Consider the following 56,953-nt stretch of genomic DNA (forward strand, 5'->3'; position numbering starts at 1 on the left):
CAAGCGCACCGCGGCGCACCTTTCGCGGCCGATGACCGCTCCTACGGGAGATGGCGCTCGATCCCCGTGGCAGCACATGACCACTGTAGGAGCAGTCCATGGCCGCGAAGGGGCCAGCGCAGGCGGCAAGCATAGCGCGGCGCACCTTTCGCGGCCGATGACCGCTCCTACGGGAGATGACGCTCGATCCCCGTGGCAGCGCATGACCACTGTAGAAGCGGTCCGTGGCCGCGAAAGGGCCAGCGCAGGCGGCAAACATACCGCGGCGCACCTTTCGCGGCCGATGACCGCTCCTACGGGAGATGGCGCTCGATCCCCGTGGCAGCGCATGACCACTGTAGGAGCAGTCCGTGGCCGCGAAGGGGCCAGCGCAGGCGGCAAGCGCACCGCGGCGCACCTTTCGCGGCCGATGACCGCTCCTACGGGAGATGGCGCTCGATCCCCGTGGCAGCGCATGACCACTGTAGGAGCAGTCCATGGCCGCGGAGGGGCCAGCGCAGGCGGCAAGCATAGCGCGGCGCACCTTTCGCGGCCGATGACCGCTCCTACGGGAGATGACGCTCGATCCCCGTGGCAGCGCATGACCACTGTAGAAGCGGTCCGTGGCCGCGAAAGGGCCAGCGCAGGCGGCAAGCATACCGCGGCGCACCTTTCGCGGCCGATGACCGCTCCTACGGGAGATGGCGCTCGATCCCCGTGGCAGCGCATGACCACTGTAGGAGCGGTCCGTGGCCGCGAACGGCGCAACGCGGTGGTTCAGGTGGCGAGGGTTACGCTGCCGATGCCGGGGAAGTCGACTTCGATGCTGGCGCCTGGGGGCGCCCAGTGGATGCCGGTCCAGCTTCCGGTGGCGATCAGATCGCCCGCGCGCAGCGGGTTGCCCAGTGCGACAGCGTGTCGCGCCAGCCACGGCAGGGAGTTCAACGGTTCGCGGAACGGGTGGCTACCCAGCCCACGTACCACTTGTTCGCCGTCGACGTGCAGCGTGGCGGCCTGGGCCGACCAGTCGGGGACGGCCGCCAGCGTTACAGGCAGGCCAACGATCAACTCACGGTTGAGCTGCTGGTCGGCCAGTCGCAGCAGGGCATCGGCCTGGATGCCGTCGACCCAGCGCGTATCGCACAACTCGATGCCCGGCATCCAGGCGTCGATGGCCGCGTAGGCGGCGGCCAGGTCGGTGTGTTCGTCCAGATCCCGGGACAAGCGCACGAACAGCTCGCCTTCGATACCCAACGCGTGGCAGTGCCCGGGCGGCACCTGCCACCCGGATGCGCGTACGGTACCGGCCGGCACGCCTGCGGCACTGATGAGGCTGCCCGGCGCACCTCCCAGTTTCCAGGCCCGCGCGGGCGCGTCGGCAAACCAGCCCATCGCCTCGGCCACCCGCCGCTGCACGTCATACGCCTGCGCCTCGCTGTCCAGACGCAAGCCTTCGACCGGCTGCCGCCTACCCTCGCGCCAGGCGCGAATGAGCCGCTGCGCCACCTGCTCGACCGCGCTCACAGCGGCAACTCGGTGTTGCGCCGACGCACCTGCGCCGGTGCCGGACGCTCGCAGGGCAAAAACTGGCCCCGCCCCGCTTCGCCCCGAGGCTCACCGTCCCATACCACTTCGCCGCGCGACAGGGTGATGGCCGGCCAGGCGCTCAGCTGCATGCCGGCGTAAGGGGTGTAGTCGACGTTGTGGTGCAACATCTCGTTGCTGATCGACACCGGCTGCCCTTCGTCCCAGATCACCAGATCGGCATCCGCGCCGATGGCGATACTGCCCTTGCGCGGGTACAGCCCGTACATCTTTGCCGCGTTGGTCGACGTCAGCGCGACGAAACTTTGCGCCGTGATGCGCCCGGTGCGCACGCCTTCGGACCACAACAGCGCCATGCGTGTTTCGACACCGGGAATGCCGTTGGCGATCTGGTCGAACGACACGTCTTCGCCGTGGGCCTTCTTGCCATCGGGGCCGTCGTAACGAAACGGCGCGTGGTCGGACGAGAAGATCTCGAACGAACCGTTTTCCAGCCCGTCCCAGATCACCTGCTGGTTTGCAGCGTCCCGAGGCGGTGGGCTGCAGATGCATTTGGCGCCTTCGAAGCTGTCGTCGCAGCCCAGCGAGTCGGCGGTCAGAAACAGGTATTGCGGGCAGGTTTCGGCATACACCTTCAAGCCGTGGTTCTGCGCCCAGCGAATCTGCTCCACGGCCTCGCGACCCGACACGTGGACGATGAGGATGGGCACATCCACCAGTTCGGCCAAGGCAATGGCCCTGTGCGTGGCCTCGCGTTCCACCAGCATGGGTCGCGAGCTGGCGTGGTAGCGCGGCGCGCTGAGCCCGGCCGCCAGCAGCCGCTCGGTGAGCCAGGCGATGCAGTCGCTGTTCTCGGCATGCAACATGACCATGGCGCCTTCGCGACGGGCCACGGACAGGGTTTCGAGAATCTCTCGGTCACCCAGTTTCAGCGCGTCGTAGGTCATGTAGATCTTGAACGAGGTATAGCCCTCGGCGATCAGTGCCGGCAATTCCTCACGCAGGACCTGCGGCGTGGGGTCGGTGACGATCAGGTGGAAGGCGTAGTCGATCACCGGCTTGGTGCCTGCCCGGCGATGGTAGTCATCCACCGCTGCACGCAGGGTTTCACCCTTCTGCTGACAGGCGAAAGGAATCACCGTGGTGGTCCCGCCGCAGGCCGCCGACACCGTACCGCTGAAAAAGTCGTCGGCCATCACCGAGCCGTCGCCGGTGGGCTGGTCCAGGTGCACATGGCTGTCGATGCCGCCCGGGGTCACGTGCCGGCCGGCCGCGTCGATTTCCGCAAGGCCCGGAGGCAGCTCCAGGGCCAGGGCAACGATGCGCCCGTCGCGAATGCCGATGTCACTGGTGAAGGTGTCTGCGGCAGTGACCACGCGAGCGTTGCGAATAACCGTATCGAAAGGTTGCATATCAAGCCTCTTCAAGCAGTAGCCGGCCCCAGCCGGTCAAGCGACGTGTGTCCACGCCGGTCATGTTCAACATGTCCCAGAGCACCGTCGTCACCGTGTCGAACACCGGTACCCCGTGCTGGCGCTCCCAGGATTCGGCACGGTGGGCGGCGTGCAGGTTGGTGCAGAAGGTGGAGATGGCCTCGGCACCGGCCGCGACCACCTCGGCCACCTGACGATCCAGGGTGGCCTCGTCCACCTCGGCAAAGGAAAAATTGTCCTGCAGCGACAGGTGGCTTTCGGCGCTGGCATCGATACCCAGAGCGGCATAATTGGCAACGATCCTTGCCTGTACATCCGCCAGATACGGCGAGACCAGGCCCAGGCGGCGAATGCCGAAGCGGTGCAGCGCCTTGTTCAGTGCCAGCACCGAGGTCGTCGCCGGTATCGCCGTGGCCTCGGTAATGGCCTGGCATAGCGCAACGTCGGTATCGAAACCCAGCCATCCGGCAGAGGTACCGCTCCAGCCGATGACATCGACATGGGCATCGGCCAGCAAGCGCGCCGCGTCCAGAATCCGCTCGCGCTGGAACTGGCCCAGCGCGTCGGCACTGAGGGCGATCTGGGTGACACTGAAGCGTGAGAAATGCACGCTGACTTCCGGCAGGCTGGCTATCAACGCCTGGGTCAGCGGCTCCAGTGCAGTGTTCGAGGAAGGCGTAAGCACGCCCAGGCGAATACGGCGGGTCATACTGTACCTCCAGTGATCGCGTGCGAGGAAGGATAGGCGCGCAAAGGCTTTTCGCAACGTTGCCACAGGTCGCGGCAAACGGTGTCGGCTGCGGCACGTACACAGGCTTCGTCGACCTGGGTCGAGCGGCCTTGATCGATCACCACTCGACCGTCGACGATCACGGTTTCGACGTCGGCCCCGGTGGCGTTGTGCACCAAACTGCCCAACGCATCGATGCAGGGAGTGAGGTGGAGCTGTCGATAGTCGAGGATGGCCAGGTCAGCCAACTGGCCGACCGCCAATCGACCCAGATGCTCGCCCCAACCCAGCGCCGCGGCGCCGTTGACGGTGGCCATGCGCAGCACGTCGCGTGGTTGCCAGTCGTCGGCCACCCGCCCGGCACTCAACCGCCCTACCGCCAGCGCCCAGCGCATGACCTCGATCATGTCGCCGTGCATGGTGTCGGTCGCCAGGCACAGGCGCGCGCCGGCCTGCAGCAGGCGGCGCGTCGGCGCCACCCGTCCGGACATGGCGTTGCCGACCGGGATGTGCACGACATGGGCACCGGAGGCGCCGATGCGTACGATGTCCTCGTCATCCACGTGAATGCAGTGACCGGCCAGCAGGCGCGAATCGAGCATGCCCAGCTCATCGAGCAGTTGCACCGGCGAGCGGCCGTGGGTAGCACGCACCCAATCCAGTTCGTCCTGGCTCTGCGCCAGGTGCGTGCTGATCTGCAGACCATGGCGGCGGGCCAAGGCATCGATCTGGCGCAGGAAGTCCAGCGAGCAGGTGTCGGGTGCGTGAGCGGTCAGGTGGGTCTGGATGCGTCCGTCGGCCTGCCCTGCCCAGCGTTCGACGAAGGCCTCGGCGTGGTCCAGCTGGGCCAGGCCACGCTTCAGGTCGAAGCGCCGCGTGCCTTGCAGCACCGAGGCGAAATCGACATCGGCCAGACGTTGGCTGGCGAACAGGCGCACACCTGTTTCGGCCATGCCTGCCACGGTGTGCTCGGCATGCACGAAGCTGTCCACAAGCGTGGTGCAACCCGCCCGCAGCGCTTCGAGTGCACCAAGGCGGGACAACGTCAGTGCTTCTTCCGGGCTGAGCCATGAAGCCTGTGGCAGGCCGGGGGTGTAGGACGGCGCGAAGCCGCAGTCCGGCGCCACCCCCCGGACGAAATTCAGGCCGGCATGGTAATGGGTATTGACGAAGCCGGGCACCACCACCCGGCCCGGCAGGTGCAGATGCCGCACGGCTTCGGGTGCAGGCTGGTCGGCAGGCCCGACGTGGGCGATGCGTTGGCCACGGATGCCCAGGCTTGCGGACTGCGCAAGGCCGTCGACCGGGTCCAGCAGCACGGCGCCGGTAATCAGTAGATCCAGTGGGTTGTCGATCATGCGGCCATCCACCCGCCGTCCACCATCAACGTGGTGCCGGTAATGAAGCTGGCCTCGGCGCTGGCCAGAAACAGCACGGCCTTGGCGACATCGTCGGGATGGCCCAACCGCGGCCAAGGGGTACGCCGCGTGGCCCGCTCCATCACCGCCGGGTCGACCGCCCGGCCACCGGCGCCGGTCTGGATCTTGCCGGGCGCCACCGCGTTGCAGACGATGCGCTGCCCGGCATAGTCGCTGGCGACCTGCCGGGTGAGGTAATCCACAGCCGCCTTGCTCACGCCATAGGCCAAGTCCTGGGGTGCGGCAATCATGCCGTGTTGCGAAGACAGGTTGACGATGCGCCCGCGGGTTTCGCCCACCAGCGCCTGGCCGGCCATTTGCCGCACGGCAGCCCGGCAACAGCGGTAGACACCCCCCAGATTGACGTCCAGGACACGCTGCCAGTCGGCCTCGTCGAGCTCGAGCAAGGGCCGGGCGTGGCGGATGCAGGCGTTGTTGACCAGCACATCGAGGCGCCCGAAGCGCGCCACCGTGGTAGCGAACAGCGTCTCGACCTGCGCGCTGTCGGCGACGTCGGTCTGCACGAACAGGGCCTGGTGGCCAGCGGCGCGAATCAGGTCGGCGGTTGGCTCGCCGCCCTCGATGACAGCCGTGGTGACATCGGCGATGACCACGCAGGCACCGTGGCTTGCCAGGTGCCAGGCAATGGCGCGGCCGATGCCGGAGGCCGCACCGGTGACGATGCACACCTGGCCCGCCATGCTCGATGAGTTCGCCAAAGGGGTGGGGGTCATGGGTTCACCGTTGTCTGGGGGCCTGCCACGTGGGCAAGCCAGTGATGAAAGTCGTGATCGGCAGCGTCGATGTCGAATCGCGGAACGAAACCGCAGTCTTCGCGCAGACGGTCGAGCGCCATGCTCGCCCGGTCGTAGTCGGCGTACAGCTCGATGTTCGGTGTTTCACCCGGCGCCGCCAGACGCCAGCGGAAGTCCGGAAAGCGTGTGGCCAGGCGCGTGCACCATTGACTGAGCGGCCATTGGAAACCCGCGGCCAGGTTATAGAGGGGATATCGCCACTGCGGCTGGTCCAGCAGGCAGCCGATAGCCCGCGCGGCGTCGCGGACATACAGCCAGTCGCGCAGGCTGTCGCGCGCCAGGATCGCCGTGCCGCCACGGCGGGCCACTTGCAACAACTGCAGCGGTGCGCTGAGGGTGTCGCGCACGCCGGTGTCGGCTTCCCAGGGCCCGAAGCAAGTGCCCAGGCGGCCGATAACCAAGGGCAACCCATGCAGTTGGGCCAGGCGCCGCGCCGCGTCCTCGGCGCTGCGCTTGGATTGGCCGTACAGGCCCTCGGGGGCCAAGGCGGAACGTGCTTCGTCGAGCAACGGCGCGTGACGCCCGGTGGTGCCGTAGACCGAGCCCGAGCTGATGTGCACCAGCCGCGACACGCCGCACTCGGCGCTCGCGCCGATGGCCGCAAGCACCCCGCCCACGTTCACTTCGAAGATCGCCTGGGGCGCCAATCGCTCGCGCTCGGCATCGGCGGTGATGGCGGCCAGGGTCACCACTCGCTGGGGGCGATGACGACCCATGACCATGCGCAGGTCCGTCGCGTCACGCACATCACCTCGATGCTCGGTGAACCGCCCCGGCAGTCTGGCGAACGCAGCCTGCGCCTGCGCAGGTATCGGCCCCAGGTCGAAGCCGATCACGTCCTCACCCGCCGCCAGCAAGTGCTCGCTCAACGCCAGGCCGACGAAGCCACTGCTGCCGGTGATCAGCGTCTTCATCTCAGGCGCTTTCCCGCACAGGTTCCGGCCGCAGCAGCGACAGGATATGCCGCTTGTAGTCATTGAAGGCCTTGCTGGTCGGGTCGCGCGGACGTTCGAGCTCGATCGGCAGCAGCTCGCGAATGCGTCCCGGACGTGCCGACATCACGGCGACATGGGTACCCAGGGCCAGCGACTCATCGATACCATGGGTGACGAACACGATGGTGCTCTGACTTTCGCGCCAGATCCGGATCAGCTCGGCGTGCATGTCCATCTTGGTCTGCTCGTCCAACGCACCGAAGGGCTCGTCCATGAGGATCACCTCAGGGTTCATCAGCAAGGCTCGGGCAATACCCACGCGCTGATTCATGCCGCCGGACAGCTCGCTGGGGAAGTGATTCTCGAAGCCGGCCAGGCCCACCATTTCGATGAATTTCTGCGCCTTCTCCCGGCGTAGCTCCTTGCCCACACCGCGCATCTTCAAGTGGAACGCAACGTTCTCCCAGACCGGCAACCAAGGCATCAGGTTGGCCTGCTGGAACACCACGCCACGATCGGCCCCGGGTGCGGTGATCGACTGCCCGCCGACGCTGACCGTGCCGTGGGTGGGGTGGTCGAAGCCGGCGATCATGTTCAGCAGGGTCGACTTGCCGCAGCCACTGGGGCCCAGCAGGCAGAGAAATTCGTTGCGTGCCACGGTCAGGCTGACATCGTCCAGGGCCACGATGCCGGTGGGTCGCTTGGGGTCTTCGAACACGCGCGAGACGCGGTCGATGGTGATCAGTGCCATGCCTCAGCCCTCCTTCTGCAAAGTGGAACCACGTTGCCAGCGCAGCAGGTACGCACCCACGCGCTTGATCGCATAGTCGCTGAGAAAGCCCAGCAGGCCGATGCTGACCATGGAAGCGATGACGATGTCGTAACGCAGGAAGTAATAGGAATCCCACAGCACGTAACCGACGCCGCTTTTCACTGCGACCATTTCCGCGGTGACGGTGAGCATCCACGCCGAGCCGATGGCGATGCGCAGGCCGGAGAAGATGCTCGGCAGCGCCGCCGGGAAGACGATGTAAAGCAGTAGTCTGCTTGGCGTACCACCGGTCATGGCGCCTGCCCGCAACAGGTTGCGGTCGCAGTTCTTGACGCCGTGAATGGTGCTCAACAGCACCGGGAAGAATGCGCCCATGAACACCAGGAAGATCGCCGGCTTGTCGGCAATGCCGAACCAGATGATCGCCAGGGGAATCCAGGACACCGGTGGGATCGGTCGCAGAATCTGCAGCACCGGCTCGAACAGGTTTTCTGCGGTGCGCGACCAACCGATGGCCATGCCCGCGCCGATGCCCAGCAAGGCGGCCAGGGCAAAGCCTGCGAACACCCGGAACGAACTGGCCGCCACATCGAGAATCCAGTGGCCGCTGTAGCTTTGCGTATTGCCATCGGTGGCAAAGACCCAGTCTGCCCAGGCGATGATGACTTGGGACGGCGCCGGCAGGAGCGCGCGCGGCAAAATCCCGGAGCGGGAAAAGATCTCCCAGCCGACCAGCAGCAACACCGGCACGATGCCGCGTTCGATGCGCTTGTACAGGCGCCGGGCCAGGGACGGGCCATGCCCTCGCCCGACCCCGTGCGCCTTGATGGCGGTACTTTTCATCTCAATACCCCAGCTCGGTTTTCGGCTTGCCGGTCACCGCTTCCAGAAAGCTGTAGTCCAGGTTCTTCTCTACCTGCTCGCTGACATCGGTGCTGATGTACTTGAGGTCGCGCATCATTTGCGCAATGGCTACGGCCGAGGCGCGGTGCATGGCGTAGTCGGGGTAGAGGTTGTCGACTGCGCCGGTGGCGATGGCCTTGTCCAGGCCGGTGACTTTCTGGATGGTGTCGATGAACAGCGGCTTGTCGTTGGCCATCAGGTCATTGACCTTGACGATGGAACGCACTGTTTCCTCGACGCCCTTGCGGTTGTCCTCGATCACATCGGAGCGGGTAACGATCAGGTTGGTCAACTTGCCAGCCGCCTGGTCGTAGGGAAAGTCGAAGAACTTGGCCGCCTTGACCTCGCGGATCTGGGTGGCGAACGGGTCCACCGACGTGATCAGCTCCACTTCGCCGCGGCGCAGTGCCTGCACGTGGTCAGACGGGTTGGGGATGTTGATGAATTGCACATCCTTGTTGATATCGATGCCGTGCTTGAGAAACGCCCCACGCATATGAATATCCTGCGCATTGCCGCGCGAGGCGGCGACCCGGAACGGCTTGTCTTCGGCCTTGTACTTGTCGATGAGCGCCTTCAAGCCGACCCAGTCGCCTGCCTGCAGCGGCAGGTCGTTGCCCACCAGAATCTGCGAGCCGCCGTTGATCTGCCCGGACACGGCCACCACGTCGAACCCCTTGTCCAGCGCCGTGGCGTAATGCAGGTAGGTGACCTGCGCCACGTCGATGCTCTTGGACAGCAGCGCTGTGAGCACGTCGTTGCCGGTGTTGAAGGCAATGGCGTCGAGTTTCACCCCGGTGGCGTTTTGCGGCGTCAGGGACAACGGCGTGCAGTGGGCGCATTTGGCATAACCGAGCTTGACCGGCTTGGCTTCGTCGGCGTGGGACATGGCCATCATGCCGAGGCTCAACACCAAGGCCGAAAAGGCACGCTTGAGCAAGGTAGTGGACGAACGAATAGCTGGCATCGGGCTTCTCCAATTGTCACTAAAGGCTGAGGCTTTGTGGCAAAGAGTTTGCAACGGCTATGCCAGGTTTGTGGCACCGCTTGAAAACCGCATTGCTTTCCATGGGCGCCTTTGGTGTCCAGGCCCTGTACGGCGGGGCTTGTGTGATCGCGCGGTGCCGCTTTCACGTTCGGCGGCGGCTCCCGTGGTGACGAGATGAGCAGGCTCAATAAAGCACTCCGTGGCGGCGAATGAGTTGCGACGGTGCATGTTTGGACAATCGCTCACCATTTTGTGACAATCCACCATTGACCGTAATCAGGCTGACGAGGATCGCGCACGTGCTCAACTCGGAAACACTTTCTCCTGCACCTCGCAAGGCCCGCAGTACCGGGCAGATCCTGGGCACCGGCAGTACCCGCGATGGCATCTACGAGCGCATCCTCAACGCCGTGATGGAACATCGCCTGATCCCCGGCACCAAGCTGGTGGAGGAGAAGCTGGCCGGCGTGTTCCAGGTCAATCGCACACGTATCCGCGAGGTGCTCGCGCGGTTGGCCCACGAAGGGATCGTCACCACTATCCCCAATCGCGGCGCCTTCATTGCCAGCCCCTCGGTGGAAGAAGCCCGGCATATTTTCCAGGCCAGACGCATTCTCGAGCCCGCGCTGATCCGCAGCCTGGTGGCCAAGGCCGACAGCCAGCAGTTTCGTCGCCTGCACGCCCATGTGGCCGAAGAACGCGCCGCGCGCGAGACAGGCGACAAACGCGCGGTAATTCGCCTGTCGGGCGAGTTTCATCTGTTGATCGCACAGATGGTCGACAGCCCGCCGCTGATCAAACTGATGCGCGAACTGTCTTCGCTGACCTGCTTGATCATTCTGCTGTACGACTCGCCCAACGTGCCTGCCTGCCCCAACCATGAGCACACCGAAATCGTCGAGGCCATGGAACAGGGTGAGGTCGAGGCAGCCATCGGCTTGATGCTGGGCCACCTCGACCATATCGAGGCCACGCTCGACCTGTCGCTGGAAGATGAGGCCGAGGTCGACCTGCACGCTATTTTCGGCTAACGCCACCCGACCGCCCGGAGTCGCCATGAGACTGCTGATCATCAACCCCAATATCTCCCAGAGCGTCACCGACCTGATCGAGACGGAAGCGCGCCGCACCGCAGCGACGGACACGCAGATCCAGATGGCCACGGCACCCAGTGGCGTGGCCTACATCGAAACCCGCTTCGAAGCCCTGCTCGGCGCGCACGCAGCGACGATCATTGCCGGGGAGCGTCTGGGCAGCTACGACGCAGTACTGGTGGCGGCATTCGGTGATCCCGGGCTGCTTGCGCTCAAGGAGGTACTGGACGTGCCGGTGGTGGGCATGACCGAAGCGGCGCTGATGACGGCCGCCCAGTTGGGCCAGAGGATCTCGATCATCGCCATCTCCCGGCGCATCACCAGTTGGTACCGCGAGTGCGTGGCACAGAACGGCATGCTCGACCGTCTGGCCAGCATTCGCCATCTGGACCGCCCGCTGCGCGATGCCGGCAGCGTGCAGGAGGATCATGCCGAGCGCCTGCTGGAGCTGAGCCACCTGGCGGTGAACGAAGATGGCGCCGACGTGCTGATCCTCGCCGGTGCGCCGTTGGCCGGGCTGGCACGTGGGTTGGCCGGGCGGTTGCCGGTTCCGGTGGTGGACGGCGTGTCGTGCGGCGTGGCCCAGGCGCAGCTGTTGCACCGCCTGCAGGCGGGTCGGGCCACCCAAGGCAGCTTCGCCCGCCCACCCGCCAAACCCAACCAAGGCTTGCCAGCGGGCTTGCAGGCCCTCCTGTAGCAGCGGCGCAAGCCGCGTCCGGGTTCACCGCGGTGTGCCTGCCAAACCGCATGTGCCGCCGACGCGGCTTGCGCCGCTGCTACAGGGGTTGGGGGATACCTTGGTTGCGCAGCATGGGCGCCTCGAACGACAGGCCCAGCACCCGCTCCATTTCCGCGGCGGCCTGAAGCACGCGCCCGTCCATGTAGCGCGGTGCGATCACCTGCAGGCCTACCGGAAGTCCCTGCTTGCCGAACCCGCAGGGCAACGACAGTGCGGGTACCCCGCAGTAGTTGAACACCGGGGTATAGCCGGCATGTCCGCGCGGCCCGGCCGGCTGACCGCCGATGGTGGCGGGCCCCAGCTGTCCCACGGCCCAGGCTTCCACCGGTGCGGTCGGGCACAACAGCAGATCGTAGTCATCGAAAAACGCGGCCAGGGTTATCGACAATCCATTGCGCAACGCTAGCAGACGCGCGGTTTGCACCCCGGACAACGCTCTGCCCAGCTCTATCTGCGCCAGAATATCCGGATCCAGCTGCTGCAACTGCTCATCCGCCAGCGCACCGAATTGCGCAGCCAGCGCCGTGTGCTGCAAGCCCAGCAGCGCATAGCCTTCCAGGCCGCCAGGCCAGCGCGGGCTGGCCAGCTCGATGGACCAGCCATCGCGCTCCAGCGTTGCCAGCGCGGCAACCATCGCACTGGCAACATCGCTGTCCAGTGGCAGGCCCAGCCCCAGATCCGGCGACCAGGCAATGCGCAGCGAGCGCGGCGCTCGCGGCGTCGGGGCTAGCGACTGAGCGCTAAAATGTGGCTGCGACAAGGGGTCGGAGGGGCACCAGGCGAACAAACTGCGGGCCATGAGTGCAACGTCCTCGACATCGCGTCCCAGTTGGCCGATCACTGAGAGCAGATGGTTCGGGTCGGCGAACCCCCAGGGATTGGGCACGGCACCCAGGCTCGGCTTGAAGCCGACCAGCCCGGTGTGCGCGGCCGGTCGCCGGGTGGAGCCGCCGGCGTCGGTGGCCAGGGCCAATGGTCCCAACCCGGCCGCCACTGCAGCCACCGCGCCGCCCGACGACCCGCCGGGGGTCAGCTCGAGGTTCCACGGGTTGCGGGTGGTGCCGTGCAGCGGATTGGTGGTGATGCCCTTGCAGGCAAACTCGGAACAGTTGGTCATCCCGAGCGCCACGCCGCCCAGTTCGCCAAGGCGTTGCACGCACCACGAATCGCGTGGCGCCACGAAGTCGGCAAACACCCTGGAACCGAAAGTCGCCGGTCGGCCGCCCAACCAGAGGTTGTCCTTGACGCTGAACGGTACGCCGGCCAAAGGCAGGTATTGCTTGGCGGCGACCCGCTGGTCGCTGGTACGCGCTCGAGCCAGCACGTCAGCCCGCTGGTAATCGATGAACGCATTGAGCGACGGATTCAACCGCTCGAGACGATCGCACACCGCTGTCGCCACCTCGACCGCGCTCAGCTGACGGGTGTTGACCAGGTGAGCGATCTGCTGCGCCTTGAGACGATGAATATCCATGGGTCACTCCACTGCGAAAGGCTGATACCGCTGTTTCAGCAAGATCCGCGCCGCCGGAGGCAGGTGCCGTGACCGCGGGTGCGAGCAAGCAGATCAAGGCAGCTGGCGAGCGACATAATGGTGAACATGATTAGATTGAGCACTGATTCAGTGCAATATTTAGTTAACTGTTTTGTGCACAATCCTGATACCAAGGTAATCCGCATCCGGCTATCGGTTCATTTAAAACAACGAGTTAAACCGTGGGATGACCGACTCCGTCCTGCTTGGCACATGCATTGCTTCGAGCCAGATAACCTAGTTCAGCACTGCGAGCCACCGCATGACGACTGCCACCGCCGGTTTCGACCTCACCCTGGACGACATCTTCCATCAGTACGCCGGTGCAGCTCCGGCGGTCGACCACATCACCCTGGAAGTAGCCGCCGGCGAACTGGTGGCGCTGCTGGGCCCCTCCGGCTGTGGCAAAACCACCCTGCTGCGCATCATCGGCGGGTTCCAGCCGCAGACCTCGGGCAAGGTGGTGATCGGCGGCAAGCTCATCGACCACCTGCCCCCGCATCACCGCGACATCGGCATCGTGTTCCAGAACTACGCCTTGTTTCCCCACCTGAGCGTGGCCGAAAACATCGCCTACGGTCTGGACGCCCGCGGCGTGCCACGCTCGCGGCGCAAGCAGCGCATCGATGAAATGCTCGAGATGATCCAGCTGGGTCATCTGGCCGACCGCTATCCGCGCCAGCTTTCCGGTGGCCAGCAGCAGCGCGTGGCGCTGGCCCGGGCATTGGCCGTGGAACCGCGCATCCTGTTGCTCGACGAACCGTTTTCGGCCCTGGACAAAAGCCTGCGCATGGACATGCAGATCGAGATCAAGCGGCTCCAGCGCCAGTCGGGCGTGACCTGCGTGATGGTCACCCACGACCAGGAGGAAGCGCTGTCGATGGCCGACCGCGTGGCGGTGCTCAACGCCGGCCGGCTGGAGCAGTTCGCCGCGCCATCGAAGATCTACGATTCGCCCAGCAGCCTGTTCGTCAATACCTTCGTCGGCAGCGCCAACGTGCTGCCCGGGACCCTGGAAAGCTACGCCGGGGAGTCGGCTCGGATACGCCTGGCCGACGGCAGCCTGCTGGCCTGCCGTACGCCGCGCGACGCCCGGCCCGGCAGCGCCGTGGTGGCGTGCATTCGTCCGGAGAATCTGGAGCTGACGGAGGCAGGCGACGGATTTCCCGCACAGGTCGAACTCGGCCTGCCGCTGGGCCCTTCGATCGTCCACGAAATGCTCACGCCCGGCGGACAGCGGATCAAGATCGCTTCGCCACGCGGCCTAGGTGCCGAGCCATTGAAGCCCGGCACTCAGGTAAGCCTGAGGCCTATCAGCGCCCACGCGATCACTACGTTTACCGCGCCCAGCCTGTAGCCCTGAACTGACCCGCACGAGGAATCGACGATGGATATATCCCGCAGACGCATCATGCAATCCGCCCTGGCCCTGGGTGCACTGCAGCTTTTCCCGCAGTTGACCATGGCCCAGGCGCGCAATCTGGTGTTCGCGACGTTTACCGGCAGCTGGGAAGAAGCACACAAGGCTGTGCTGGTGCCTGCCGCGCTGGAACACATGAAAGACGCGAACATCATTCTCGACCCGATGATCTCTGTCGACCAGATCTCCAAGGTCATGGCCTCCCGTGAACATCCGCCCATCGACGTCATGCTGCACGATCCGGGCCCTGCCCTGACCGCCATCGAACAGGGCTTGATCGAGCCCTACCCGGTGGCGGACAGCGCCTACTACCAGCAGCTGATGCCCGAAGCCCAAGACCCGATGGGGCCGAGCATCTTCTATCAGATCGTTGGCCTGACCTATAACCCCGACACTATCCAGACCCCTCCCGACTCCTGGATGGACCTGTGGAAGCCCGAGTACAAGGGCCGGGTAGGCATCACCAACATGAACTCCTCCCTGGGCACCGGCTTCATGGTCGAACTGGCCAAACTGCATGGCGGCTCGGACAGCAACATCGAACCGGCCTTTGAACTGCTGGCCAAACTCAAGCCCAACCTGGCCGCCGTCGCCGCCAACCCCGGTCAGCTGGCGTCGCTGTTCCAGCAAGGCCAGATCGACATCAGCCCAGGCAACTTCAACGCCATCCAGATCCTCAAGGCCCGTGGCGTACCGGTCGAATGGGTGGCGCCCAAGGAAGGCGCGATCGCGTTCAAGACCAGTATCCATATCGTCAAGAACTCACCGAATCGCGATCTGGCTTTCGCCTTGATCGAGGCGTCGATGTCGCCCCAGGTGCAATCGCAGCTGATGGAAGCGCCGTACCTGGTAGTGCCTACCAACATGCAGGTGAAGATGTCTGGCGAGATAGCCGAATCACTGGCCAAGGATCAGGCAGAAATGAAGTCGCGGTTTCGCTTTCAGGACTGGAAGGTGATCAATCCGAACCGGGCGGCCTGGATCGAGCGCTTCAACAAGGACATCCAGGTCTGACCCATGCCTGAAGCCATCCCTTCCCGCTGTGAGGAGTGCGGCACGTGAGCGCCCGAAACCATGACGTCTCCGTGTACAGCCTGCGCTACGGCCTGCCGTTGGCAGCATTCTTCGTGCTGTTCTTCATCACGCCGCTGTTGTTGCTGGTGTTGGTCAGCCTGCACGACGACACCGCCGTCAGCGTCTGGGGCGTGGCGCAATACGCGAAGATCTTCGGCGAAGGCCTGGCCCTGCGCGTGCTTGGCGATACCTTGTGGCTCGGCGTGCAGGTTACTGTGCTGTGCCTGGCCCTGGGCTACGCTCTGGCCTGGGCCTACGTGCGCAGTTCGCCGACCACCCAGAAGGTGTTGATGATGATCATCGTCATGCCCCTGCTGACCAGCGTGGTGGTGCGCACCTTCGCCTGGGTAGTGATCCTCGGGCGCCAGGGCATCGTCAACGAACTGCTGCTGGGCTGGGCATGGATCGACAAGCCACTGCGCCTGCTCTACTCCCGCGAAGGGTTGATCTGGGCCCTGGCCAATGTGCAGTTGCCGCTGATGACCCTGCCCCTGATCACTACCTTGCAACGCCTGGAAAGCAATCTGGAGGATGCCTCCGCCGCCTTGGGCGCCAATGCCTGGCGCACCTTCCGGCGGATCACCGTGCCGCTGTCGCTGCCGGGCATCATCGCCGGCAGTCTGCTGACCTTCTCGGCGACCATCACCGCCTTCATTACCCAGTCTCTGGTAGGTGGCGGGCAGATGCTGTTCATGCCGATGTACATCTACCAGCAGGCGTCGGCCCTGCAGAACTGGCCATACGCTGCAGCCATCTCACTGGTGTTCCTGGTGGCCGTGATCGGCTGCGTGACGCTGTTGAGCTATTTGGGCCGCCTCAGCAAGGGGTACGCGACCACATGAGCATGGGACGTCGAAACGACCTGTCGGACATCGCCCTCAAGGGCACCCTCTATCTGGTGGCCTGGGCCGCCCTTATCCTGTTGCTGGCACCGACGCTGATCGTGCTGATCGTCTCGTTCACCGACAGCTACTCGCTGCGCTTTCCGCCTCAGGGCTTCTCGACACGCTGGTATGTCGCCCTGCTCAAGGCGTTCACCCTGCATTTCGCGGCGTGGAACAGCTTTCTGGTGGCGTCGATGACCACGCTTCTGTGTGTGGTCATGGGCACTGCCGCCTCGCTGGCCATCGCCCGTTCCACGAGCAAGACAGCGCGCTGCCTCGATGCGCTGTTCATGTCACCGTTGATTCTGCCGGGGCTGGCGTTCGGCCTGTCGGCATTGATCTTTTTCAGCGAGCTGGGCGTGCCGGTATCGATGACGACGCTAGTGATCGGTCACACCGTGGTCTGCGTACCCTACGTCATCCGTACCACCTCTTCGGCGCTGATGCAGTTGCCGCCGGCGCTGCTGGAAAGCGCTGCCAGCCTGGGTGCTTCGAGAGCGCACGCGTTGCGGCGCATCACCCTGCCGCTGATTGCGCCAGGCATCGCGGCCGGGGCATTCATTGCGTTCATGTCTTCGTTCGATAACACTGCCGTCTCGCTGTTCCTGCGCGACGCACGCACCGACATGCTGCCGATCCGCATGTGGCAGGACCTGGAGAGCAAACTGGACGTCACCATTGCCGCTCTGTCCAGCGTGCTGGTGATCGTCACCCTGGTGATGATGGTAGTGATGGAAAAATTGACCGGCATCAGTCGGCGCATCCGCGGCTGACCGCGGGCAAGGGTACGTCAGGAAACGGATATGGATCTGAACACACCACAGGATGCCGATGGCATCGCCGAACACATCACCATCGCCATCATGGAGCACCGCCTGCCGCCGGGTATCAAGCTGGCCGAGGAGAAACTTGCGATCGCGTTTGGCGTGGGCCGCAACAAGATTCGCCAGGCGCTCATGGCGCTGGCCAAGGAAGGCTTGGTCAAGCTGCACCCCAACCGCGGCGCGTTCGTCACCAGCCCCACGGTGCAGGAAACCCGTGACCTGTTCGCCACCCGCCGGCTGCTGGAACCGGAGATCATTCGCAACGTCATCCACCGCTCGACCAAGGCCCAGCGCAAGCCTTTACATGCCCACCTGAAAAAGGAGGCGCTGGCGCGCAAGAACCAGGATCGGCGCGCCTTGATCAAGCTGTCCGGGAATTTCCACAGCCTGCTGGCCGAGATCGGTGGCAACAGCTTCATCACTCGCATCATGCGCCAGCTGTGTCCGGTGACGTCGCTGATGCACGCGCTCTACGACGGTCCGCAAATGCATGCCTGCCCCGAGGACGAACACAGCGCGATCGTCGCCGCCATCGAAGCCCAGGACGAAAAACGTGCCATTGCCCTGATGCTGCATCACCTCGCCCACGTGGAAAGCGTGCTGGACCTGAGCCAGGAACAGCACAGCGCGATCAGGTGGGAGAGTGTCTTCGGGTAAAGAGAGCCGCTTTCACACTGCGGCAGCGTCACGCTCCAGCCACGCCTGGGCGATCTGCTCGCGAGTGGCGAACCACACGCCTTCGTGGCCCTGTGCGTACTCGATGAATTTCTGCAAGGCGCGTATCCGGCCCGGGCGTCCGACCATGCGCGGGTGCAGGCCGACGGACATCATGCGCAGGCCGTCTGCAGATTCTTCGTGCAGCACCTCGAAGCTTTCCTTCATGTACTCGAGAAAGTCGGAAGCCTGGGACAGGCCCGGCGAATTCCAGTAGCGGAAATCATTGACGTCACTGGTGTACGGCACCACCAGGCGGCGTTTGCCTTCGACGTCGACGAAGTACGGCACGTCATCGTTGTAGGCATCGGAGTCATAGAGGAAACCGCCCTCCTCGGCCACCAGGCGACGGGTGCGCACGCTGGCGCCATAGCGGCAGTACCAGCCTACCGGGCGCTTGCCGCAGGTGCGCTGGAAGGACTCGATGGCCAGGCGAATGTGCTCGCGCTCCTGCTCCTCGGTGAGGCGGAACACTTCCTCCCAACGGTAGCCATGGCTGCATACTTCATGGCCCAGCTCTACCGCCGCCCGCGCCACGTCGGGGTTCTGCTCGAAGGCCACCGCGCAGGCATGAAACGTGGCCAGCACGTTGGCCTTCTGCAGAATCTGCAGGATGCGCCAGATACCGACCCGCGAGCCGTATTCGTACATCGATTCCATGGCCAGGTTGCGTACGCCATCGGGAAACTGATAGCTGCCCCACTCGGTCATGCTTTCCTGATCGGGATCGCCCATGGCCAGGGACCGTTCGGAGCCTTCCTCGTAGTTGATGACCAGGCTGATCGCCAGCCGGGCGCCATTGGGCCAGGTACCCTGGGGACGTTGCTGGCCATAGCCGACCAGATCTCTTAGGGGTGATGTCACGGTACGGCTCTCCAGCAGGTTGGGCAAAATGCCGGGCCTGGGGCCTCAGCAGTCGATATCTTTCAAAGCGTCGTGGTCGATGCCGCCAAAGGTTTCACCTGCGGCGAAGGCCAGGCCCATGGCCAGTGTCTGGGCCACGCAGAACGCGGCGGTCAACGAGCGAAAGCCAAGCAGTTCGGCGTCGTCGACTTCGATCATCACCGAGGCGCATTGGCCGATGGGGCTGAGCAGGCTGTCGGTGATGGCAACGATAGGCGTACCGGCCGCCACCGCCTGGTTGCAGGCGTCGATGGTTTCCTGGGCATACGGGGGGAAGCTCACCGCCACCAGCACGTCGTCACCGTGCAGCGCGCCGACCTGCTCGCGCAGGCTGCCGCCCAGGCCGCTGATGTGCACGGCGCGCCGGCCGACACGGCTCAGGGCATAGCTGAGGTAGGCAGCCATCGGAAACGAACGGCGCATGCCCACCACGAACGTGGTGCGCGCCTGTTGCAGCAAGCCGATGGCCTGTTCCAGCGCCTGCACCTGCTGCCCTTCGGCAAGGTGTTCGAGGGAGACGATGTTGGCCCGACTGAAGGCGCCGAGCATGGCGCCCACATCGGTCGGGTCGTCGAGCAACTGTTCGCCGCGATAATGGCGAATACGTTCCTTGAAGCTGCCCTGCCCGGCTTTCTCCAGCGGCGCCTTGCACACCCGCTGCAGGTCGCTGAAACCGCCAAAGCCCAAGGCCTGGGCCAGACGAATGAACGCTGAAGCGGGAATCTGCGAACGCGCGGCCAGGGCCGCGACCGTGTTGAGCGCCACATCGTGGGGGTGCTCGATCACGTACTGGGCGGCATCGCGCATGCGCGCAGTGAGTTTGTCCTGCCCCACCGCAATGGCGCTGCGCAGTTCTTCAAGGGTGTGCGGTAATGGCATGGTTCAGTGGCTCGATGGCGGTCAGCTGGGACGCAGGTCTGCGATGGCTCGGGCCAGGCATTCCACCAGCCGCGTCATTTCATCGACGGTGTTGTAGTGCGCAATGGAAACGCGTACCACCCCTCCCTGAGGTGCCAGGCCCAGTTCTTCGATCAAGTGACGGGCATAGAAGTCACCAAAACGAATGCCGATGCGTGCCGCGTCCACCTGTCGCACGATGGCCTCGGACTGCACGCCCTCGACGACGAAGCTGATGGTCGGTACCCGGTCGCCCGCGGTCACCCGTGGTTTGCCGATGATGCGCACGCCGTCGGCCTCGCGCAGATAGCCCAGCAGAATCTCGGCCAAGAGGTTTTCCTGCACCTCGAACGCATCGAAGGCCGCCTGCATGATCTGCCGCTCGCTGCCTGCGGTGCCCAGGCGCCGGCCGATGTCCAGCAGGTAGTCACTGATGCCCATGCAACCGTAGGACAGTTCGTAGTTGACGTTGCCCGGCTGCAGCTTGTACGGCAGCACGTCCTGGCCGATGAAGAAATGGTTGAGGCTGGGCAGTTCCAGCAGCAGTTCGCGCTTGCCCCACAGCACCGCGAAATGCGGGCCGAACACCTTGTAGAAGCTGAACACGTAATAGTCGGCGCCGCTGGCCTGCACATCGACCAGACGGTGCGGTGCGTACGCCACAGCGTCCACCACCAGCTTGGCACCGCAGGCGTGCACGCGCTCGGCAACCTGCGCGACCGGGTTGACGCTGCCCAGAATGTTCGACGCGTGGGTCATCGCCACGTAACGCGTGCGCGGCCCGAGAAGTTGCTCCAGGTCGCGCAGCTCCAGCTCCAGGCTCGACGGATCAACCGACCATACGCGCAGGGTGGCCCCGCGCTCTTGGCACAGGCGCTGCCAGGGGCCGATGTTGGCTTCGTGGTCGCTGTGCGTGACGATGATCTCGTCGCCCGCGCCGATCGACGGCGCAATCGCCCGAGCCAGCAGCTGCAGCAACAAGGTGGTCGAACCGGCCATCACACACTCTTCAGAGTGGCGGGCGTTGATCAGCTGGGCCACCGAGGCGCGTGCTTTCAGCACTTTCTCACCGGCCTTGACCGATGGCGCGTACGAGGCGCCCAGTTGCACCGCGTGGTTGAGCAGGTACTCGGTGATGCGCTCGGCCACCGGCTTGAGCACCGCCGAGCCGCCGGCGTTGTCCAGGTAGCCGTAGCCGTCGGCGAGTGCGGGAAATTGGCGACGGACGTAGTCGATATCGAGGGCAGTCAAAGTGAGTCTCCCGTTTGCTTGTTAGGGGTAGAGCCTGTCAGTGGTGCAGGATGGCCTGCAGGAATGCCTGGGTACGGGGTTCCTGGGGCGCGGTGAAGAAGGCCTGGGGATGGTTCTGTTCGATGATGCGACCGGTTTCCATGAAGATCACCCGGTCGGCGACCTTGCGCGCGAAGCCCATCTCGTGGGTCACCACGATCATGGTCACCCCGGAGCGGGCAAGGTTCTGCATCACGTCGAGCACTTCTCCGACCATTTCCGGGTCCAGCGCCGAGGTCGGCTCGTCGAACAGGATCACCCGTGGCTCCATGGCCATGGTCCGGGCGATCGCGACCCGTTGCTGCTGGCCCCCGGACAACTGGCTGGGGTACTTGTCGGCATGCGCGGACATGCCGACCTTTTCCAGCAACAGCCGCGCGCGCTCCTGGGCATCGCGTCGGTTCATGCCGCGCACGCGCACCGGCGCCAGGGCCACGTTGGCGAGCACGGTGAGGTGGGGATAGAGATTGAAGTTCTGAAACACCATGCCCACTTCGCAGCGGATGCCGGCAAGCTTGGGGCCGGTTTCCACGCGCTGCCCGGACACCCGGATGTCGCCACCCTGGTAGGGCTCGAGCAGGTTGATGCAGCGAATCAGGGTGGACTTGCCCGACCCCGAAGGCCCCAGGATCACCACCACTTCGCCCTGGGCGACAGTCAGGTTGATGTCGCTGAGGGCCTGGAATGGCCCGTAGAACTTGTCCAGTCGTTCGATTTCGATGACGTTGCTCATGCGCGCTTGCCTCCGCTGCCGTTGCGACGCTCTACCCAGCTGACCAGCTGCACCAGTGGCAGCAGCAACAACAGGTACATGATCGCCGCCCCCACCAGCGGCGTTGGATTGGCCGACAGCGCCTGGGCCTGGGTGGCCTGCTTGAGCAGGTCGGGCATGGCGACCACTGACGCCAGTGCCGTGTCCTTCATGACGTTGATGCAGTTGCTGGTCATGGGCGGCAAGACGATGCGCATGGCCTGGGGCAGGATCACGTCGCGCATGGTGTTGAAGAAGCTCATGCCCTGGGAAGCCGCCGCTTCGAACTGACCCTTGGGGATAGCCTCGATGCCGGAACGGAAGATCTCCGCCGAATAGGCGCACGACACCAGGGACAGCGCGGCCGTGGCGGCAGCGAAGGACGACAGGCGGATGCCGACGAAGGGCAATGCATAGTAGATCAACACCAGCAGGACCAGCAGCGGGATAGACCGCAGCACGTCGATGTACACCCGTGCCAGCCAGCGCACGGGGCTGTAGCCGTACAATCTGAGCATGGCCAGCAGCAGACCGCCGGCCAGGCCCAGCACGATACTCACCACGCCGAGCAATATGGTCACGCCAAGGCCGCGCAGCATCAAAGGCAGCGCGTCGACGAACACGTCCCAGTTGAAGAAAGTCTGTAGCAACTCCATGAACGGTTACCTTGGTCGTGGGCCGGTAGCGGGCGGGCCGAAGCGCGGTGCTTATTGAGGAACGTCGACGACTTTCACGGTGCTGGAGTCGTCTGCGGCGGCCGCACCGAACCACTTCTTGTGCAGGTCGGCGATCACCCCGTCTTTTTTCATCTCGCTGATGATCGTGTTCACTCGCGCGCCTTCGGCCCAGCCCTTGGCGTGCATCAGCGAGTATTTCTCGCCGGTGGGAATGCGCGCGACCACGGCATACTGTGGCTTGTCCTTGATGTAATAGAGCACGGCCGGAATGTCGCTGATGTAGCCATCCATGCGCCCGGACGCCAGGTCGAGCATGGCCGGCGACAGACCTTCGTAGCGCGAGATGTCCTTGAACTTGTACTCACCCTGATGCTTGGCGGCCCACATGTCCCCGGTCGAACCGGTGTCGACGCCGACCACTTTGCCGCTCATGTCATCCAGGCCCTTGATGCCGGACTTGGTCAGCACCGACAGCGACTGGTCGCTGTCGTAGTACGGCTGCGCGAACCCTACCGATTCCAGACGCTTGGGCGTGATGGTGATGGAAGAAATGGCGATGTCGGCGCGCTTGGACTGCACGGCGCTGAACAGGCCATTGAACGGGATGTTGACGAACTCCACGGTCTTGCCGGCGCGCTTGGCGACTTCCTTCACCACGTCGACTTCAAAGCCGACGATGTCGCCCTTGGCGTCCTGGAACTCCCAGGGCACATTGCCCACGTTGGCACCGACGGTCCAATCGGCAGCCAGTGCCGAGGCCGAAAACGCAGTGGCCACAGCCATGCTCAAAAGTAATTTCACGCTCATGTCCAGCTCCCGATTCACGTCAGTGCCAATGGCGGCCTGGGTGCTTGCGCAGGCCTGTCGAGAACGAGACTAGGGCTAAGGATCAAATACTTCAAGAAATAAATTTAATGAATTAAATGCTCCACAGGAGGGCAGTACGTGCCCGCATTGGTGCATCTGGCAAACGCAGGAAGCGTACGGTATCGCGGCTGCCGGACGCAGCACACAGGCCAAGGGCGCACCTTGGCAGAGCATGTTCACCCCCCTCCCCGTAGGAGCGGTCAGTGGCCGCGAAAGCCTCGATGCGGTCCACCTGCACCACCGCGCCGCCCTTTTCGCGGGCAGAGCCCGCTCCCGCAGGTCTACCTTGCAATCAGCGGTCGTCGTCGGTCGGCGCGGGGTTCTGGAGCAGGTCGTCGAAGTCGATCTTGAGGCCCTGTTCCATGGAGTCGAGCTCCACCAGCAACGATCGAAAGCTGGTCTCGTCCTTGGCCGGAGCCTCGCCCTCGGCGCTGGCATCGGCCAGCGCCTGCAGATGAGCAGGCACTGGCGCATCGTCGTCGTGGTCTTCGAGGATGGTTTCGGGTTCCATCTCGCGCAGCACTGCCAATGGGGGCAGCTCATCGAGGCTCTTGAGGTTGAAATGGTCGAGAAAGGCCTTGGTGGTGGCGAACATCGCCGGCCGGCCCGGCACGTCGCGATAGCCCACCACGCGGATCCACTCGCGTTCCACCAGCGTCTTGACGATATTGCTGTTGACCGCCACGCCACGCACGTCTTCGATCTCGCCACGGGTGATGGGCTGGCGATAGGCAATCAACGCCATGGTTTCCAGCAACGCGCGGGAATAGCGCTGCGGGCGTTCTTCCCACAATCGACTCACCCAGGGCGCGTATCTTTCACGGATCTGCAAGCGGTAGCCCGAGGCGACCTCCACCAACTCGAACGCGCGCTTTTCGCAGGACTTGCCCAGCACCTCCAGGGCCTTCTTGAACACCGCCGGCTCCGGCCGCTCGGCTTCCTCGAACAGCTCATGGAGGCGTTCCAGGGACTGCGGCTTTCCGGAGGCCAGCAGAAAGGCTTCGAGCAGTGGCGCCAGATCGCGCGGGTCAGTCAGATTCATTGTTCGGCTCGGGCGCGCACATGGATAGCGGCAAAGGCGTCATTCTGCACCAGTTCGATCAACTGCTCCTTGACCAGTTCAAGAATGGCCATGAAGGTTACCACCACGCCCAACTTGCCCTCCTCGGCACCGAACAGCTCGATGAAAGGCACGAAGCCACCGCCGCGCAGGCGTTCGAGCACCTGGCTCATGCGTTCGCGGGTCGACAGGGCCTCGCGGCTGACCTGATGGCTTTCGAACATGTCGCTGCGCCGTAACACGTCGGCCATCGACATCAGCAGCTCTTCCAGGCTGACCTCGGGCAGCAGCTTGCGTACCTTGGCCTGAGGTGCATCGAGCTTGGGCACGTAAAGGTCACGGCCTACCCGCTTGAGGGTATCGATACCTTCGGCGGCGGCCTTGAAGCGCTCGTATTCCTGCAGGCGGCGAATCAGCTCGGCCCGCGGGTCGTGCTCGTCATCCTCGACCACGGCGCTGCGCGGCAACAGCATGCGCGATTTGATCTCCGCAAGCATGGCGGCCATCACCAGATATTCGGCGGCCAACTCCAGGCGTACGGTTTTCATCAGCTCGACGTAGCCCATGTACTGACGGGTGATCTCCGCCACGGGAATGTCGAGGATGTCGATGTTCTGCTTGCGGATCAGGTACAGCAGCAGGTCGAGCGGGCCTTCGAATGCTTCGAGGAACACCTCCAGCGCATCCGGCGGGATGTACAGGTCCTGCGGCATCTGGGTGAACGCCTGGCCGTAGACAAGCGCCAGTTGCAGCTGCTCGGGCGAGCCCTGGGCGAGATTCGCCGGCGGATTGTCGACCGCGCTCAGATCACTCACGCCATGGCCGCGAACGGTGCCGGATCGCCACAGCCCACGCGCACCACTTGCGGATCGCCATCGGCGAGGTTGATGACGGTGGACGCCTCGGTGCCGCCGAAACCGCCGTCGATGATCAGGTCGACCTGCTTTTCCAGCAACTGGCGCATTTCGTAAGGGTCGCTGAGCGGCTCCTTGGCGCCGGGCATGATCAGGCTCACGCTCATCAGCGGCTCACCCAACTCTTCCAGCAAGGCCAAGGCGATCGGATGGCTGGGCACGCGCAAACCGATGGTCCGGCGCTTGGGATGCAGCAGCAGGCGCGGCACTTCACGGGTGGCGCTCAGAATGAAGGTGTAGGGCCCCGGCGTGTGCGCCTTGAGCAGACGGAACGCCGCGGTGTCGACCTTGGCGAACAGCCCCAGTTGCGAGAGGTCGCAGCAGATGATCGCGAAATTATGCTTGTCGTCCAGCTGACGCAGGCGACGCACCCGTTCCACGGCGTTCTTGTCGCCGATCTGGCAACCGATGGCGTAGGAAGAGTCGGTGGGGTAGATCACGATGCCACCGCCGCGAATGATCTCGACCGCTTGCTTGATCAGCCGCGGCTGCGGGTTCTGCGGATGGATCTGAAAGAATTGACTCACGTTGGCATCCTGTTCAGGCGGAAGTTGACGGGTCGTGCTTGAACCGCGCGGACAACGGCGGCAGGTCGACGGGCAATGGCCGATAGACACCGATTTCACCCCACGTGCCCGGGCCGTGGAAGTCGCTGCCGCCACTGACCATCAAGCCGAATTCGCGGGCCAGGATGGACAGCGTGCCGACCTGTTCGGCGGCCTGCATGCCGTTGACCACCTCGATCGCATGGCCACCGGCCTGGATGTAGTCGCCGATCAGCTTGCGCCGCTTGCTGCGCGTGAAATCGTAGTGCAGCGGATGAGCCAGGCTGATCCAGGCCTTCGCCTCGCGCAATGTGCGCACGGTGTCCTCGAGGGTGGGCCAGTGCTGCTTGACGTCACCCAGCTTGCCCGCCCCGAGCCACTTGCGGAACGCTTCCTGGCGGTCCTTGACGTGGCCCTGCTGCACGAGGAAGTCGGCGAAGTGCGGGCGCGCCGGCGCATTGCCGCTGTCGCCCAGACCCTTCTGGATGGCCCGAGCACCGTCCAGGGCACCCGGCATGCCCTTGAGCGCCAGGCGTCGGTCGATTTCCTCGGCACGCAGCCAGCGACCGTGGTGCAGGCTGTCGAGCGCGGCCACCAGCGGCGGTGCATCCAGAGCGAAATTGTAACCGAGCACGTGGATGGTCGCACCGCCCCAGGTGCACGACATTTCGACACCACTGACCCACTGCATGTTCAGTGCTGTGGCCGCCGCACGGGCCTCTGGCAGGCCTTCCAGGGTGTCGTGGTCGGTCAGGGCCAGGGTCTGCACGCCATGATCGAACGCTCGCTGCACCAGAACGGCAGGCGCGAGGGCGCCATCGGAGGCGGTGCTGTGGCAGTGCAGGTCAACATTCATAGTGGCGCTTTCGCAGTCATTGATGTTTGTTATTATGCCGTCACATCCTGCTTCTGGCTGCCATTGTGAAACAATTGATCGATTTCATCCCGCTGCTCCTGTTCCTCATCGTCTACAAGACCGACCCGCACATGGTCGACCTGGCGGGGTACAGCTTCGAACTGGGCGGCATCTTCAGTGCTACCAAGGTGCTCATCGCCAGTTCGGTGATCGTCTATGGCCTGCTGTTCCTCAAGCAGCGCAAGCTGGAAAAGGGTCAGTGGCTGACCCTGATCGCCTGCCTGGTGTTCGGCAGCCTGACCCTGGCCTTCCACAGCGAAACCTTCCTCAAGTGGAAGGCGCCTGTGGTCAACTGGCTGTTCGCCCTGGCGTTCGCCGGCAGTCATTTCATCGGCAAGCAACTGCTGATCAAGCGCATGATGGGCCATGCGCTGACCCTGCCGGACCCGATCTGGGCGAAACTCAACGTTGCGTGGGTGGTCTTCTTCCTGTTCTGCGGCGCCGCCAACCTGTTCGTGGCTTTCACTTTCGAGCAGTTCTGGGTCGACTTCAAAGTGTTCGGCAGCCTGGCCATGACCTTGCTGTTCCTGGTGGGCCAGGGTATCTACCTGTCCCGTCACCTGCATGATTCCGATCGTACAACACCTAAAACCGAGGATTGACATGCTCTACGCCATCATTGCCACCGACACGCCCAACTCCCTGGAAAAGCGCCTGGCCGCACGGCCCGAGCACCTGGAACGGCTGAAACAGCTGGAAGCCGCCGGGCAACTGGTACTGGCCGGGCCACACCCGGCCATCGACAGCAACGACCCAGGCGAGAGCGGCTTCAGCGGCAGCCTCATCGTGGCCCGCTTCGAGTCCCTGGACGAAGCCCAGGCCTGGGCCGGCGCCGATCCGTTCGTTGCCGCCGGGGTGTACAAGGACGTGCTGGTCAAACCCTTCAAGCAGACTTTGCCTGCGCCCGAATGAAGGTCTAGATGAGCGATCTGCTACTGATCGACGATGACGTCGAGCTGTGTGAACTGCTGAACAGCTGGTTGAGCCAGGAAGGTTTCCAGGTCCGCGCCTGCCACGATGGCAGCAGCGCACGCAAGGCCCTGGCCGAGCTGGCACCGGCGGCCGTGGTGCTCGACGTGATGCTGCCCGACGGCAGCGGCCTGGAACTGCTCAAGCAGCTGCGCAGCGAACACGCCGAGTTGCCAGTGCTGATGCTCTCGGCGCGGGGCGAACCGCTGGATCGCATCCTCGGCCTGGAGCTGGGCGCCGACGACTACCTGGCCAAACCCTGTGATCCGCGCGAACTGACCGCCCGCCTGCGCGCGGTACTGCGCCGCAGCCACCCGGTTGCCGTGGCGGGGCAGATGGAGCTGGGCGACTTGTGCTTCAGTCCGGCGCGCGGCGTGGTCAGCATCGATCAACACGACATCAACCTGACCGTGTCCGAAAGCCGCCTGCTCGAGGCACTCATGCGCCAGCCGGGCGAGCCCCTGGAGAAACAGGAGCTGGCGCAGATCGCACTGGGCCGCAAGCTCACCCTCTACGATCGCAGCCTGGACATGCACGTCAGCAATCTGCGCAAGAAGATCGGCCCGCATGCCGACGGACGCCCGCGGATCATGGCCCTGCGCAGCCGTGGCTATTTCTATGCGCAATAGCTGCCACCGCGTACGGCGCCAACGACCTGGTTTGTAAATGCCACCCGCGTCATGTCTTTACACAAGCCTTACGCGGCATTGACCGCGCCTGACCTTGATCTCCATAAACTGGGCACATCCGGTAAACACCGGGAACCAGACAGGAGATTCACCATGCGCAAGACCACACTCGCAATGCTGTTCGCCGCTACCCTGCCGACCCTGGCCATGGCCATGCCGCAGGGCGGCCCTGACGGTTTCGGCCCAGGCCCAGGCAAGGGCGGCCCAGGCCCTCGTGGCGGCGAGCCATTCGCCCAGCTCGACCTGACCCACGAGCAACGCACCCAGGTGGGCAAACTGATGGGCGAAGAACGTCATCAGCAGCGCGACATCACCAAGAAGTACCTGGACAAGCTGCCGGCGGCCGATCGCAAGGCCATGGAAGATGAAATCAAGGCCAACCACGACAAGGCCCAGGCCGACGTACGTGCAGTGCTCAAGCCCGAACAGCAGAAGCAGTTCGACGAAATGAAAAAGAAGCAGGACGAGCGCCGCGCCGAATGGGCCGAATTCCAGGCCTGGAAAGCCCAGCAAGGCAAGAAAACCCAGTAATATCGGCGCAAGCCCCCAGCCCGGTCCGCGCATGGGTACCGGGCTTCTTTCATTGAGGAATTTGCCTTGCGTTCACTGTTCTGGCGCATCCTGGCCAGCTTCTGGCTGGCCATCGCCTTGGTAGCCGGCCTCTCGGTGCTGCTGGGCCACATGTTGAACCAGGACACCTGGATCCTCAGTCGGCACCCGGCGGTGAAGCATTTCGCCCAGGACTGGGTGGAGCGTTACGAAAGCAAAGGCGCCGAGGCGGCTCAGGAACTGCTCGAGCAGCGCAAGCGCCGCTATCGCATCGACACTCAAGTGCTCAACGAAGCCGGCGAGGCCGTGGTACCGGGGACCTTCCCGCGTCGCGCCGAAGCCTTCGAGGCGCGCCACAACGAAGCCGATCGCGACCTGCCGTGGCGCCGACTGACGGCGGACTACACCAGCCCCACCACGGGCGACACCTACTTGCTGATCTACCGCATCCCGCACCCCGAACTCGACTCGTGGCACCGCGACTCCCTGCTCATGCCGATCAGCGCACTGGTGATCGCATTGGTCGTACTGACGCTGTTCAGCCTGATGGTGACGTTGTCCATCACGCGCCCATTGAGCAGGCTGCGCGGTGCCGTGCACGAATTGGGGCAGACCACCTATCAGCAGAACAGCCTGGCGCAGCTGGCCAGTCGTCGCGACGAATTCGGCGTGCTGGCCCGCGACTTCAACCGCATGGGTGCGCGCCTGCAGAGCCTGATCGGCAGCCAGCGACAACTGTTGCGCGACGTGTCCCACGAGTTGCGCTCGCCCCTGGCGCGGCTGCGCATCGCCCTGGCCCTGGCGGAACGGGCCGAGCCTGCCCAGCGCGACCTGTTGTGGCCGCGCCTGACGCGCGAATGCGATCGTCTTGAAGCCTTGATCAGCGAGATCCTGGTGCTGGCGCGGGTCGATGCGGAACAAGCCACGGCCGAAGACGTGGACCTGCCGGCACTCCTGCAGGCGGTGCGAAAGGACGCCTTGATCGCCGTGCCGGAGCAGGCCATCGAACTGGACATTGCCGCGCACCTTGCGCTGCAGGGCTGGCCGACCATGATCGAACGGGCCGTGGACAACCTGCTGCGCAACGCCCTGCGCTTCAACCCTGGGCCCGCGCCGGTCGTGCTGTCGGCGCAACAGGTGCAAGGGCGGGTGCGCATCAGCGTGCGCGATCACGGCCAGGGCGTGGCGGAGGAACACCTGGCGCGCCTGAGCGAGCCATTCTTCCGCGCACCGGGCCAGAGCGCTGCTGGCCATGGCCTGGGCCTGGCCATCGCCCGCCGCGCCGCCGAGCGACACGGCGGCAGCCTGCAGCTGGAAAACCACCCTGAAGGCGGCTTGATCGCGACCCTGGACCTGCCGCCGGTACCGGTGGTGGTGGCCTAGACCGCCGCGATCGGTTGGCTCGAACCTGAACGCTTCAGGCCTCGACGCCCCAGGCTTGCACGAAGTCGGCGGTAGCCAGCGCCGGCGCTTCGCGCAATTCTCGCGCCGGCGTGCCCAGGTACAGGAAGCCGATGATCTGTTCGCCTTCGATCAGGCCCAGCTTGCCGGCCACATAAGGCGCATAGGACAGCTCGCCGGTGCGCCATACCCCACCCAGCCCTTGAGCATTCGCCGCAAGCAGGATGCCATGGGCGGCGCAGCCAGCCGCCAGCAGTTGCTCGCTCTGCGGCACTTTTCGATGCTCCTGCAAGCGGGCGATCACTACCACCACCAGGGGCGCGCGCAACGGCATGTTGCGGGCTTTTTCCAGCGCCGCTTCGCCAGCCTCGGGGTTGAGCGCAGTGGCCTCGGCCAGGACTTCGCCGAGCTGCTGCAAGCCTTCCCCTTCGACGGTGAGAAAACGCCACGGCCGCAGCTGGCCGTGGTCGGGCGCGCGCAGCGCGGCCTGGAACAGCACTTCACGCTGCGCGGCCGTCGGCGCGGGCGCCATGAGCCGGGGAGCTGAAACACGATTGAGCAAAACCTCGAGCGCCTCCATGGGCAACCTCCTGTCGAACGATAAGCCGCTATTCTAGACCCAAGCGGCCTTCGCCTGCCGGGTTTACATGCTGTGGCCCGCAGGTAGAATGGCGGCCCTTTCCTTCATGGCCAGAGCTGACCCCATGGCGTTGCCGACCCTGCGCATCATCGGTTTCATTATCGGCATCTTCCTGATCACCCTGGCCGTGAGCATGGTCGTGCCCATGGGCACGCTGGTGGTGTTCGAACGCACCGAGGACATCCAGTCGTTCCTCTGGGCCAGCCTGATCACCTTCGTCGCCGGCCTGCTGCTGGTGCTGCCCGGCCGCCCCGACAACGTCAACCTGCGGCCGCGCGACATGTACCTGCTCACGGTCAGCAGCTGGGTGGTGGTGTGCGTGTTCGCCGCCCTGCCCTTCCTGCTGACTCAGCACATCAGCTACACCGACGCCTTTTTCGAAAGCATGTCGGGCATTACCGCCACCGGTTCCACGGTGCTCAGTCATCTGGACGAGATGTCACCGGGCATCCTCATGTGGCGCTCGATGCTGCACTGGCTGGGCGGCATCGGCTTCATCGGCATGGCCGTGGCCATTCTGCCGCTGTTGCGCATTGGTGGCATGCGGCTGTTCCAGACCGAATCCAGCGATCGCTCCGAAAAAGTCATGCCGCGCTCGCACATGGTCGCCAAGTACATCGTGCTGGTGTATGTCGGCTTCACCGCCCTGGGCACCCTGGGGTTCTGGTTGGCAGGGATGAGCCCGTTCGACGCGGTCAACCACGCGATGTCGGCCATTTCCACTGGAGGCTTCTCGACGTCCGACCTGTCTCTGGGCAAATGGCAGCAACCGGCCGTGCACTGGGTGGCCATCGTGGTGATGATTCTGGGCAGCCTGCCGTTCGCGCTCTACGTCTCGACCCTGCGCGGCAACCGCCAGGCCCTGCTGCGCGACCAGCAGGTACAAGGCATGCTGATACTGTTGATCGCCACCTGGCTGGTGCTGGGTACCTGGTACTGGGCCACCACCGAGCTGCCGTGGTGGACGGCATTCCGCCACGTGGCCCTGAACGTCACCTCGGTGGTGACTACCACGGGCTTCGCCCTGGGCGACTACAGCCTATGGGGCAATTTCTCGCTGATGCTGTTTTTCTACCTGGGCTTCATCGGCGGCTGCTCGGGCTCGACCGCAGGCGGGATCAAGATATTCCGCTTCCAGGTGGCCTATATCCTGCTCAAGTCCAACCTCAACCAGCTGATTCATCCGCGCGCGGTGATCAAGCAGAAATACAACGGCCATCGCCTCGATGAGGAAATCGTCCGGTCGATCCTGACGTTCTCGTTCTTCTTCGGCTTCACCGTCGGCATCATCGCCCTGGCATTGTCACTGCTGGGGCTGGACTGGATGACCGCCCTGACCGGCGCCGCCAGCACGGTTTCCGGTGTAGGGCCGGGGCTGGGCGAGGTGATAGGGCCGGCCGGCAATTTCGCCACGCTGCCCGATGCGGCGAAGTGGATCCTGGCCCTGGGCATGCTGCTGGGCCGACTGGAAATCATCACCGTGCTGATCCTGTGCATGCCGGCTTTCTGGCGACACTGAGCATGAGCCGGCAGAGGCTTACTCGGCTGCCGGACTTCTGGATTCGTTATGGCCCAAGTCGCGCTCGGGATCGATCAGGTCACGGATGCGCTGCTTGAGCACCTTGGCCTCGGGAAAACCACCGTCGGCCTTGCGCTCCCAGACCTGCACGCCGTCGCAGGTTATGAGAAAGCGCCCGCCACTGGCGGGCGCCAACGCCACCTGCCCCAGGTCCTCGCCAAAAGTGCTGAGCAGCTCCTGGGCCAGCCACGCGGCGCGCAGCAGCCATTGGCACTGTGTGCAATAGGTGATCACCACCTGAGGCTTGGATGCCGTGGCTTGGCTCATGCTTCGTCCATCCGATTCAGCAACTGCCGGGCCGCCTGCTTGCAGGAGTCATCGCCTTCGCGCAGCAGTTCGTGCAAGAGCACGCTGGCTTCGCTGGTATCGCCGTCGTCGAGCAACTGCTGGGCCTGATCGAGTTTCTCCGCCGAAGCGTGCTGCAGTTCCAGGTCGTCGAAATCCACGGTCAGGGCATCCAGCTCGGGCAGGTCGCTGTCGGCAATGAAGCTGTCGAGGAAATCGTTGTCGATGTCGTCCTGAGTCTTCCCGGCCGGGGCCTCGTCCTGCTGGAGGAACGGCTCCTCCTCGACATCGGCGAAGTCGCTGAGGAACTGCTCGTCGGGCATCTCGAAGACTTCCGGCAGTTCGTTCAGATTGCTGGTGAACGCCGGGTCCATCTCGACCTCGGGCGGTGTCTCGACGACCACCGGCTTGCCTTTGGGCGACGGCGCATCATCGAATGGGCTGACCAACGCCCAATCGGCGTCCATGGACAGGTCATCGAGGTTGAGCTGGAATTCGTCTTCCTGCTCGCGCCGCGGGGTTGACCGAGCTGATGGCTCAGGCGCTGCCAGGTCGAGATCGGGCAGCTCGAATTCCGGCTCGGGGTCCGGCTCGGGCTCAGGCTTCGGAGCGGGCTGCACCGACGCTGCGGCTGCTGCAGTGGACGCCAGCGTCACTGCAGTCGCTGCCACTGCCGGTGACAGACCCGCGGTAGCGGTTGGCGTCGACGCTGCTGGCGCGGGTTCGAGATTGGCGAAGCGGCTGCGTATCTCGGCCAGCGTCGCCGCGCTGAAGCCTGCCGCCAGCAACAGGCTTTCCTGCTCGGCAAATCCCTTGGCATTACCCTGCTGGCCCAGCACTTCGAGCATGCGCACGCGCAGGTCGGTACGTTCTGGCTGCTTGGCCAGCCCGTCGCGCAGAATACCCAGCGCTTCGTTGAAGCGGCCGTAGGCGATATAGATGCTTGCACCATCGAGGGCGTCGGTGGCAGTCGGTGTTTCACGGCGTACCACCGGCGCCGGCTCCGCACGCAGCGGCGCGGTGGCGGCCGCCTCTGCAGCGGCCGGCACAGTGGCGACCGGCGCCGCACGGACCGGCTGGGTAGCGACCGGCTCGAAGGCGTCCTGCAGCGCGGCCGACTTGCGCTGTCGCTGGCGGCGCAACAGCAGCAACAGTGCGATGATCAACAGCAGTGCCGCAACCAGCGCCAGGATGTTCAACCAGCCACTGCCATCCTCCACCGGAGCCGGAGCCGGGGCCGGTGCTGGCGTGGCAACCGCTGCGGGTGGGGCAGATACAGGCGAAGGCGCAGGCGTTGCCGCAGCGAGTGCGGTTGCGGGAGCGACGGACGAATCGGCCTCGGCCGCAGGGGTTTCAGCCATGCGTGCCTGCAGCTGGGCAACCTGCTTGTCCTTGTCGGCTACCTGCGCCTCCAGGCTCTGCAGGCGCGCCTGCACCTCGTCGAAGCTCTTCTGCAGTTGCTGGTTTTCCAGGGCGGCGGCAGCCAGTTGCGCAGCGTCCTGCGCAGCGGCCTTGGCCGGCGCCTGTTTCGCAGGCTCACTGGCGCTCGGCGTGGGTGCACTCGCTTCCCTGGGCCTGGTCGGCGCTGCTGCAGGCTGCGCACTGGCCTGCGCCGGCTGTATGCGCTGCGGCGCGCGGTCGGCGAGGCCTGGCCCCATCCCCGGCGGGTCGAGCAATACCGTGAAGGCACGCAGCAGCTGCCCATTCGGCCGGCCGACCTGAATCACGAAACTCATGAAGGGCTCGGTGACCACTTTGCTGGAGCTGACATGAATGACCTTGCGCCCGCCGCTGAAATCGGGCGAGAACTTGAGGTCGTTGAGGAAGAAACTGCGTTCCACCCCTGCCCTGGCGAACTCTTCGGCCGTCGCCAGGCTGGCACGGATGTCGTCCTGCTCCAGCCCTGCGGTGTCGAGCAAGGCGATATCGGCGCGAAACGGCTGGTTGAGCGATGAGCGCAGGGTCAGCTCGCCAAGGCCCAGCGCGGAGGCGGCCGTGGAATAGCACAGCGCCATGGCCCACACCGATGCCAGCAGACGACGTGAAGCAAACCTGGTACGCGACGGTATACGCACTTGCATGGGAATCCCTTGAAGACCGACATCCAATAACTTTATAGCCCGTACGGCCCACTTGCTCCAAGCGGGTGACGGCCCGTTGACTTCAGGATTTCTTTTCCAGATTCGCCAGGATGCGGCTGTGTACCCGCATGGCGGTGCTCAGTTCTTCTTCGTCGACCCCCATGAACAGCTCGGCACGCAAGGCGTTGGCGATGGTTTCGATCTGCTCGATGAGCGGCCGGGCGGGCGCGCACAGCGTGATCTTCTTGGCCCGACGGTCTTCGACCACGGCCTGGCGCTCGACCAGGCCCTGGGCTTCGAGACTGTCCAGCAAGCGTGCCAGGGTCGGCCCCTCGACGCCCACGCTCTGCGCCAGCTCGCGCTGGGTCGGCGCTTCGCCGAACCGCGCCAGGTGCAGCAGGACCAGCCAGCGCGCCTGCGACAATCCCAGGCCCGCCAGCCGACGGTCCAGTTCGGCCCGCCAGCCACGGGACATGTGCGCCAGCTGCATTCCGAAGCGATGTTGATCAGTTAACGGCATAGATCTCTCTTGAAAAAACAGCCTTGCACAAGCAGCGCATGCGTGAAGGTCGGAGCTGATGATTAGTCAGCTAATCATGACCTTAGCCCACAGGCAAGACTCATGCCGAGTGGCAGCCTCGTTCACACCTCGAATTCGGACTGCAACGCCGCACGTATGCAATACAGGACGCCTTCGGGCACACGGCCGGTGAACTGCCCCGCAATCTCGGCGACGCCGGGCAATTCCCCTTCGCCGTCGAGAAAGGCGTCCTGGATTTCACTGAGCAGTTCCTCGGGAAGATCCAGCGCCTGCTCCAGCGACAGCTGCTGCTGGCCGATGGCTTCGGCCAGCAGGCTGTAGACATTCTTCTCACTGCACTGTAACTGGCCAGCGATCTGCAGCGGCGTCATGCCTGCGCGGGCAAGGCTGATGAGCTCGTGGCGGATATCGGCCACCTCGCGTGGCGCCTCTGCCCCGCCCGACCCAGCCAGTACCTGCAGGAACGCTTCACCGTAACGCTCGAGCTTGCGAGCGCCGACGCCACTGACCCGCCCCATATCGGCCATGCTGGTCGGCTGGCTGCGGAGCATTTCGAGCAGGGTCGAGTCCGGGAAGATGACGTAGGGCGGTACCGCATGTTCCTGCGCCAGGTTGCGCCGCAGAGTGCGCAGTGCTTCCCACTGTTCACGTTCCTCGTCGCGCACCAACTGGCTGGCGGGGCTTGCCGAGCCGCTGCCGCGGGCAGAGGTCTGCGGCTTGATTTCCTTGCGCAGCGCAAGCGTCACCTCGCCGCGCAGCAGCGGTCGGCAGCTGTCGCTCAAACGCAGGCCGCCGTAGCCCTCCAGGTCGATATCGGCCAGACCGCGCGCGACCACCTGGCGATACAGCGACCGCCACTCGCCTTCCGAGCGGCCCTTGCCGACACCGAACACTGCGAGTTTGTCGTGGCCGAAACTGCGCACCTTTTCGGTGTCCTTGCCCAGCAGCACGTCCACCAGATGGCCGACGCCGTAGCGTTGCCCGGTGCGGTAGATGGCCGACAGCGCCTGGCGCGCCGGCTCGGTGGCATCCCAGGTCTGCACGCCGTCGACGCAGTTGTCGCAGTGACCGCAGGGGTTGGGCATCTCTTCATCGAAATAGGCCAGCAGCGATTGACGGCGGCAGCGGGTTTCTTCGCACAGCGCCAGCATGGCGTCGAGCTTGTGCTGTTCAAGGCGCTTGTGGCGCTCGTCACCTTCGGAATTCTGCAGCATCTGCTTGAGCATCAGCACATCCTGCAGCCCGTAGGCCATCCAGGCGTCTGCCGGCAGACCATCGCGGCCGGCGCGGCCGGTTTCCTGGTAGTAGGCTTCCAGCGACTTGGGCAGGTCCAGGTGCGCGACGAAACGCACGTTGGGCTTGTCGATGCCCATGCCGAAGGCGATGGTGGCCACCATGATCAGGCCTTCCTCGTTGAGGAAGCGCTTCTGGTTGGCGGCCCGCGTCGCAGCAGGCAGACCGGCGTGGTACGGCAACGCCGGAAAGTTGTTTTCGCACAGGAACGCGGCGACTTCGTCGACTTTCTTGCGCGACAGGCAGTAAACGATACCGGCATCGCTGCGCCGCTCGGTGAGGAACGCCAGCAACTGTTTGCGCGGGCTTTCCTTGGGTACGATGCGGTAGAAGATGTTGGGCCGGTCGAAGCTGGACAGGAATCGCTCGGCGTCCTGCAGGTGCAGACGGGTGACGATCTCCTCGCGCGTGCGCTTGTCGGCAGTGGCGGTCAGGGCGATTCGCGGCACCTGGGGAAACTGTTCGGCCAACTGGCCCAGCTGCAGGTATTCGGGACGGAAGTCATGCCCCCATTGGGAAACGCAGTGGGCCTCGTCGATGGCGAACAGGGCGATGTCCAGGCCGCGGAGGAAATCCAGCATGCGCGGCTGCACCAGGCGCTCCGGCGCCAGGTACAGCATCTTGATTTCGCCCCGGCGGATGCGCGCGGCCAACTCGCGCTGCTCATCGGAGCTGAGCGTGGAGTTCAGCGCCGCTGCCGCCACGCCCAGTTCCTCGAGGGTGGCGACCTGGTCGTCCATCAAGGCGATCAGCGGCGAAACCACCACTGCCAGGCCGTCGCGCAGCAAGGCCGGGACTTGAAAACACAGCGATTTGCCACCGCCGGTGGGCATCAATACCAAGGCATCGCCACCGCGGGCCACACGCTCGATAATGGCACCCTGGCGACCGCGGAAGCTGTCATAGCCGAAGATGTCCTTAAGAACGCGTTGAGCCTGTTCGAGCATGGGTCACTCCAGAAATCGTAAAACCACCCGGGCCGCACAGGCTGGATGAAAAGCGCTTTTGCCGCATCCGCCTTTGCGTAAGCGGGGGTTACCGCCCCGTGAACTCGGGGCCTGAGCGAAAGACCGCGGCAGTATACCCCAGTGCCAGCACCGCGGCGCAGCACCCGCCCATCCTGCCATTTCACCCCTTGGGTGGCGCACAGGGCCTAACAAGGCCTAGAATTCAGTATCCGCATAGTCTTCCAAGGTAACCTGTTAATGTCCTTCGCCGAGCAACTGACCCGCCTGCAAGCCTTCCTCGACGCCGATGAGCTGCATGACGAGGCGCTGGACTACGTCGCCGCCCATGGCTACCTGACCGCCCTCTCCATCTGTTCCGAAGAGGTGCCCGAGCGCGAGTGGATCGACGCCTTGTTCGCCGAGCCGCCGCACTACAGCGACGATGCCCAGCGCGAAGAGATCGAAGGCACCCTCATCCAGCTCAAGGCGCATATCGCGCGCCAGCTGGCCAGCGACGAGGAGTTCGAGCTGCCCTGCGAGCTCGACCTGGGCGACGAGCCGGATGATTCCGACCTGCGCGGCTGGTGCATCGGGTTCATGGAAGGGGTATTCCTGCGCGAGGCCGCCTGGTTCGAGACCGCCGAAGACGAAGTCAGCGAGATGCTCCTGCCGATCATGGTCGGTTCCGGCCTGTTCGACGAGCAGCCGGAGTTTTCCGACATTGCCGCCGATGCCAATCTCATGGACGACATGATCGTGCAGATCCCCGAAGCGCTCACCGCCCTCTACCTGCTGTGCAACGCTCCGGACGAGAAACCGGCCATCCTCAAGCCCCGTCATCACTAAGTCCTGCGCCATGCGGCCGGCTCGGTCCGCCTGGCTGCGTTACCTGCTGTTGGGCATCGGCTGCATCAGCGTTGCACTCGGTGTCATCGGCATCTTCCTGCCGGTGATGCCCACTACCCCCTTTCTGCTCCTCGCCGCAGCGTGCTTCGCGCGAAGCTCGCCGCGCTTCCATGCGTGGCTCCTCGGCCATCCGCAACTCGGCCCTTTGCTCAAGGCCTACCTGGGCGGCGAAGGCATTCCGCGCAAAGCCAAGGTGCTGGCCATTGGTTCCACGTGGGTCAGCATCGCGGTGTCCTGCTGGCTGGTGCCCTGGCCGTGGCTGGGTGTACTGCTCGTGGGCATCGCGATGGCAGTGACCGTCTATATTGCTCGTCTGAAGACAAGTGCCGTAAAGGGTCAGCATCCGTTGGGCAATGATGTCGACGAACGGTCGATACTCGACAAAAACCGAATGAAATCAACTGACTAATCTCATCTCTCGGAATGAATCAACGGTGATACACCCTATATTCACTGTGACAATTTTCCGTCACTAACCGACTGCAATTTTCCGTCTTCTCTCGCCTATGCCCCGCGACCCCCGAAAACGCTGGCGTTGCGCCTTCTTTATCGCCGAACCCCGCTCACACCGCGCCCTCAGGAGCAGTGAAATCTATTTGCCATCATCGAAACGAATGATGGCATAAGTGTTTTTTGCTCTATATCATGTGAAAATTCCGTTGAACGCGCTGCTTTCGGCGCCTCGGTTGCGCTTGTTACAAACCCGAAACGGACTTTTAAACGAGTTATTCGCCAACATTCTGGCGTCTGCACGACTTCACACATCACGGAGAAGCACCCGAATGCGCGTTTTCACCCCCATCTGCAGCGCGATTTTGTTGGCCATGGCGTGCTCGCACGCGCAAGCCATGTCGCTCACCGAGGCGATCCAGAGCACCGTGGATAACCACCCTGAGTTGGCATCCAACATCAACAGTCGCCTTGCCGCGGATGAGGACACGAAGATTGCCCAGGGTGCCTACCGCCCCAGCGTCGATTTCGTTGCAGGCTACGGTCGCGAGCGTTCGGACAACCTGAACACCCGCGCACGCGGCAATCACAACAAGGAAACGCTGAACTACACCCAGTCCGAGTTGCGCCTGCGCCAGATGCTGTTCGACGGCTCCAGCGCCTCCAGCGAAGTCAGCCGGACCCGCTCGACCGCCACGTCGCGTGCCTACTATGTGCAGGCTACCGCCCAGGACCTCGCCCTGCGCGCCGTTCAGGTCTACCTCGACGTACTGCGCAACCGTGAACTGGTAACCCTGGCCAAGAACAACCTGCAGGCGCACCTGCGCGTCAACGACCAGATCGGCCTGCGCAGCGAGCGCGGCGTGGGCAGCACCGCCGACGTCGACCAGTCGCGTGCTCGTCGCGCCCTCGCCGAGAACAACTACAACACCGCTCAGGTCAACCTGGCCGATGCCGAAGCGGCCTTCTTCAGCGCCGTGGGCCGCATGCCCGACGAACTGGAACCGCTGCCTTCGATGCGTGGCGAACTGCCGGCCGACCTGAACGCCGCCCGCCAGTCCATGATGGAAAACAATCCGTACCTCAAATCGGCCCAGGCCGACGTGCAGGCTGCCGAAAGCCAGTACGCAGGCGCCAAGTCCGCGTTCTACCCGCGGATCGACGCTGAACTGGCTACCGGTGCCAACAACAACCTGTCGGGCGAGCGCGGCCACAACAACACCGATTGGCGTGCCGGTGTGAGCATGAGCTACAACCTGTACCGTGGCGGCAGCGACAAGGCCCGTCTGCAGGGCGATGCCCATCGCATCAACCAGGCCATGGACATTCGCAACAATGCCCTGCGTCAGTTGAACGAAAACATGGCTTTGTCGTGGAACGCGATGAAGAATGCCGGCACGCAGATTCCATACGCCCGTGAATACGCCGAGACCACCACCCGCGTGCGAGCGGCCTACCAGGACCAGTTCGGCCTGGGCCAGCGTACCCTGCTCGACGTACTCGACAGCGAGAACGAGCTGTACACCGCCAACACCCGCTACGCCGAAGTGCGCTACACCGAGGAATACTCGATGTACCGCGTGCTCTCGAGCATGGGTGAGCTGCTGGCCAAGACCCGCGTCGTGCTGCCAGCCGAAGCCGTTGCCCTGAGCGAAGTGAAGAGCGAAGCGCGCCTGCCAGAAATGCGCTGATTGCCGCCACGCTGAACCCCGTGACCGCTCGTTCGCAGCCGGTCACGGGGTTCGCATGACGAAAGCCCTGGGCTCAGCTCAGGGTTTCGTCGATCACCAGCACCACCTTCCCGGAAATCTGATTGCTCGCCAGCGCTTCGAACGCCGCTTCGGCGTCGGCAATCGGAAACGTCTTGGCCAACTGCGACTTCAAACGCCCTTCGGTGAACAATGGCCATACCTGCTGGCCCAGGTCACTGAGCAGGTCGGCCTTGAACTGATCGTCACGACTGCGCAAGGTGGAACCCTGCAGGCGCACCCGTTTGGCCAGGACCTTGGCCAGGTCGAACTGCGCCTCGCGACCGCCCATCAGGCCGATCATCACCCAGCGCCCGTCCAGTGCCACTACGTCCAGGTTCAGCTCGCTGTAGTTGGCGCCGACCGGGTCGAGGATCACATTGAAGGGCCCCAGGTCCTTCAGCGCTTCAAGCCCGTCGCCGCGTACCACACCGCCCTGGGCGCCCAGCGCTTCGCAATAGGCCAAGCGCTCCGCGGAACCGACGCTGACCCAGGTCGGGTTGCCGAACGCCTTGCACAGCTGGATCGCCGCCGAGCCAATGCCACTGGCACCGGCATGCAGCAGGACCTTCTCGCCCGGCTGCAGGTCGGCCAGCTGGAACAGGTTCAGCCACACTGTCGCGTAGACCTCGACGATGCCCGCCGCTTCGTGCAGGCTCAGCCCCTCGGGCACAGGCAGCACATGGCGGCCATCGACCACCACTTCTTCGGCCATGCCGCCACCAGCCAGCAAGGTGCAGACACGGTCGCCGACCTGCCAGGACGAACCCACGCCGACTTCGCTGATGACGCCTGCACATTCCAGGCCGAGGATATCGCTGGCACCCGGCGGCGGCGGGTACAAGCCTGCGCGCTGCATCAGATCGGCCCGATTGAGGCCGGCCGCGGCTACCCGAATCTTCACTTGACCTACGTCACACGTCGGGCTCGGTTGTTCGAGCCACTCCACATGTCCTTCCACGCCTTGCAATGCCTTCACGGTGCCTCCATAGTTGAGTCATGACTGAGCCCGACGCCTTGGCGTCGGGCTTTTCGCATTATGCGTCCGGCTTCAACGGAACCGGCGAATTCAAAGACGGCCTAATATGCGTGATCAATTGCCCCCACGTCGAATCAGCATGAAGCATTTCATTCCCGGCAGTGCCCTGGCGCTGTGTATCGGCCTCGGCACCCTGTCGATGTCCGCCAATACCTTCGCTGCCAACAGCTGGGACAAACTTCAGCCGGATCGCGACGAAGTGGTGGCCAGCCTCAATGTCGTCGAGCTGCTCAAGCGTCATCATTACAGCAAGCCGCCGCTCAACGATGCGCGCTCGGTCATCATCTACGACAGCTACATCAAGCTGCTCGATCCCTCGCGCAGTTATTTCACTGCGGCCGACATCGCCGAATTCGACAAGTGGAAGACCCAGTTCGACGACTTCCTGAAGAACGGCCACCTGGATCCCGGTTTCGTCATCTACAAGCGCTATCTGGACCGGGTCAAGGCACGCCTGGACTTCGCCCTGGCGGAACTGAACAAGGGCGTCGACAAGTTCGACTTCACCACCAAGGAAACCCTGCTGGTAGACCGCAAGGATGCCCCTTGGCTGAAAAACGAGGCCGAACTCGACGACCTGTGGCGCAAGCGCGTGAAAGATGAAGTGCTGCGCCAGAAGATCGCCGGCAAGGACGCAGCGCAGATCCAGGACACCTTGTCCAAGCGTTACAAGAACCAGCTCGCGCGCCTGGACCAGACCCGCGCCGAGGACATCTTCCAGGCCTACATCAATACCTTCGCCCAGTCCTACGATCCGCACACCAATTACCTGTCTCCGGACAACGCGGAAAACTTCGACATCAACATGAGCCTGTCGCTCGAAGGTATCGGTGCGGTCCTGCAAAGCGACAACGACCAGGTCAAGATCGTCCGCCTGGTACCCGCGGGCCCGGCCGACAAGACCAAGCAGGTCGCCCCTGCCGACAAGATCATCGGTGTCGCCCAGGGCGACAAGGAAATGGTGGACGTGGTCGGCTGGCGCCTGGATGAGGTGGTCAAGCTGATTCGCGGCCCGAAAGGCTCCACCGTGCGCCTGGAAGTCATTCCGCACACCAATGCGCCCAACGACCAGACCAGCAAGATCGTTTCGATCACCCGCGAAGCGGTCAAGCTCGAAGAGCAGGCGGCGAAAAAGTCGATCCTCAACCTCAAGGAAAACGGCCGCGACTACAAGCTGGGCGTGATCGAGATCCCTGCGTTCTACCTGGACTTCAAGGCATTCCGCGCCGGTGACCCGGACTACAAGTCGACCACCCGCGATGTACGCAAGCTGCTCACCGAATTGCAGAAAGAGAAAGTCGACGGCGTGGTCATCGACCTGCGCAACAACGGCGGCGGCTCCCTGCAGGAAGCTACCGAACTGACCAGCCTGTTCATCGAGAAAGGTCCGACCGTGCTGGTGCGCAACGCCGATGGCCGGGTCGACGTACTTGAAGATGAAAACCCCGGTGCGTTCTACAAGGGCCCGCTGGCGCTGCTGGTGAATCGCCTGTCCGCTTCGGCCTCGGAGATTTTCGCCGGCGCCATGCAGGACTATCACCGCGCGTTGATCGTCGGCGGCCAGACCTTCGGCAAGGGCACGGTGCAGACCATCCAGCCGCTCAACCATGGCGAGCTCAAGCTGACCCTGGCCAAGTTCTACCGCGTCTCCGGGCAGAGTACCCAGCACCAGGGTGTACTGCCGGACATCGCCTACCCGTCGATCATCGACACCAAGGAAATCGGTGAAAGCGCCCTGCCCGAAGCCATGCCCTGGGACACCATCCGCCCGGCCATCAAGCCGGCCAGCGATCCGTTCAAGCCCTACCTGGCCAAGCTGACCGCCGACCACGACGCCCGCACCGTCAAGGATCCGGAATTCATCTACATTCGCGATCGCCTGGCCCTGGCCGAGCAGTTGATGAAAGAGAAGACCGTCAGCCTGAACGAAGCCGACCGTCGCGCACAGCACAGCGATATCGAAGCCAAGCAACTGGCCCTGGAGAACACCCGACGCAAGGCCAAAGGCGAAGAACCGCTGAAAGAGCTGAAGAAGGAAGACGAGGATGCCTTGGGTGCCGATCCGGACAAGACCAAGCCGGAAGATGACGCCTACCTCGCGGAAACCGGGCGCATTCTGCTCGACTACCTCAAGCTCAACACGTCGGTGGCCAAGCATTGACCGGAGCATGGCCCTGCATTGACGGATAGGTGACAGGACGGTCATCAAACCGACATGAAGCTGTCGTGAAATAGGGACCCGCTGCGCCTGCAGCGGGTCTTTTTTTGCGTCTGGCCCGCGGCTTTCGACCCGTTCGCGCGACCGGCCAGCACGACATTCAGCAAGGTAGGAACCGATGACCGTCATAGAACAGCTCAGCGCCCTGGACACCATTCTTGCCCAAAGCGGTGTGCACTGCTTGTTCCAGCCGATCGTGTCACTGTCGCAACGGCAGATACTGGGCTTCGAGGCATTGAGCCGGGGGCCTTCGAACAGCCCGTTGCATTCGCCCATCAATCTGTTCGCGGTGGCACGCCAGGCCGGTCGGCTCAACGAGCTGGAAGTGATGTGTCGGGAAACCGCCTGCCGCCGTTTCAGCGAACAGCGCCTGGACGGCAAGCTGTTTCTCAACGTCTCGCCCGAGTCGCTGCTCGAACCGCTGCACGAGGACGGCCGCACGTTGCAGCTGTTGCAGCGCTACGGCATCAGCCCGAGCCAGGTGGTCATCGAACTCACCGAGCAGACTCCTACCGACGATTTCCAACTGCTGTTCAACGCCCTGCATCACTACCGCGCCATGGGCTTTTCGATTGCCCTGGACGATCTGGGTGCAGGCTATTCAAGCCTGCGCCTGTGGTCCGAGTTGCGTCCGGACTACGTAAAGATCGACCGACACTTCATCGACGGCATTCACCAGGATGCGCTCAAGCGCGAATTCGTCGGTTCCATTCTGCAGATCGCCAAGGCTTCCCGGGCCCAGGTGATCGCCGAAGGCATCGAGCTGGTCGAGGAGTTGCTGGTATTGATCGAAATGGGTGTCGACCTGGTCCAGGGTTATCTGCTCTGCCGCCCTCAGGAACAGCCGCCACGGGACGCACGTGGGCTGGTCCCGCGGCTCGAGGACGGCAATCCGCCGCTTGGCGACAACGGCAGCGACCTCGCACCGTTGATCATCGAGCAGGCTGCGGTGCATCGCGATACGCCGACTCAGCAGGTCCTGGAAGCCTTCCGGCTGCAGGCCAACCTGAACACCCTCGCCGTCGTCGACGGCGAGCGGCGCCCCTGCGGCATCGTTCATCGGCACTCGCTGTCCGATGCATTGCTCAAGCCATTCGCCACCGAGCTGTTCGCGCGCAAGCCGATCAGCCGATTGATGAGCAATGATTTTCTGGCAGTGGACTGCAAACAATCGCTGCAACAGGTCAGCCGTTTGCTCACCGGGCGTGCGCGGCAGCGCATCGAGGAAGACTTCATCGTCATCCAGGGTGGGTGCTACCTGGGGCTGGGCCGGGTCATCGACGTGCTCAAGCTGATCACCGAGCTGAAAATCCAGCAGGCCAGGCATGCCAACCCCTTGACCCTGTTGCCTGGCAACGTGCCGATCCAGCAGTGCCTGACCCGTGTGCTGGAACAGGGCCGCGAGGCGATCATCTGCTATGTGGACATCGACAACTTCAAGCCCTTCAACGACATCTATGGCTACGCACGTGGCGATGAGGTGCTGCTGTGCCTGGCCCAGTGCCTGAGCGAGCGCGTGGATCCGAGCCGAGACTTCGTCGGCCACATCGGTGGCGACGATTTCATCCTGGTCATCAGTCCGGCCGACTGGTGCCGGCGCCTGAGTCAGTTACAGGAAGACTTCCAGCACCAGTGCCGGCGCTTCTATCGCCCCGAGCATCTGCAAGCAGGCTGTTTTCTGGCCACGGATCGTCGCGGCGAGCAGCAACGATTTGCCCTGCTGTCGCTGTCCATCGGCGTGGTTCATTTGCGGGCCGAGGCCTGTAGCCTCATGGATGGCAGTCAACTGGCGGAAATGGCTTCGCAGGCCAAGCACCTGGCCAAAGAGGTCCAGGGGTCCAGTGTGCACGTGATCGACACGCAGCTCGCCGAGTCGGCCTGACGACTCAGGCCGTCGTAGTGGGCGGGTAGATGTATTCGAACACCCGCGCCACTTCCGAGGCATGCCACGAGGCGGCGGCAACGCCATCCGACGGGCCGCAGAAACGTCCGAGTTTTTCCGCACACTCGAAAAAACCGGTACGCGGCAGGCGGCTGGCGCCCTGGCTGATCACCAGAGAGCTGCGCAGTGGCTGATCGGCGCGGGCGTCGATCATGGCCAGGTATTCGAGTGCCGCCGTCAGTGTCTGCATAGCGGGCGTGGGCAATTCCAGGCGTTCGAGCAGCGCGCGGTAGGTGAGCAGGTGACGCTGGCGGCGAGCGTGGTCCAGCTCGCCGAGCAGGCCGTCCCATTGCTGCCGACTGATGCGCACGCTCACGAGCGGGTGCTCCAGCCCGGCACCCCCAACTCCCAGGCGAGGCTGCGGCGAATGGCGGCATCCGGCTCCCGCTCGCCGGTTTCGATCATCGACAGGTAGGAGGGACTGATGCCCACGGCGCGCGCCAGGCTTTCAAGCGGCAGGCCCTGCGCCTCGCGCAGTTCGCGCAGACGCTCGAAGCCTGGCGGGGGGGCGAGCGGCGCAGCGCCGACAGGGCCGGCAGCAGGCTGCGAGGCTGCGACGTCGGCAGAGGCGCCAACCGGGTTGACCGCAGCTGCAGCAATCAACCGCTGATACTCGTCCCATGGCACGACCGCATACTCCGGCTGGCCGTCGCGGCTGATCACTTGAACCCCCATTGCATCCTCCCGCCCGATGAGCGCGCACATCGGACGATGCGAGCGTAATGGCGGAATGTTAACAGGGGATTGCCGACTCCGGGGCGTTAACTGCGCGCCAAAGCCAGCGGGGCGGCTTCAGCGGTGGGACTTTTCCAGTTCCAGATCCTTCTCCGAGGCTGGCAGGCGTTCGAGCACTCGCAGTTTCTCCGGCGACTGACGCTGACGCCAGGCACGGAACGCATCGAGTTCCCCGGACAGGGTCTTCATCACCCAGGCCAACACGGCAATGTCATCGAGCATGCCGACACCGATCAAAAAGTCGGGGATCGCATCGATGGGGCTGACGAAATAGACCAGTCCGGCAACGATGGACACCAGTGCCTTGGGGCTGATGCTGCGGTACTCGCCGCGCCAGTACGCCAGGCACAGGGCCTGCAGCAGTTGCACGTCCTCTTTCAAAGCGCCCAACCGGTAGCCCTTGCCCTTGCGTGCCACGGCGAAGATCAGGGCCGGCAGACGGCCTCGACTCAGGACACGTTCGGCAATGGGCAGGAAACGAGTGAAATTCCAAGGTGCTTTCATGAGCCCTCCGATGCCGAATGATGGTTTGAGGTTATCCACAGTATTTGTGGATAACCTTGTGAACAGAGCCGCTTTTCGCGCCTGACCTGCCCGGTTTCCAAGGGCTGAGGTCAAATCGGGCGTTTTTTACTCACACAAAAAACCCACGAAAATCCTTGACGCAGCGTTCTGAAAACAGTTACTGCCGCTTCCTTTAAGACCCATTGGCACAGACCCGGTTCAAACGAAAACGCCCCGTCGAGACGGGGCGTTCCGGGAAACGAAGCAGCTTACTTGGCGGGTGCTGCTTCTTCGACTTCAGCGTCGTCGGTTGCAGCTTCAGCGTCAGCGGCAGCCTTGGCTGCGTCCTTGATGGCGATCAGCTCGAGGTCGAACACCAGCACCGAGTTGGCTGGGATGGTCGGGCTCGGGCTCTGCGCGCCGTAGGCCAGATCAGCCGGAATGAACAACTTGACCTTCTCGCCCACGTGCATCAGTTGCAGGCCTTCGACCCAGCCCGGGATCACGCCGCTGACCGGCAGATCGATCGGCGCGCCGCGCTCGATGGAGCTGTCGAAGACCTTGCCGTCGATCAGCTTGCCTTCGTAATGAACGGTAACCACATCGGTCGGCTTGGGCTGGGCGCCTTCGGCCTTCTTGATGACCTGGTACTGCAGGCCGGAGGCGGTAGTGACCACGCCGTCTTTCTTGGCATTGTCCTCGAGGAACTTCTTGCCGGCGGTCTGCGCCTCGGCGTTCATCTTGGTCATGCGTTCTTCGGCGCGCTTCTGCAGATCGGCAAAGGCTGCGACCAGGTCGTCGTCCTTGATCTTCTGCTCTTTCTTGCCGACGGCGTCTTCGATACCCAGGGCAACGGCCTTGGAGTCGAGATCGTCCATGCCTTCCTGAGCCAGGCTCTTGCCCATGTTCAGGCCGATACCGTAGGAAGCTTTCTGCGCCGGGGTTTTGAGCTCGACGCTGGTCTGGGAATCGCAACCTGCGAGGACCAGGGTGACCAAGGCAACTGCCGCCGCCAACCGATGCTGTTTCATGCTATTTCCTTGTTCATGCGCCATAAGGGCAATCGAATGAGGCCGCGAGCTTATCAGGCGGCCACGACCAATGGCTACCGGCATGAGAGAGGCAAAAAGACGATAAGTTCAGGCCAGCAAAAGGAAAGTGGTGCGGCAGCGGCTGGATGAAACATGTGTCACGCAGGGCTGGGTGCCTGGCCGTAGTGCGCAGCCACTTCACGCACCACCTCGCACAGCCACTGAGCCGGCAAGGCCAGCGGCAGCGCGGCGTTGCGGCAGATACCCACCGAACCACCCGGCTCGTGCACGCCCAGATCCAGTTCGCACAGCTGGCCGGTGGCGATATCGCGCTGCACCGCATCGCGCGGGGCCACCCAGATGGCGTCACTGCTTGCGACGTAGCGTCGACTGAGGGTCGGTGAAAGCGTTTCCAGACGTTGCGCCGAGGGCGTGATGGCGCATTGCACGAACAAACTGTCGGCATGCTTGCGAATAGTCGTACCGGCCAGCGGCAGCACCCAGGGATAGCTGCCGACCTGTTCGGCGCTCAGCGGGCGCATCTGCAGCAGCGGATGCGCCGGGCGCACCACCAGCGTCATGGATTCGCTGTACAGGTGTTCGAACGACAGACCCTGGATCTGCGGGCTGTCGGTCATGCGGCCGATCACCAGGTCCAGTTCGCCGACGTGCAGTTGCGCCAGCAGGTAGGCACCCGGGCCGGTCGCCACGCTGACCACCAGGGCGGCGTGGCGTTCGTGCAGGCGGCAGAGTACTTCGGGCAACAGCTGGCTTTCCACGGTCGACAGCACGCCGATGCGCACCTGGGGGGCTTCGTGGGGCTCGCCGCGCAAGCTGCTGACGCCGTCGCGCAAGGCCTGCACGCAGGGCCCGGCATAACGCATGAAGCGCACGCCGGCGGCGGTCAGTTCGACGCCGCTCTTGTCGCGGTCGAACAGACGGGTCTGCAACAGGTCTTCGAGTTCCTTGAGCGTCTTGGAAATCGCCGGCTGGCTGATGGACAGGCCATCGGCAGCCTTGGCGAAGCTGCCCTGGCGGGCAATTTCGAGAAAGCACAGCAGGTGGCGGAATTTGATGCGGCTGTCGAGGTTCATGGCGCCAATCGTAGCATTGGGCCATGGGGTTTGCTTTGGTAGTCAGGGCCTCTTCGCGGGCAGAGGCCAGCAAGACCACCCTAGACCCTGCCAATCTCCACCCGATCACCATTGAAGCGCACCGGCCACACCCTGATGCCCTGCTCCGGCGCCTCCAGGCAGCGCCCGTCGCTGAAACAGTAATGCTGCTTGTACAGCGGCGCAGCCACCACCAGCTCGCCCTGCAGATACCCGACGATGCCACGCCCCAGCACATTGGCGCCCGAGCGCGGGTCGTGGTTGTCGATGGCGTGCAGCACCCGGCCCTCGCCCGCGTCGGGGAGATAGAACACTGCCACCTGGTCGCCGTGCAGCCATACCACTACACCAGAATTGGCGATCAAGTCCGCTCGATCGCACACTGCTTGCCAGTCCATCGCTTGCACCGCCTTGGCCGCCTGCATCACAACACCTCCTCCATCACCGGGATCAACGTGACCACATCGCCCACCTGCGCCGGGCGACGCTGGCCACGTTCCTTGACGAACTGCACACCCGGGTCCGCACGCTTGTCGTTGACGAAGGTGCGGAAGCGCTTGAGCTTTTCCGGATCCTTCAGGGCATTGGCCCATTCGCATTCATAGTGATCGACCACCCGCTGCATCTGCGCTTCGAGTTCGGCGCCCAGGGCCAGGCTGTCCTCCAGCACGACCTGCTTGAGGAATTCCAGCCCGCCCTCCAGGCTTTCGCGCCAAACCGAGGTGCGCTGCAGCTTGTCGGCGGTACGGATGTAGAACATGAGGACGCGGTCGATGTAGCGAATCAGCTGTTCATCGTCTAGATCGGTGGCGAACAGTTCGGCGTGCCGCGGACGCATGCCGCCGTTGCCGCACACGTAGAGGTTCCAGCCCTTCTCGGTGGCAATCACGCCGATATCCTTGCTCTGCGCCTCGGCACATTCGCGGGTGCAGCCGGAGACGGCGAACTTGAGCTTGTGCGGCGAGCGCAGGCCCTTGTAGCGATCCTCGATGCGCAAGGCCATGGCCACGCTGTCCTGCACGCCGTAGCGGCACCACGTGCTGCCCACACAGGATTTCACGGTACGGGTCGACTTGCCGTAGGCATGACCGGTCTCGAAGCCGGCTTCGATCAGCTCGCTCCAGATCTCCGGCAACTCGTGCAACTGGGCACCGAACAGGTCGATGCGCTGGCCGCCGGTGATCTTGGTGTAGAGGTCGTATTTCTTCGCCACCACACCGATGGCGATCAGCTTGTCCGGGGTTATCTCACCACCCGGAATGCGTGGCACCACCGAGTAGGTACCATTCTTCTGCATGTTGGCCATGAACGTGTCGTTGGTGTCCTGCAGCGGCACCAGCGAGGGGTCCATGATCGGCTGGTTCCAGCAGGAGGCGAGGATGTTGCCGACAGTGGGCTTGCACACGTCGCAACCTACTGCGCCGCGGCCATGGCGGGCGAGCATGTCCTCGAAGCTGGCGATGCCCTCGACACGGGCCAGGGCATAAAGCTCGGCGCGGGTGTAGGCGAAATGCTCGCACAGGCTCTTGTCGACGCTGACGCCGCGGGCAATCAGCTCATGTTCGAACACTTGCTTGAGCAGCGCGGCGCAGCCGCCGCAACCGGTGCAGGCCTTGGTCTGCGACTTGAGCGCCGACAGGTCGCCACAGCCTCCATCGATGGCAGAACAGATCGCCCCTTTGCTGACGTTGTGGCAAGAGCAGATCATGGCGGTGTCCGGCAACGCATCGGCGCCCAGGGTCGGTGCACCGTCGGACAACGGCAGGATCAGCGTCGAAGGATCGGCCGGCAGGGCGATGCCGTTCTGAGCATATTGCAGCAGGGTGTCGTAGTAACTGTTGTCGCCGACCAGCACAGCGCCCAGAACGTGTTTGCCGCTGGCGTCCACCACCAGGCGCCGGTAGCTGGCGTTGGCTTCGTCGATGAAACGGTAGCTCTTGGCGCCCGGCGTGGTGGCATGGGCATCGCCGATGGAGCCGACGTCGACGCCCAACAGCTTGAGCTTGGTCGACATGTCGGCGCCGCTGAACGCGACCGGCGCCTCCCCGGCCAGCTCACAGGCGACGTTGCGGGCCATGCTGTAGCCCGGGGCCACCAGGCCGAAGACGCTGCCGTTCCACGAAGCGCATTCGCCGATCGCATACACCGCCGGGTCGCTGCTGCGGCAGTGCGGGTCGATGACGATGCCGCCGCGGGCGGCGATCTCCAGGCCGCAGGCGCGGCCCAGCGCATCCTGTGGACGAATGCCGGCGGAGAATACGATCAGGTCGGTTTCCAGGAACTCGCCGCCGTCGAAGTTCATCCGGTAGCGATGGGTCTCGCCGGCCTCGACGTTCTGCGTGGCACGGGAGGTGTGCACGCCCACCCCCAATGCCTCGATGCGCGCACGCAAGGCAGCGCCGCCGTCGACGTCCAATTGCACGGGCATCAGACGCGAGGCGAATTCGACCACGTGAGCTTCCAGCCCGAGCGACTTCAAGGCATTCGCCGCTTCGAGGCCAAGCAGACCGCCGCCGACCACCACACCACGGCGCGCACCGCACGCGGCTGCACGAATGGCGTCCAGATCGTCCAGGGTGCGATAGACCAGCCGTGCGTTGCCTTCGCAACCTGGAATCGGTGGCACGAAGGGGAACGAGCCGGTGGCCAGTACCAGCACATCGTAGCCATGCCGCCCAGTGGCGGTGACGACTTCGCGGGCCTGGCGATCGATCTCGAGTACCGGCTGCCCCAGGTGCAGGGTGACGCCGTGCAGGCCATACAGCTGGGCATCGCCCAAGGCCAGGGTTTCGGCACACGAGCCGCCGAAGTATTCGGACAAGTGCACTCGATCGTAGGCGCGCTGGCGTTCTTCGCCGAAGACATGGATCTCGTAGCGATCGACCGCGCTGCGCTCGATCAGCTGCTCGACACAATGATGACCGACCATGCCGTTGCCGATAACGATGAGCTTCTGCCGGGGCCTGAGGTTCACGAGCGCATTCATAGGTATCTCCAAGCGGGTCACGGTGTCCTGACCATCGGGCAAAAAAAAACGCCTGGAGCGAATGCTCCAGGCGCCTTTGCCTGATGGTCGGATTGAGGTTGTCCGGTAGGGTGATCGTCGTTGATCACCGGGACTTGGCCAAGGTGAAAGCAGATTGCGTGCCAGGGTGGTTTGGTGTGTGTCAGGTAGGGCCTTTCCGCGGGCAGAGGGCTCGCCGCGAAGAAGCCCTCACTGACAACAAGACCCATCCCAGTGCACCACGCACCGTTTCAGTACACATCCCGCACGTAGCGCTTGTCGCGACTGAGCTGCGCCATATAAGCCTCGGTCTGTACCTCGCTCATGCCGCCGTGCTCGGCCACTACCTGCCGCAGCACCGCATCGACATCCTTGGCCATCCGGCTGGCATCCCCGCACACATAGAAATGGCCACCTTGCTGCAACCATTGCCAGACCTGGGCACCCTGCTGGCGCAAGCGGTCCTGGACGTAGATCTTTTCCGCCTGATCCCTGGAGAACGCTGTATCGAGCCGATGCAGATGGCCGCTGCGCAACCAGGCGTGCAGCTCGTCGCGGTAGTAGAAGTCGCTGAGCTCGCGCTGCTCGCCGAACAGCAGCCAATTGCGTCCGCTGTGGCCGAGCGCCTGCCGCTCGTGGAGGAAGGCGCGAAACGGCGCTATGCCGGTACCCGGTCCGACCATGATCATCGGTGTCTCGGGTTGGCTGGGCACGCGAAACCCGGTGGCCTTGTGCACGAAGATCGGTACCAGCGCCGCCGCCGAGCGATCCGCCAGAAAGCCCGAACACACCCCGCTGCGCACTCGCTCGTTGCAGTGATAGCGCACCGTCGAGAGGGTGATGTGCACCTGCTGCGGGTCGGTGCGGGCACTCGAGCTGATGGAATACAGCCGCGGCTGCAGCGGCTTGAGCAGGCCAAGCAGTTCCTGCGTGGTGAGTGTGACGGGAAAGGCGTCGAGCAGGTCGATCAGTTGCCGACCCCACAGCCATTGCTGGAGCTCACCGGCGCGGTCGGGCGTGAGCAGCGTGGCCAGCAGCGGGTCGGCGCAGCGCTGGCCAATGAACGCCAGCCACTGCGGGGTGATGCGGGTAATGTCCAGATGCTTGTGCAACGCCACCGCCAGCGGCTGTTCACCCTGCCCCTTGAGCATCACCCGCTCGCTGCTGTCCAGGCCCAGGCACGCCAGCAGTTCCTCGACCAGGCTCATGCAGTTGCTCGGCCACACCCCAAGCGCATCGCCGGCCTCGTACACCAGCCCGCTGTCCTTGAGGTCGAACACCACATGGCGAACTTCCTTCTCGGTACCTGCCGCATTGAGCACTTGATTGTGCAGGACCCGCGCGAGCCATGGCCGCTTGCGGGTGTACAGCGGCGGGTCCTGGGTCGCCAACGCAGGCGTGCTGCCCGTTGCTGCGCCAGCAAGCAAAAGGCCGACGTCCTGCGTCCACTGCTCGGCGAGTTCCTGATCGTCGGGTTCGCACTCGACACGGGCAAGCAGGCGCTGCCCGCCCAGTTGGTGCAGGCGTTCGTCCAGCTTGCGGGCGAAGCCACAGAACTGTCCATAACTTGAATCGCCCAGAGCCAGCACAGCGTAGCGCAGGCCCGAGCAGCGCTCGATCCGCTCGGCCTGCAGCTGCGCCCACAGGCCCACGGCGTTGTCCGGTGCGTCGCCGTCGCCGAAGGTACTGGTCACCAGCAATACGTCGCGCTCGGCCAACAGGTCGGCGGGGGTGATCGCGTCCATGCCGCGCAGCAGTACCAGGGCACCGCGTTCGCGCAAGGTCTGCGCGCAGCGCTCGGCGATGGCCTGCGCGTTGCCGGTCTGCGAGGCCCAGAGCACCAGGGTCCCCCCTTGCCCGGCAAGCGGCGCAACAGCCTCGGCCAGCGCTGGATCGAGGTCGTGCAGGGTGATCTTCGGCGAGCCGACCCGTTGCAGGGCCACGGCCGCGAATTTGAACGCGGGCTGTTGCGACAGCGGATCGCTGGCGTCGCTGGTCAACGCATTGATGGCCAGGTCGCTGCCGTAGACATCGCTCCAGTGAAACGGCGCGAAGCAATTGCCTGGCCGCACTCGGTCGCTGATGCGTGCCGGCAATACCGCCTGGCCGCGCCGCGAGCGGACCTGCACTTGATCGGCCTCGCCGATGCTCAGGCGCTCGGCATCGTCGGGGTGGATTTCAATGAACGGGCCAGGGTCGAGCTTGTTCAGCGTAGCGACCTTGCCGGTCTTGGTCAGGGTATGCCACTGGTGCTGCAGACGGCCGGTATTGAGCACCATCGCGAACTGGCCGTCGGGCAGGTCGGCGGGCGGCAGATGCGGACGGGCGAAGAAACGTCCGCGGCCGCTGGCGGTCGGAAAACGCGGCCCGGCGTCGGTCAGGTAGCGAATCGGGCTGCGCGGATCGTCTTGGCCAGGGGCAGCGGGCCATTGCCGTGGCTGCTGGCGCAGTTGCGCATAGCCTGCGCCACGGATGTCATAGCCGCTCTGCGGATTGTCGAACCGTTGCAGCTCTTCATAGACCTGCTCGGCGCTGGCGTAGTCGAAGCCTTCGGCGAAGCCCATGGCGCAGGCCACCCGGGCGATGATCTGCCAGTCGGCCAAGGCCTGTCCCGGTGCGTTCACGGCCTTGGGCATCAAGGTCATGTTGCGCTCGGAGTTGATCATCACTCCTTGCGCTTCGGCCCACAGCGCAGCCGGCAGCAGGACGTCGGCGTAGCGGTTGGTTTCGGTATCGAGAAACGCATCCTGGGTGATCACCAGTTCGGCGGCCTGCAAGCCCTCGATCACTTGCCGGCGGTTGGCGACACTGGCCACCGGGTTGGTGCAGATGATCCAGCAGGCCTTGATCGCGCCCTCGCCCATTCGCCGGAACAGGTCGATGGTACCGGCGTTGCCTTCCTTGCGCAGGCTGCCGGAAGGGATGTTCCAGAGCCGCTCGACATGGGCCCGGTCCGCGTCCACCAGCAATGAGCGCTGGCCGGGCAGACCAGGCCCCATGTAGCCCATTTCGCGTCCGCCCATGGCATTGGGCTGGCCGGTCAGGGAAAACGGCCCACTGCCCGGACGGCAGATGGCGCCCGTGGCCAAGTGCAGGTTGCACAGCGCATTGGTGTTCCAGGTGCCCTGGATACTCTGGTTCAGCCCCATGGTCCAGCAACTCATCCAGTTCGCCGCGCCGCCGATCCACTGCGCGGCCTGACGGATCGCTCCTTCATCGAGGCCGGTGATCTCGGCGACCCGCGCCGGCGTGTAGTCGGCCAGAAACGCTGGCAATTCCTCCCAGCCTTCGGTGTGTGCCGCGATGAACGCAGGGTCGGTAGCGCCATCGGCATGCAACAGGTGCAGCAAGCCGTTGAGCAAGGCCAGATCGGTGCCCGGCTCGATCTGCAGAAAGAGGTCGGCCTTGTCGGCAGTGGCAGTACGTCGCGGGTCGACGACGATCAGCCTGGCGCCCGCCTTGAGCCGGTCCAGCAGGCGCAGGAACAGAATTGGATGACAGTCGGCCATGTTCGCGCCGATCACCAGGAACACGTCGGCGTGATCGAAATCATCATAGGAACCGGGCGGGCCATCGGCACCCAACGACAGCTTGTAGCCGCTCCCCGCACTGGCCATGCACAGCCGCGAGTTGGACTCGATGTGCCGAGTGCGAACGTAGCCCTTGGCAAGCTTGTTGACCAGGTACTGGGCTTCCAGCGACATCTGCCCGGAAACATAGAAAGCCACTGCATCCGGGCCATGTTCATCGAGGATCTGCCGCAAACGGCTACCGGCGTCTGCGATGGCCATGTCCATGCTCGATTGCACCGGCTCGTGGTCGCGCCCGTGGCGCACGTAGGCATGCTGCATCCGGCCCGGATCAGTCAGCGGCTGGGCACAGCTGCTGCCCTTGGTGCACAGGCGCCCGGCGTTGGCCGGATGCTGCTTGTCACCGATGACATTGACCACCCGATCGTTCTCGACGGTCATGACGATACCGCAGCCCACCCCGCAGTACGGGCACACGCTACGGACAGAAGTGCGGGTCATCGGCGTTCCTCGCTGCTGGCTACAAAACAAAAACGGCGCCGGCTGCCTTCGCTCATCAGAGCGGGCAGCACGGCACCGTTGTCGTGTGGGGGCAATCGGCATCGATTGCATTGTGTGCGAGGGTGCTTGCAATCCATGCGCCAACCCCATTGGATCGTACGGATCACGTTAAACAGGCGTTGGCGACGTTGAGTCGATCAGAGATTCTAAGGTGCGATGCACCGTTAAAGCGCGCTATGCACCGTGGGTGCTCAGCGATTCAGCAAGATGGACAATGTAAAAAAGGCACCAGACCCTACAGTTAATCCTGAGCGCATCTGGGCATTATCTATCCGGTGCAGTGAGTCTGCGGCCAATCAATGATCATTGATTGGCGCTTCAGCCACCTAAAGCAATTTCGCTCCTGTTGATCACCTTTTCATTGACCACGCGCCGTACCACCGGGACAGAAGGTTTCTTCGGCGGAATCGGCTTGATATAGCCATTCGGCTTGGATTTCTCGTTGTCGGGTTTCATTTTCTTTCTCCTGGTGGCGCCTCATCCAATGTCATTCGACGAGGGGGGGCTGCAGGTTTGACTGGAGCTGGAGGCTTTGACTGCTGTTCAGCAGTGGCTTTCTCAGATTCACTCAATTTTTT

Annotated in this window: 54 protein-coding genes (1 of these 54 cut by a window edge); 18 read left to right on the top strand and 36 right to left on the bottom strand. The window is 64.0% G+C overall.

Annotation, left to right across the window (positions count from 1 at the left end; all coding sequences use genetic code 11):
- Window positions 1-756: 756 nt before the first annotated feature.
- From IFT80_RS04540 to IFT80_RS04580, 9 genes are read right to left on the bottom strand one after another with little or no spacing between them, the layout of a single operon-like run.
- A complete protein-coding gene (locus tag IFT80_RS04540; protein ID WP_192057507.1) occupies window positions 757-1,503 on the bottom strand; it encodes a fumarylacetoacetate hydrolase family protein in 747 nt (248 codons plus the stop codon).
- The gene (gene hydA, locus IFT80_RS04545) at window positions 1,500-2,936 is read right to left on the bottom strand and encodes a dihydropyrimidinase (protein ID WP_192057508.1); all 1,437 of its coding nucleotides are present in this window, start codon (window positions 2,934-2,936) and stop codon (window positions 1,500-1,502) included. Before hydA ends, IFT80_RS04540 begins: the two co-directional genes overlap by 4 nt.
- A gap of 1 nt (window position 2,937) precedes the next feature.
- Entirely contained in the window at window positions 2,938-3,666 is a 729-nt protein-coding gene (locus tag IFT80_RS04550) for a maleate cis-trans isomerase family protein (protein WP_192057509.1), read from the bottom strand.
- Entirely contained in the window at window positions 3,663-5,045 is a 1,383-nt protein-coding gene (locus tag IFT80_RS04555; protein WP_192057510.1) for an amidohydrolase family protein, read from the bottom strand. The genes IFT80_RS04550 and IFT80_RS04555 overlap by 4 nt, the downstream gene beginning before the upstream one ends.
- Complete coding sequence (locus tag IFT80_RS04560) at window positions 5,042-5,839, bottom strand: SDR family NAD(P)-dependent oxidoreductase (RefSeq protein WP_197975743.1); 798 nt, start codon at window positions 5,837-5,839, stop codon at window positions 5,042-5,044. Before IFT80_RS04560 ends, IFT80_RS04555 begins: the two co-directional genes overlap by 4 nt.
- Window positions 5,836-6,834 carry an NAD-dependent epimerase/dehydratase family protein gene (locus IFT80_RS04565; RefSeq protein WP_185793841.1) on the bottom strand — a complete coding sequence of 333 codons (999 nt, stop codon included), beginning with the start codon at window positions 6,832-6,834 and terminating at the stop codon, window positions 5,836-5,838. The genes IFT80_RS04560 and IFT80_RS04565 overlap by 4 nt, the downstream gene beginning before the upstream one ends.
- Before the next feature lies 1 nt (window position 6,835).
- Window positions 6,836-7,606: an ABC transporter ATP-binding protein gene (locus IFT80_RS04570; protein ID WP_192136878.1), complete on the bottom strand. Its 771-nt coding sequence runs from the start codon at window positions 7,604-7,606 to the stop codon at window positions 6,836-6,838.
- 3 nt (window positions 7,607-7,609) lie between these two features.
- Window positions 7,610-8,470: an ABC transporter permease gene (locus IFT80_RS04575; RefSeq protein WP_122479152.1), complete on the bottom strand. Its 861-nt coding sequence runs from the start codon at window positions 8,468-8,470 to the stop codon at window positions 7,610-7,612.
- A gap of 1 nt (window position 8,471) precedes the next feature.
- Window positions 8,472-9,497, bottom strand: coding sequence for an ABC transporter substrate-binding protein (locus IFT80_RS04580; RefSeq protein WP_192136879.1), 1,026 nt, complete (start codon window positions 9,495-9,497; stop codon window positions 8,472-8,474).
- A 320-nt stretch (window positions 9,498-9,817) separates the two neighbouring features.
- On the opposite strand from IFT80_RS04580, the gene IFT80_RS04585 reads away from it, so the two are divergent.
- Both IFT80_RS04585 and IFT80_RS04590 read left to right on the top strand, forming a co-directional pair.
- Window positions 9,818-10,549, top strand: coding sequence for a GntR family transcriptional regulator (locus IFT80_RS04585; protein WP_192103825.1), 732 nt, complete (start codon window positions 9,818-9,820; stop codon window positions 10,547-10,549).
- 25 nt (window positions 10,550-10,574) lie between these two features.
- On the top strand, window positions 10,575-11,309 hold the full coding sequence (locus IFT80_RS04590) for an aspartate/glutamate racemase family protein (RefSeq protein ID WP_192136880.1): 735 nt from the start codon (window positions 10,575-10,577) through the stop codon (window positions 11,307-11,309).
- A 79-nt stretch (window positions 11,310-11,388) separates the two neighbouring features.
- On the opposite strand, the gene IFT80_RS04595 is transcribed toward IFT80_RS04590, so the two are convergent.
- Window positions 11,389-12,825, bottom strand: coding sequence for an amidase (locus tag IFT80_RS04595; protein ID WP_197975744.1), 1,437 nt, complete (start codon window positions 12,823-12,825; stop codon window positions 11,389-11,391).
- 322 nt (window positions 12,826-13,147) lie between these two features.
- Here IFT80_RS04595 and IFT80_RS04600 point away from each other — a divergent pair, with 322 nt between their 5' ends.
- From IFT80_RS04600 to IFT80_RS04620, 5 genes are read left to right on the top strand one after another with little or no spacing between them, the layout of a single operon-like run.
- On the top strand, window positions 13,148-14,242 hold the full coding sequence (locus IFT80_RS04600) for an ABC transporter ATP-binding protein (RefSeq protein ID WP_185793846.1): 1,095 nt from the start codon (window positions 13,148-13,150) through the stop codon (window positions 14,240-14,242).
- A gap of 30 nt (window positions 14,243-14,272) precedes the next feature.
- Window positions 14,273-15,319: an ABC transporter substrate-binding protein gene (locus IFT80_RS04605; RefSeq protein ID WP_192049657.1), complete on the top strand. Its 1,047-nt coding sequence runs from the start codon at window positions 14,273-14,275 to the stop codon at window positions 15,317-15,319.
- 44 nt (window positions 15,320-15,363) lie between these two features.
- On the top strand, window positions 15,364-16,221 hold the full coding sequence (locus IFT80_RS04610; RefSeq protein ID WP_192136881.1) for an ABC transporter permease subunit: 858 nt from the start codon (window positions 15,364-15,366) through the stop codon (window positions 16,219-16,221).
- Between the two features lie 2 nt (window positions 16,222-16,223).
- Window positions 16,224-17,036: an ABC transporter permease gene (locus tag IFT80_RS04615; RefSeq protein WP_197975745.1), complete on the top strand. Its 813-nt coding sequence runs from the start codon at window positions 16,224-16,226 to the stop codon at window positions 17,034-17,036.
- Between the two features lie 30 nt (window positions 17,037-17,066).
- Complete coding sequence (locus IFT80_RS04620) at window positions 17,067-17,744, top strand: GntR family transcriptional regulator (RefSeq protein ID WP_192136882.1); 678 nt, start codon at window positions 17,067-17,069, stop codon at window positions 17,742-17,744.
- Between the two features lie 12 nt (window positions 17,745-17,756).
- Here the strand turns inward: IFT80_RS04620 and IFT80_RS04625 are convergent, their stop codons facing one another.
- The 10 genes from IFT80_RS04625 to IFT80_RS04670 all read right to left on the bottom strand — a co-directional run bounded on the left by IFT80_RS04625 (window position 17,757) and on the right by IFT80_RS04670 (window position 26,561).
- On the bottom strand, window positions 17,757-18,665 hold the full coding sequence (locus IFT80_RS04625; RefSeq protein WP_192136883.1) for a polysaccharide deacetylase family protein: 909 nt from the start codon (window positions 18,663-18,665) through the stop codon (window positions 17,757-17,759).
- Between the two features lie 45 nt (window positions 18,666-18,710).
- Window positions 18,711-19,583, bottom strand: a complete 873-nt coding sequence (locus IFT80_RS04630) for a MurR/RpiR family transcriptional regulator (protein WP_122479161.1) — start codon at window positions 19,581-19,583, stop codon at window positions 18,711-18,713.
- A 21-nt stretch (window positions 19,584-19,604) separates the two neighbouring features.
- Window positions 19,605-20,852 carry a cysteine desulfurase-like protein gene (locus IFT80_RS04635; protein WP_192136884.1) on the bottom strand — a complete coding sequence of 416 codons (1,248 nt, stop codon included), beginning with the start codon at window positions 20,850-20,852 and terminating at the stop codon, window positions 19,605-19,607.
- 37 nt (window positions 20,853-20,889) lie between these two features.
- Complete coding sequence (locus IFT80_RS04640) at window positions 20,890-21,624, bottom strand: amino acid ABC transporter ATP-binding protein (protein WP_122479163.1); 735 nt, start codon at window positions 21,622-21,624, stop codon at window positions 20,890-20,892.
- Entirely contained in the window at window positions 21,621-22,298 is a 678-nt protein-coding gene (locus IFT80_RS04645) for an amino acid ABC transporter permease (protein WP_192136885.1), read from the bottom strand. The genes IFT80_RS04640 and IFT80_RS04645 overlap by 4 nt, the downstream gene beginning before the upstream one ends.
- Before the next feature lie 51 nt (window positions 22,299-22,349).
- Window positions 22,350-23,126, bottom strand: a complete 777-nt coding sequence (locus IFT80_RS04650; protein WP_185793854.1) for a transporter substrate-binding domain-containing protein — start codon at window positions 23,124-23,126, stop codon at window positions 22,350-22,352.
- A gap of 352 nt (window positions 23,127-23,478) precedes the next feature.
- Entirely contained in the window at window positions 23,479-24,228 is a 750-nt protein-coding gene (gene scpB / locus IFT80_RS04655; RefSeq protein WP_192136886.1) for an SMC-Scp complex subunit ScpB, read from the bottom strand.
- Window positions 24,225-24,926, bottom strand: a complete 702-nt coding sequence (locus IFT80_RS04660) for a segregation and condensation protein A (RefSeq protein ID WP_192137120.1) — start codon at window positions 24,924-24,926, stop codon at window positions 24,225-24,227. Before IFT80_RS04660 ends, scpB begins: the two co-directional genes overlap by 4 nt.
- Before the next feature lie 131 nt (window positions 24,927-25,057).
- Window positions 25,058-25,687, bottom strand: coding sequence for an L-threonylcarbamoyladenylate synthase (locus tag IFT80_RS04665; protein WP_122479167.1), 630 nt, complete (start codon window positions 25,685-25,687; stop codon window positions 25,058-25,060).
- A gap of 13 nt (window positions 25,688-25,700) precedes the next feature.
- Window positions 25,701-26,561, bottom strand: a complete 861-nt coding sequence (locus IFT80_RS04670; protein ID WP_122479168.1) for a PHP domain-containing protein — start codon at window positions 26,559-26,561, stop codon at window positions 25,701-25,703.
- Window positions 26,562-26,626: 65 nt separating this feature from the next.
- On the opposite strand from IFT80_RS04670, the gene IFT80_RS04675 reads away from it, so the two are divergent.
- From IFT80_RS04675 to IFT80_RS04695, 5 genes are all read left to right on the top strand, one after another.
- The gene (locus IFT80_RS04675; protein ID WP_122479169.1) at window positions 26,627-27,223 is read left to right on the top strand and encodes a septation protein A; all 597 of its coding nucleotides are present in this window, start codon (window positions 26,627-26,629) and stop codon (window positions 27,221-27,223) included.
- A gap of 1 nt (window position 27,224) precedes the next feature.
- The gene (locus tag IFT80_RS04680) at window positions 27,225-27,533 is read left to right on the top strand and encodes a YciI family protein (RefSeq protein WP_122479170.1); all 309 of its coding nucleotides are present in this window, start codon (window positions 27,225-27,227) and stop codon (window positions 27,531-27,533) included.
- A gap of 8 nt (window positions 27,534-27,541) precedes the next feature.
- Entirely contained in the window at window positions 27,542-28,219 is a 678-nt protein-coding gene (locus IFT80_RS04685) for a response regulator transcription factor (RefSeq protein WP_122479171.1), read from the top strand.
- 153 nt (window positions 28,220-28,372) lie between these two features.
- Window positions 28,373-28,810 carry a Spy/CpxP family protein refolding chaperone gene (locus IFT80_RS04690; RefSeq protein ID WP_122479172.1) on the top strand — a complete coding sequence of 146 codons (438 nt, stop codon included), beginning with the start codon at window positions 28,373-28,375 and terminating at the stop codon, window positions 28,808-28,810.
- Window positions 28,811-28,876: 66 nt separating this feature from the next.
- Window positions 28,877-30,211 carry a sensor histidine kinase gene (locus IFT80_RS04695; protein WP_192136887.1) on the top strand — a complete coding sequence of 445 codons (1,335 nt, stop codon included), beginning with the start codon at window positions 28,877-28,879 and terminating at the stop codon, window positions 30,209-30,211.
- A gap of 34 nt (window positions 30,212-30,245) precedes the next feature.
- Here IFT80_RS04695 and IFT80_RS04700 read toward each other — a convergent pair whose 3' ends face one another.
- Window positions 30,246-30,809 carry an NAD(P)H nitroreductase gene (locus tag IFT80_RS04700; RefSeq protein ID WP_122713169.1) on the bottom strand — a complete coding sequence of 188 codons (564 nt, stop codon included), beginning with the start codon at window positions 30,807-30,809 and terminating at the stop codon, window positions 30,246-30,248.
- 124 nt (window positions 30,810-30,933) lie between these two features.
- Between IFT80_RS04700 and IFT80_RS04705 the strand changes: the two genes are divergently transcribed.
- Window positions 30,934-32,388, top strand: a complete 1,455-nt coding sequence (locus IFT80_RS04705) for a TrkH family potassium uptake protein (protein ID WP_185793857.1) — start codon at window positions 30,934-30,936, stop codon at window positions 32,386-32,388.
- Window positions 32,389-32,406: 18 nt separating this feature from the next.
- Here the strand turns inward: IFT80_RS04705 and IFT80_RS04710 are convergent, their stop codons facing one another.
- The 4 genes from IFT80_RS04710 to recQ all read right to left on the bottom strand — a co-directional run bounded on the left by IFT80_RS04710 (window position 32,407) and on the right by recQ (window position 37,595).
- A complete protein-coding gene (locus tag IFT80_RS04710; RefSeq protein ID WP_192057520.1) occupies window positions 32,407-32,715 on the bottom strand; it encodes a SelT/SelW/SelH family protein in 309 nt (102 codons plus the stop codon).
- Window positions 32,712-34,814: a FimV/HubP family polar landmark protein gene (locus IFT80_RS04715; protein ID WP_192057521.1), complete on the bottom strand. Its 2,103-nt coding sequence runs from the start codon at window positions 34,812-34,814 to the stop codon at window positions 32,712-32,714. Before IFT80_RS04715 ends, IFT80_RS04710 begins: the two co-directional genes overlap by 4 nt.
- An 82-nt stretch (window positions 34,815-34,896) precedes the next feature.
- Entirely contained in the window at window positions 34,897-35,334 is a 438-nt protein-coding gene (locus tag IFT80_RS04720; RefSeq protein WP_185793860.1) for a MarR family transcriptional regulator, read from the bottom strand.
- Between the two features lie 122 nt (window positions 35,335-35,456).
- Entirely contained in the window at window positions 35,457-37,595 is a 2,139-nt protein-coding gene (gene recQ, locus IFT80_RS04725) for a DNA helicase RecQ (RefSeq protein WP_192057522.1), read from the bottom strand.
- Between the two features lie 258 nt (window positions 37,596-37,853).
- Between recQ and IFT80_RS04730 the strand changes: the two genes are divergently transcribed.
- From IFT80_RS04730 to IFT80_RS04740, 3 genes are all read left to right on the top strand, one after another.
- The gene (locus IFT80_RS04730) at window positions 37,854-38,441 is read left to right on the top strand and encodes a UPF0149 family protein (protein ID WP_192057523.1); all 588 of its coding nucleotides are present in this window, start codon (window positions 37,854-37,856) and stop codon (window positions 38,439-38,441) included.
- A gap of 10 nt (window positions 38,442-38,451) precedes the next feature.
- Entirely contained in the window at window positions 38,452-38,910 is a 459-nt protein-coding gene (locus IFT80_RS04735; RefSeq protein WP_192057524.1) for a YbaN family protein, read from the top strand.
- A gap of 373 nt (window positions 38,911-39,283) precedes the next feature.
- Window positions 39,284-40,642: a TolC family outer membrane protein gene (locus IFT80_RS04740; RefSeq protein ID WP_192136888.1), complete on the top strand. Its 1,359-nt coding sequence runs from the start codon at window positions 39,284-39,286 to the stop codon at window positions 40,640-40,642.
- Window positions 40,643-40,715: 73 nt separating this feature from the next.
- Here the strand turns inward: IFT80_RS04740 and IFT80_RS04745 are convergent, their stop codons facing one another.
- Window positions 40,716-41,678 (bottom strand): zinc-binding dehydrogenase, encoded by a 963-nt coding sequence (locus tag IFT80_RS04745; RefSeq protein ID WP_192057526.1) that lies wholly within the window; start codon window positions 41,676-41,678, stop codon window positions 40,716-40,718.
- Window positions 41,679-41,817: 139 nt separating this feature from the next.
- Between IFT80_RS04745 and IFT80_RS04750 the strand changes: the two genes are divergently transcribed.
- Window positions 41,818-43,899, top strand: coding sequence for a carboxy terminal-processing peptidase (locus IFT80_RS04750; RefSeq protein ID WP_192136889.1), 2,082 nt, complete (start codon window positions 41,818-41,820; stop codon window positions 43,897-43,899).
- Window positions 43,900-44,074: 175 nt separating this feature from the next.
- On the top strand, window positions 44,075-45,838 hold the full coding sequence (locus IFT80_RS04755; RefSeq protein ID WP_192057527.1) for a bifunctional diguanylate cyclase/phosphodiesterase: 1,764 nt from the start codon (window positions 44,075-44,077) through the stop codon (window positions 45,836-45,838).
- Between the two features lie 4 nt (window positions 45,839-45,842).
- On the opposite strand, the gene IFT80_RS04760 is transcribed toward IFT80_RS04755, so the two are convergent.
- From IFT80_RS04760 to IFT80_RS04805, 10 genes are all read right to left on the bottom strand, one after another.
- The gene (locus IFT80_RS04760; protein ID WP_192053898.1) at window positions 45,843-46,214 is read right to left on the bottom strand and encodes a hypothetical protein; all 372 of its coding nucleotides are present in this window, start codon (window positions 46,212-46,214) and stop codon (window positions 45,843-45,845) included.
- The gene (locus IFT80_RS04765) at window positions 46,211-46,573 is read right to left on the bottom strand and encodes a helix-turn-helix domain-containing protein (RefSeq protein ID WP_192057528.1); all 363 of its coding nucleotides are present in this window, start codon (window positions 46,571-46,573) and stop codon (window positions 46,211-46,213) included. The genes IFT80_RS04760 and IFT80_RS04765 overlap by 4 nt, the downstream gene beginning before the upstream one ends.
- Window positions 46,574-46,690: 117 nt before the next feature.
- On the bottom strand, window positions 46,691-47,137 hold the full coding sequence (locus tag IFT80_RS04770; protein ID WP_122479188.1) for a YkvA family protein: 447 nt from the start codon (window positions 47,135-47,137) through the stop codon (window positions 46,691-46,693).
- A gap of 269 nt (window positions 47,138-47,406) precedes the next feature.
- Complete coding sequence (locus IFT80_RS04775; RefSeq protein ID WP_122479189.1) at window positions 47,407-48,168, bottom strand: FKBP-type peptidyl-prolyl cis-trans isomerase; 762 nt, start codon at window positions 48,166-48,168, stop codon at window positions 47,407-47,409.
- Window positions 48,169-48,326: 158 nt separating this feature from the next.
- Entirely contained in the window at window positions 48,327-49,262 is a 936-nt protein-coding gene (gene pcaQ, locus IFT80_RS04780) for a pca operon transcription factor PcaQ (protein ID WP_122479190.1), read from the bottom strand.
- Window positions 49,263-49,342: 80 nt separating this feature from the next.
- Window positions 49,343-49,705 (bottom strand): nitrite reductase small subunit NirD, encoded by a 363-nt coding sequence (gene nirD, locus IFT80_RS04785; protein WP_192104220.1) that lies wholly within the window; start codon window positions 49,703-49,705, stop codon window positions 49,343-49,345.
- Window positions 49,705-52,266 (bottom strand): nitrite reductase large subunit NirB, encoded by a 2,562-nt coding sequence (gene nirB / locus IFT80_RS04790; protein WP_192057530.1) that lies wholly within the window; start codon window positions 52,264-52,266, stop codon window positions 49,705-49,707. Before nirB ends, nirD begins: the two co-directional genes overlap by 1 nt.
- A gap of 269 nt (window positions 52,267-52,535) precedes the next feature.
- A complete protein-coding gene (locus IFT80_RS04795) occupies window positions 52,536-56,315 on the bottom strand; it encodes a bifunctional nitrate reductase/sulfite reductase flavoprotein subunit alpha (RefSeq protein WP_192136890.1) in 3,780 nt (1,259 codons plus the stop codon).
- A gap of 378 nt (window positions 56,316-56,693) precedes the next feature.
- The gene (locus IFT80_RS04800) at window positions 56,694-56,831 is read right to left on the bottom strand and encodes a hypothetical protein (RefSeq protein WP_163007603.1); all 138 of its coding nucleotides are present in this window, start codon (window positions 56,829-56,831) and stop codon (window positions 56,694-56,696) included.
- Window positions 56,828-56,953, bottom strand: partial view of a hypothetical protein gene (locus tag IFT80_RS04805; RefSeq protein WP_192136891.1) — the 3' end only. 771 nt of this gene lie beyond the right edge of the window; the window shows 126 of its 897 coding nt (coding positions 772-897); its start codon lies beyond the right edge, outside the window — the gene reads right to left on this strand; its stop codon occupies window positions 56,828-56,830. The genes IFT80_RS04800 and IFT80_RS04805 overlap by 4 nt, the downstream gene beginning before the upstream one ends.

The organism is Pseudomonas sp. CFBP 8771, assembly GCF_014841695.1.
Lineage (GTDB): Bacteria > Pseudomonadota > Gammaproteobacteria > Pseudomonadales > Pseudomonadaceae > Aquipseudomonas > Aquipseudomonas baltica.

What these genes read in the sequence shown, in the direction of transcription:
- hydA (WP_192057508.1), bottom strand. Translation starts at nt 2,936, where the DNA reads ATGCAACCTTTCGATACGGTTATTCGCAACGCTCGCGTGGTCACTGCC.
- IFT80_RS04550 (WP_192057509.1), bottom strand. Translation starts at nt 3,666, where the DNA reads ATGACCCGCCGTATTCGCCTGGGCGTGCTTACGCCTTCCTCGAACACT.
- IFT80_RS04555 (WP_192057510.1), bottom strand. Translation starts at nt 5,045, where the DNA reads ATGATCGACAACCCACTGGATCTACTGATTACCGGCGCCGTGCTGCTG.
- IFT80_RS04560 (WP_197975743.1), bottom strand. Translation starts at nt 5,839, where the DNA reads ATGACCCCCACCCCTTTGGCGAACTCATCGAGCATGGCGGGCCAGGTG.
- IFT80_RS04565 (WP_185793841.1), bottom strand. Translation starts at nt 6,834, where the DNA reads ATGAAGACGCTGATCACCGGCAGCAGTGGCTTCGTCGGCCTGGCGTTG.
- IFT80_RS04570 (WP_192136878.1), bottom strand. Translation starts at nt 7,606, where the DNA reads ATGGCACTGATCACCATCGACCGCGTCTCGCGCGTGTTCGAAGACCCC.
- IFT80_RS04575 (WP_122479152.1), bottom strand. Translation starts at nt 8,470, where the DNA reads ATGAAAAGTACCGCCATCAAGGCGCACGGGGTCGGGCGAGGGCATGGC.
- IFT80_RS04580 (WP_192136879.1), bottom strand. Translation starts at nt 9,497, where the DNA reads ATGCCAGCTATTCGTTCGTCCACTACCTTGCTCAAGCGTGCCTTTTCG.
- IFT80_RS04590 (WP_192136880.1), top strand. Translation starts at nt 10,575, where the DNA reads ATGAGACTGCTGATCATCAACCCCAATATCTCCCAGAGCGTCACCGAC.
- IFT80_RS04595 (WP_197975744.1), bottom strand. Translation starts at nt 12,825, where the DNA reads ATGGATATTCATCGTCTCAAGGCGCAGCAGATCGCTCACCTGGTCAAC.
- IFT80_RS04600 (WP_185793846.1), top strand. Translation starts at nt 13,148, where the DNA reads ATGACGACTGCCACCGCCGGTTTCGACCTCACCCTGGACGACATCTTC.
- IFT80_RS04605 (WP_192049657.1), top strand. Translation starts at nt 14,273, where the DNA reads ATGGATATATCCCGCAGACGCATCATGCAATCCGCCCTGGCCCTGGGT.
- IFT80_RS04615 (WP_197975745.1), top strand. Translation starts at nt 16,224, where the DNA reads ATGGGACGTCGAAACGACCTGTCGGACATCGCCCTCAAGGGCACCCTC.
- IFT80_RS04620 (WP_192136882.1), top strand. Translation starts at nt 17,067, where the DNA reads ATGGATCTGAACACACCACAGGATGCCGATGGCATCGCCGAACACATC.
- IFT80_RS04630 (WP_122479161.1), bottom strand. Translation starts at nt 19,583, where the DNA reads ATGCCATTACCGCACACCCTTGAAGAACTGCGCAGCGCCATTGCGGTG.
- IFT80_RS04640 (WP_122479163.1), bottom strand. Translation starts at nt 21,624, where the DNA reads ATGAGCAACGTCATCGAAATCGAACGACTGGACAAGTTCTACGGGCCA.
- IFT80_RS04645 (WP_192136885.1), bottom strand. Translation starts at nt 22,298, where the DNA reads ATGGAGTTGCTACAGACTTTCTTCAACTGGGACGTGTTCGTCGACGCG.
- IFT80_RS04650 (WP_185793854.1), bottom strand. Translation starts at nt 23,126, where the DNA reads ATGAGCGTGAAATTACTTTTGAGCATGGCTGTGGCCACTGCGTTTTCG.
- scpB (WP_192136886.1), bottom strand. Translation starts at nt 24,228, where the DNA reads ATGAATCTGACTGACCCGCGCGATCTGGCGCCACTGCTCGAAGCCTTT.
- IFT80_RS04670 (WP_122479168.1), bottom strand. Translation starts at nt 26,561, where the DNA reads ATGAATGTTGACCTGCACTGCCACAGCACCGCCTCCGATGGCGCCCTC.
- IFT80_RS04680 (WP_122479170.1), top strand. Translation starts at nt 27,225, where the DNA reads ATGCTCTACGCCATCATTGCCACCGACACGCCCAACTCCCTGGAAAAG.
- IFT80_RS04685 (WP_122479171.1), top strand. Translation starts at nt 27,542, where the DNA reads ATGAGCGATCTGCTACTGATCGACGATGACGTCGAGCTGTGTGAACTG.
- IFT80_RS04690 (WP_122479172.1), top strand. Translation starts at nt 28,373, where the DNA reads ATGCGCAAGACCACACTCGCAATGCTGTTCGCCGCTACCCTGCCGACC.
- IFT80_RS04700 (WP_122713169.1), bottom strand. Translation starts at nt 30,809, where the DNA reads ATGGAGGCGCTCGAGGTTTTGCTCAATCGTGTTTCAGCTCCCCGGCTC.
- IFT80_RS04705 (WP_185793857.1), top strand. Translation starts at nt 30,934, where the DNA reads ATGGCGTTGCCGACCCTGCGCATCATCGGTTTCATTATCGGCATCTTC.
- IFT80_RS04710 (WP_192057520.1), bottom strand. Translation starts at nt 32,715, where the DNA reads ATGAGCCAAGCCACGGCATCCAAGCCTCAGGTGGTGATCACCTATTGC.
- IFT80_RS04715 (WP_192057521.1), bottom strand. Translation starts at nt 34,814, where the DNA reads ATGCAAGTGCGTATACCGTCGCGTACCAGGTTTGCTTCACGTCGTCTG.
- IFT80_RS04720 (WP_185793860.1), bottom strand. Translation starts at nt 35,334, where the DNA reads ATGCCGTTAACTGATCAACATCGCTTCGGAATGCAGCTGGCGCACATG.
- recQ (WP_192057522.1), bottom strand. Translation starts at nt 37,595, where the DNA reads ATGCTCGAACAGGCTCAACGCGTTCTTAAGGACATCTTCGGCTATGAC.
- IFT80_RS04730 (WP_192057523.1), top strand. Translation starts at nt 37,854, where the DNA reads ATGTCCTTCGCCGAGCAACTGACCCGCCTGCAAGCCTTCCTCGACGCC.
- IFT80_RS04735 (WP_192057524.1), top strand. Translation starts at nt 38,452, where the DNA reads ATGCGGCCGGCTCGGTCCGCCTGGCTGCGTTACCTGCTGTTGGGCATC.
- IFT80_RS04740 (WP_192136888.1), top strand. Translation starts at nt 39,284, where the DNA reads ATGCGCGTTTTCACCCCCATCTGCAGCGCGATTTTGTTGGCCATGGCG.
- IFT80_RS04750 (WP_192136889.1), top strand. Translation starts at nt 41,818, where the DNA reads ATGAAGCATTTCATTCCCGGCAGTGCCCTGGCGCTGTGTATCGGCCTC.
- IFT80_RS04755 (WP_192057527.1), top strand. Translation starts at nt 44,075, where the DNA reads ATGACCGTCATAGAACAGCTCAGCGCCCTGGACACCATTCTTGCCCAA.
- IFT80_RS04765 (WP_192057528.1), bottom strand. Translation starts at nt 46,573, where the DNA reads ATGGGGGTTCAAGTGATCAGCCGCGACGGCCAGCCGGAGTATGCGGTC.
- IFT80_RS04770 (WP_122479188.1), bottom strand. Translation starts at nt 47,137, where the DNA reads ATGAAAGCACCTTGGAATTTCACTCGTTTCCTGCCCATTGCCGAACGT.
- IFT80_RS04775 (WP_122479189.1), bottom strand. Translation starts at nt 48,168, where the DNA reads ATGAAACAGCATCGGTTGGCGGCGGCAGTTGCCTTGGTCACCCTGGTC.
- pcaQ (WP_122479190.1), bottom strand. Translation starts at nt 49,262, where the DNA reads ATGAACCTCGACAGCCGCATCAAATTCCGCCACCTGCTGTGCTTTCTC.
- nirD (WP_192104220.1), bottom strand. Translation starts at nt 49,705, where the DNA reads ATGCAGGCGGCCAAGGCGGTGCAAGCGATGGACTGGCAAGCAGTGTGC.
- nirB (WP_192057530.1), bottom strand. Translation starts at nt 52,266, where the DNA reads ATGAATGCGCTCGTGAACCTCAGGCCCCGGCAGAAGCTCATCGTTATC.
- IFT80_RS04795 (WP_192136890.1), bottom strand. Translation starts at nt 56,315, where the DNA reads ATGACCCGCACTTCTGTCCGTAGCGTGTGCCCGTACTGCGGGGTGGGC.
- IFT80_RS04800 (WP_163007603.1), bottom strand. Translation starts at nt 56,831, where the DNA reads ATGAAACCCGACAACGAGAAATCCAAGCCGAATGGCTATATCAAGCCG.